Origin of the sequence: Acinetobacter sp. ANC 3832, from assembly GCF_002135415.1 — a bacterium.
Classification (GTDB): domain Bacteria; phylum Pseudomonadota; class Gammaproteobacteria; order Pseudomonadales; family Moraxellaceae; genus Acinetobacter.
In genome coordinates, this window is the sequence record NZ_NEGJ01000018.1 from 1 (window position 1) to 54,602 (window position 54,602).

Annotated in this window: 40 protein-coding genes; 18 read left to right on the forward strand and 22 right to left on the reverse strand. The window is 36.6% G+C overall.

What is annotated here, in order from left to right; genetic code table 11:
• Positions 1 to 1,366 (reverse strand): tandem-95 repeat protein (locus B9T35_RS16580; RefSeq protein WP_139842049.1); only part of this gene is annotated, 1,366 nt, incomplete at its 3' end.
• Positions 1,367 to 1,521: 155 nt separating this feature from the next.
• On the opposite strand from B9T35_RS16580, the gene B9T35_RS16585 reads away from it, so the two are divergent.
• The 3 genes from B9T35_RS16585 to lon all read left to right on the forward strand — a co-directional run bounded on the left by B9T35_RS16585 (position 1,522) and on the right by lon (position 5,295).
• Entirely contained in the window at positions 1,522 to 1,941 is a 420-nt protein-coding gene (locus B9T35_RS16585) for a hypothetical protein (RefSeq protein WP_086192228.1), read from the forward strand.
• 193 nt (positions 1,942 to 2,134) lie between these two features.
• A complete protein-coding gene (locus tag B9T35_RS16590) occupies positions 2,135 to 2,734 on the forward strand; it encodes a 5-formyltetrahydrofolate cyclo-ligase (protein ID WP_086192229.1) in 600 nt (199 codons plus the stop codon).
• Between the two features lie 134 nt (positions 2,735 to 2,868).
• Complete coding sequence (lon, locus tag B9T35_RS16595; protein WP_086192230.1) at positions 2,869 to 5,295, forward strand: endopeptidase La; 2,427 nt, start codon at positions 2,869 to 2,871, stop codon at positions 5,293 to 5,295.
• 245 nt (positions 5,296 to 5,540) lie between these two features.
• On the opposite strand, the gene B9T35_RS16600 is transcribed toward lon, so the two are convergent.
• From B9T35_RS16600 to B9T35_RS16635, 8 genes are all read right to left on the reverse strand, one after another.
• The gene (locus B9T35_RS16600) at positions 5,541 to 6,836 is read right to left on the reverse strand and encodes a prolyl oligopeptidase family serine peptidase (RefSeq protein ID WP_086192268.1); all 1,296 of its coding nucleotides are present in this window, start codon (positions 6,834 to 6,836) and stop codon (positions 5,541 to 5,543) included.
• A 255-nt stretch (positions 6,837 to 7,091) separates the two neighbouring features.
• Complete coding sequence (locus B9T35_RS16605; RefSeq protein ID WP_086192231.1) at positions 7,092 to 8,315, reverse strand: alpha/beta hydrolase family protein; 1,224 nt, start codon at positions 8,313 to 8,315, stop codon at positions 7,092 to 7,094.
• A 100-nt stretch (positions 8,316 to 8,415) separates the two neighbouring features.
• A complete protein-coding gene (gene ubiA / locus B9T35_RS16610; protein WP_086192232.1) occupies positions 8,416 to 9,294 on the reverse strand; it encodes a 4-hydroxybenzoate octaprenyltransferase in 879 nt (292 codons plus the stop codon).
• A 9-nt stretch (positions 9,295 to 9,303) separates the two neighbouring features.
• Positions 9,304 to 9,819: a chorismate--pyruvate lyase family protein gene (locus B9T35_RS16615; RefSeq protein WP_086192233.1), complete on the reverse strand. Its 516-nt coding sequence runs from the start codon at positions 9,817 to 9,819 to the stop codon at positions 9,304 to 9,306.
• Positions 9,820 to 9,935: 116 nt separating this feature from the next.
• Positions 9,936 to 10,211, reverse strand: coding sequence for a hypothetical protein (locus B9T35_RS16620; protein WP_086192234.1), 276 nt, complete (start codon positions 10,209 to 10,211; stop codon positions 9,936 to 9,938).
• A 91-nt stretch (positions 10,212 to 10,302) separates the two neighbouring features.
• Positions 10,303 to 11,718, reverse strand: a complete 1,416-nt coding sequence (gene glnA, locus B9T35_RS16625) for a type I glutamate--ammonia ligase (protein ID WP_171264311.1) — start codon at positions 11,716 to 11,718, stop codon at positions 10,303 to 10,305.
• Between the two features lie 355 nt (positions 11,719 to 12,073).
• Positions 12,074 to 12,607 (reverse strand): GTP-binding protein, encoded by a 534-nt coding sequence (locus B9T35_RS16630; protein ID WP_086192269.1) that lies wholly within the window; start codon positions 12,605 to 12,607, stop codon positions 12,074 to 12,076.
• Positions 12,608 to 12,804: 197 nt separating this feature from the next.
• Positions 12,805 to 13,755: a hypothetical protein gene (locus tag B9T35_RS16635; protein WP_086192236.1), complete on the reverse strand. Its 951-nt coding sequence runs from the start codon at positions 13,753 to 13,755 to the stop codon at positions 12,805 to 12,807.
• A gap of 706 nt (positions 13,756 to 14,461) precedes the next feature.
• On the opposite strand from B9T35_RS16635, the gene B9T35_RS16640 reads away from it, so the two are divergent.
• From B9T35_RS16640 to B9T35_RS16665, 6 genes are all read left to right on the forward strand, one after another.
• Positions 14,462 to 15,049, forward strand: a complete 588-nt coding sequence (locus tag B9T35_RS16640) for an anthranilate synthase component II (protein ID WP_086192237.1) — start codon at positions 14,462 to 14,464, stop codon at positions 15,047 to 15,049.
• Between the two features lie 14 nt (positions 15,050 to 15,063).
• On the forward strand, positions 15,064 to 16,110 hold the full coding sequence (gene trpD, locus B9T35_RS16645; protein ID WP_086192238.1) for an anthranilate phosphoribosyltransferase: 1,047 nt from the start codon (positions 15,064 to 15,066) through the stop codon (positions 16,108 to 16,110).
• Between the two features lie 21 nt (positions 16,111 to 16,131).
• Positions 16,132 to 16,932, forward strand: coding sequence for an indole-3-glycerol phosphate synthase TrpC (gene trpC, locus B9T35_RS16650; protein ID WP_086192239.1), 801 nt, complete (start codon positions 16,132 to 16,134; stop codon positions 16,930 to 16,932).
• Positions 16,933 to 17,057: 125 nt separating this feature from the next.
• Positions 17,058 to 17,750, forward strand: a complete 693-nt coding sequence (locus B9T35_RS16655; RefSeq protein ID WP_086192240.1) for a Smr/MutS family protein — start codon at positions 17,058 to 17,060, stop codon at positions 17,748 to 17,750.
• Between the two features lie 91 nt (positions 17,751 to 17,841).
• Positions 17,842 to 18,390, forward strand: a complete 549-nt coding sequence (gene folE / locus B9T35_RS16660) for a GTP cyclohydrolase I FolE (RefSeq protein ID WP_171264313.1) — start codon at positions 17,842 to 17,844, stop codon at positions 18,388 to 18,390.
• A gap of 218 nt (positions 18,391 to 18,608) precedes the next feature.
• Entirely contained in the window at positions 18,609 to 19,355 is a 747-nt protein-coding gene (locus tag B9T35_RS16665; RefSeq protein WP_086192242.1) for a hypothetical protein, read from the forward strand.
• A gap of 129 nt (positions 19,356 to 19,484) precedes the next feature.
• Here the strand turns inward: B9T35_RS16665 and B9T35_RS16670 are convergent, their stop codons facing one another.
• The 4 genes from B9T35_RS16670 to hemE form a co-directional block, all read right to left on the reverse strand.
• Entirely contained in the window at positions 19,485 to 21,383 is a 1,899-nt protein-coding gene (locus tag B9T35_RS16670; protein WP_086192243.1) for a DUF4105 domain-containing protein, read from the reverse strand.
• Positions 21,384 to 21,468: 85 nt separating this feature from the next.
• A complete protein-coding gene (locus B9T35_RS16675; RefSeq protein WP_086192244.1) occupies positions 21,469 to 21,939 on the reverse strand; it encodes a DUF3015 family protein in 471 nt (156 codons plus the stop codon).
• Between the two features lie 132 nt (positions 21,940 to 22,071).
• Positions 22,072 to 22,869: a DUF817 family protein gene (locus B9T35_RS16680; protein WP_086192245.1), complete on the reverse strand. Its 798-nt coding sequence runs from the start codon at positions 22,867 to 22,869 to the stop codon at positions 22,072 to 22,074.
• Positions 22,870 to 22,891: 22 nt separating this feature from the next.
• Complete coding sequence (gene hemE / locus B9T35_RS16685; protein WP_086192246.1) at positions 22,892 to 23,965, reverse strand: uroporphyrinogen decarboxylase; 1,074 nt, start codon at positions 23,963 to 23,965, stop codon at positions 22,892 to 22,894.
• 204 nt (positions 23,966 to 24,169) lie between these two features.
• On the opposite strand from hemE, the gene B9T35_RS16690 reads away from it, so the two are divergent.
• From B9T35_RS16690 to B9T35_RS16720, 7 genes are all read left to right on the forward strand, one after another.
• Positions 24,170 to 25,411 (forward strand): L,D-transpeptidase family protein, encoded by a 1,242-nt coding sequence (locus B9T35_RS16690; protein ID WP_086192248.1) that lies wholly within the window; start codon positions 24,170 to 24,172, stop codon positions 25,409 to 25,411.
• 274 nt (positions 25,412 to 25,685) lie between these two features.
• The gene (locus B9T35_RS16695) at positions 25,686 to 26,375 is read left to right on the forward strand and encodes a pirin family protein (RefSeq protein WP_086192249.1); all 690 of its coding nucleotides are present in this window, start codon (positions 25,686 to 25,688) and stop codon (positions 26,373 to 26,375) included.
• 410 nt (positions 26,376 to 26,785) lie between these two features.
• On the forward strand, positions 26,786 to 27,544 hold the full coding sequence (locus tag B9T35_RS16700) for a hypothetical protein (RefSeq protein ID WP_086192251.1): 759 nt from the start codon (positions 26,786 to 26,788) through the stop codon (positions 27,542 to 27,544).
• Complete coding sequence (locus tag B9T35_RS16705) at positions 27,528 to 28,442, forward strand: hypothetical protein (protein WP_086192252.1); 915 nt, start codon at positions 27,528 to 27,530, stop codon at positions 28,440 to 28,442. Before B9T35_RS16700 ends, B9T35_RS16705 begins: the two co-directional genes overlap by 17 nt.
• A complete protein-coding gene (locus tag B9T35_RS16710; protein ID WP_086192254.1) occupies positions 28,429 to 29,679 on the forward strand; it encodes a glycosyltransferase family 2 protein in 1,251 nt (416 codons plus the stop codon). Before B9T35_RS16705 ends, B9T35_RS16710 begins: the two co-directional genes overlap by 14 nt.
• Positions 29,676 to 31,487 carry a hypothetical protein gene (locus B9T35_RS16715; protein ID WP_416202458.1) on the forward strand — a complete coding sequence of 604 codons (1,812 nt, stop codon included), beginning with the start codon at positions 29,676 to 29,678 and terminating at the stop codon, positions 31,485 to 31,487. Before B9T35_RS16710 ends, B9T35_RS16715 begins: the two co-directional genes overlap by 4 nt.
• A gap of 10 nt (positions 31,488 to 31,497) precedes the next feature.
• Positions 31,498 to 32,364, forward strand: coding sequence for a hypothetical protein (locus tag B9T35_RS16720; protein ID WP_416202460.1), 867 nt, complete (start codon positions 31,498 to 31,500; stop codon positions 32,362 to 32,364).
• A 174-nt stretch (positions 32,365 to 32,538) separates the two neighbouring features.
• On the opposite strand, the gene wecB is transcribed toward B9T35_RS16720, so the two are convergent.
• From wecB to B9T35_RS16735, 4 genes are all read right to left on the reverse strand, one after another.
• Positions 32,539 to 33,432 carry a non-hydrolyzing UDP-N-acetylglucosamine 2-epimerase gene (gene wecB / locus B9T35_RS16725; protein WP_416202461.1) on the reverse strand — a complete coding sequence of 298 codons (894 nt, stop codon included), beginning with the start codon at positions 33,430 to 33,432 and terminating at the stop codon, positions 32,539 to 32,541.
• Positions 33,433 to 33,675 carry a hypothetical protein gene (locus B9T35_RS18880; protein WP_416202459.1) on the reverse strand — a complete coding sequence of 81 codons (243 nt, stop codon included), beginning with the start codon at positions 33,673 to 33,675 and terminating at the stop codon, positions 33,433 to 33,435.
• A 3-nt stretch (positions 33,676 to 33,678) separates the two neighbouring features.
• Positions 33,679 to 34,839 (reverse strand): tetratricopeptide repeat protein, encoded by a 1,161-nt coding sequence (locus tag B9T35_RS16730; protein ID WP_086192271.1) that lies wholly within the window; start codon positions 34,837 to 34,839, stop codon positions 33,679 to 33,681.
• 510 nt (positions 34,840 to 35,349) lie between these two features.
• Positions 35,350 to 35,961, reverse strand: a complete 612-nt coding sequence (locus tag B9T35_RS16735) for a LexA family protein (RefSeq protein ID WP_086192258.1) — start codon at positions 35,959 to 35,961, stop codon at positions 35,350 to 35,352.
• A 288-nt stretch (positions 35,962 to 36,249) separates the two neighbouring features.
• Here B9T35_RS16735 and B9T35_RS16740 point away from each other — a divergent pair, with 288 nt between their 5' ends.
• A complete protein-coding gene (locus tag B9T35_RS16740; protein WP_086192260.1) occupies positions 36,250 to 36,483 on the forward strand; it encodes a hypothetical protein in 234 nt (77 codons plus the stop codon).
• 159 nt (positions 36,484 to 36,642) lie between these two features.
• On the opposite strand, the gene B9T35_RS16745 is transcribed toward B9T35_RS16740, so the two are convergent.
• The 4 genes from B9T35_RS16745 to B9T35_RS16760 all read right to left on the reverse strand — a co-directional run bounded on the left by B9T35_RS16745 (position 36,643) and on the right by B9T35_RS16760 (position 50,287).
• Positions 36,643 to 38,250 (reverse strand): bifunctional aspartate transaminase/aspartate 4-decarboxylase, encoded by a 1,608-nt coding sequence (locus B9T35_RS16745; RefSeq protein WP_086192262.1) that lies wholly within the window; start codon positions 38,248 to 38,250, stop codon positions 36,643 to 36,645.
• A 63-nt stretch (positions 38,251 to 38,313) separates the two neighbouring features.
• Positions 38,314 to 39,999: an aspartate-alanine antiporter gene (gene aspT, locus B9T35_RS16750; RefSeq protein WP_086192272.1), complete on the reverse strand. Its 1,686-nt coding sequence runs from the start codon at positions 39,997 to 39,999 to the stop codon at positions 38,314 to 38,316.
• Between the two features lie 797 nt (positions 40,000 to 40,796).
• Entirely contained in the window at positions 40,797 to 42,470 is a 1,674-nt protein-coding gene (locus tag B9T35_RS16755) for a ShlB/FhaC/HecB family hemolysin secretion/activation protein (RefSeq protein WP_086192263.1), read from the reverse strand.
• 2 nt (positions 42,471 to 42,472) lie between these two features.
• Entirely contained in the window at positions 42,473 to 50,287 is a 7,815-nt protein-coding gene (locus tag B9T35_RS16760; protein WP_086192265.1) for a YDG domain-containing protein, read from the reverse strand.
• Positions 50,288 to 50,777: 490 nt separating this feature from the next.
• Between B9T35_RS16760 and B9T35_RS16765 the strand changes: the two genes are divergently transcribed.
• A complete protein-coding gene (locus B9T35_RS16765; RefSeq protein ID WP_086192266.1) occupies positions 50,778 to 53,498 on the forward strand; it encodes a M66 family metalloprotease in 2,721 nt (906 codons plus the stop codon).
• Positions 53,499 to 54,322: 824 nt separating this feature from the next.
• On the opposite strand, the gene B9T35_RS16770 is transcribed toward B9T35_RS16765, so the two are convergent.
• Positions 54,323 to 54,602: uroporphyrinogen-III C-methyltransferase (locus tag B9T35_RS16770; protein WP_228147186.1), on the reverse strand; the 280-nt coding region annotated here is incomplete at its 5' end.

Consider the following 54,602-nt stretch of genomic DNA (forward strand, 5'->3'; position numbering starts at 1 on the left):
CTAAATCAATATCGTCTGCTTCGATCGTACCTTTCACAGGTGTATCTTCTGCCGTTGTTGTGTCCTGTTCTGGATCTGCTGTTGGCGCATCATTTACAGGCGTAACTGTAACAGGAACTTCGACTGTAGTTTTTCCACCTTTACCGTCATCAACAGTTACTGTGAATTTGTCTTCACCATTAAAATCTGGATTTGGTGTATAGGTGTAATCACCTGTTTCTGGATCAATCGTAACTGTACCGTTCTTCGGTGGTTCTGTGACTACATAAGTTAAGTTGTCACCATCAACATCTGTACCAACAACTTTACCTGATACAGGTTGGTCTTCTGGTGTTGTTTTTGGTTCTGCTTCTGCTGTTGGCGCATCATTTACAGGCGTAACTGTAACAGGAATTTCTACTGTAGTTTTTCCACCTTTACCGTCATCAACAGTTACTGTGAATTTGTCTTCACCATTAAAATCTGGATTTGGTGTATAGGTGTAATCACCTGTTTCTGGATCAATCGTAACTGTACCGTTCTTCGGTGGTTCTGCAACAACGTAGGTTAAGTCATCACCATCAATATCTGTACCCGTTACTTTTCCTATAACTGGTTCATCTTCTGCTGTAATCACGGGGTCTGTTGTTGCTGTCGGTGCATCATTTACCGGTGTAACTGTCACGGGAACTTCGATGGTTGTGGTACCACCTTTGCCATCATCTACAGTCACAGTAAATTTGTCTTCACCATTGAAATCTGGGTTTGGCGTATAAGTATAATCGCCTGTTTCGGGATCAATCGTCACCGTACCATGTTTCGGTGGTTCTGCAACAACGTAGGTTAAGTCATCACCATCAATATCTATACCCGTTACTTTTCCTATAACTGGTTCATCTTCTGCTGTAATCACGGGGTCTGTTGTTGCTGTCGGTGCATCATTATCAGCTTTATTATCACCGTTTGATGATCCTCCACCTACAACAGCCCCAATTCCTCCCGCTACGACACCTCCAATAATCCAAGGTAAGCCACCAATACCACCTGAATTTCCCGTAACAATCGGAAGTAATTCTTCTAATCCTGTCAATTCGTTAAATACAGCAACACCATCTTCCCAAACCATTTGCTCAAAAGCACAAACAGTGCCCTCAAAAACCAGATCAGAAGTTTGACCATTGGCATCTTTTACAAAATAATTTTCTAAGGTGATTGTTTCACCATTTTTTAATTTTATTACTAAATCATTACCATTTTGGATTATTTCTGCAATATCATCTTTATACAATTTGGTTTGAATTATCGATACTTTATCCAACAATATATTACTAGAATCAGTATTAATTTTATTCAATGAAGCCTTATCGATAATCGTGATATTTTGCATATTAAACAACCAATCTATTAGTAACAATTAGTAAACTATATTAACAGTTCGTTATTTTTTGTACAATAATATTCAAAACAACATATGTGTAGATTTTTTACCAATCAGTAAAAAATCATCATGTGATATTTCTCGCAATTTCTAAGGAATTCGTTATGTTTAAAACTATTCTCATTGGCTTCACTCTTGCTGTTAGTCTTAGTGCTTGCACAACATTAAAAAGTCAAAATAAACATGATAAACCATTGAATTTATTATTTATAAATAAAGAACAAAACTCATTTCCACTGCAAGTTCAACGAGATGAAAGACTGTGCGATGATGATAAAGCACAAGATCAAAACTGCCCAATTAAGTTTTATATTGATGATTTCAAGGCTGGAGATTTTTATATAAATAACACAACAACATACTATTTAAAGCCTAATGAATATGAACTAACCGTTAAAAACTGCAAAGAAGAATGCAAGACATTTCACACAAAAATAAATATAAGTGAACAGTTACCGAGTGTAAATTTAGTATTATCAGTCGATCAAGAAGGTAAACCATTTATTATAAATAAAAAATCATAAATCGATAATCAAGCCAAAGTTTAAGCAACTTTGGCTAAGTTTTAATTTATTATTAAATCAAAATATTTTTATAATAAATAAAAAACTACACATTAACATCTAAACATTTATGTAGAGTAATTACTTTATTTTTTCAATTTATTGTATTTTTAATTTATAATTCAGTAAGTAATATCTCACTCGAATAATTATGATGTCGAATCAAACTTCGAACTTAAGAAAGCAGCTTAAACAGCAACGTAAGAATATTTCATCCTTTCAACAAGCTAGATCTGAGAATCAAATTTTAAGCTTTCTGATACGTTATCCTAAGTTTCAGCATTCAAATAAAATTGGCATTTATCTACACGCTTTTGGCGAAATTCACACAAAAAAAATCATTGAATATTGCTTTAAAATGAATAAATTGGTCTATCTACCCATGATTTGCAATATGAACCAACACTTAGTTTGGGTAAAAATTTCACAGCATCAATTTAGAAATAAAAAATTCAGCATGCATCATTTAAGCATGTTAGAACCCAAGTCGAGTCGTGGTTTTGATGTATCTACGCTCGATTTATTGATTATGCCTTTATTGGCTTGTGATCAAAATGGTACGCGTATGGGGATGGGTGGTGGTTATTATGATCGTACTTTAGCCTCTGCTCCCCATCACCCATATCGTCTAGGCATCGCACATGATTTTCAGATTTTAGAGCAACCCTTGCTTAAACAAAAATGGGATCAACCCTTAGATGCTTTAATTACTCCTTCAAATCATTATCATTTTAAGCGTCAATCTAGCCAATAGCAGTGAGCATGACCTTTGAATAATCAGATGCTTGCCAATTTTTATACATTTTATTTTGCAAAGGCCTTGTAATTTTTGAAATACACATCACTATAAAAACATGGCAACACCATTGTTACTCACTAGGAGTGCCCATGTCTGAAATTATTATGAATGAAGAAAGCTTAGAGCCTCAAGTTCCAAGCGTATTACCACTTTTAGCGCTCCGTGACGTTGTGGTTTATCCACACATGCAAATTGCGTTATTTGTTGGTCGTGAAAAATCGATCAATGCCGTTGACGTGGCGCGTAACAGTGACAATTTAGTATTTGTAGTTGCACAAAAAGATTCGCTTACAGAAGAAATTGATCACGACAACCTTTATCAATACGGTACTGTTGCGAAGATCGTGCAAGTTGTGAATCACGAAAATGATGAGAACTGTATAAAAGTACTGATTGAAGGCTTGTATCGTTCTAAGTTGGTTGAAATCATCGACAATGATGAGTATTTATCAGCTGAACATGCAATGAGCCCAATGACAGTATCTGTTGATAAAGATACTCAGAGTTCACGTGTCGAAGAATTGCGTGCTTTGTTTGCTCAATATGCAGAAGCCAAATTGCGTAATGCTCGTGAACTGATTACTGCTGCAAATAAAATTGAAGACCTTCTTCAATTGCTATTCTTTGTCGCAACACGTGTTCCATTGAATATAGATGTTAAACAGAAATTCTTAGAGCACGATGAGTTCGAAGCACATTTGCAAGAATTAATGACCTATTTGTTGCAGCAATCTGAAGAGCAACAAATTGAGCAATCTTTGCATGACAATGTAAAACGCCAAATGGAGAAAAACCAACGCGAATACTTCCTCAATGAAAAGATGAAGGTGATTCAGCGTGAACTTTCCGACATGAACGGCGGTGCTGAAGATGACGTTGTTGAGATTGAAAAGCGTTTAGCTGAAGCCGATTTACCTGAACATGTACGTAAAAAAGCTGAAAGTGAATTCCGTAAGCTGAAAGCAATGCAACCTGCCTCAAGTGAAGCTGCTGTCGTTCGTAACTATATCGAGGCGATTTTAGATACGCCTTGGAATAAAGCGAGCAAAGTGAGCATTAACTTGCCTAAAGCTCAGGAAATTTTGGATGCAGACCATTATGGTCTAGATGAAGTTAAAGAACGTATTGTTGAATATCTTGCCGTTCAATCACGCGTGAAAAAACTGAAAGGTCCTATTCTGTGCTTAGTTGGCCCTCCAGGTGTCGGTAAAACTTCACTCGGTGAATCGATTGCGAAAGCAACAGGTCGTGAATTTATTCGTATGGCTTTAGGTGGCGTACGTGATGAAGCTGAAATCCGTGGGCATCGTCGTACTTATATTGGTGCGATGCCAGGTAAAATTGTGCAGTCTTTAACAAAAGTCGGAGTGAAGAATCCTTTATTCTTACTCGATGAAATTGACAAGATGGCGCAAGACTACCGTGGTGATCCTGCTTCTGCTCTACTTGAAGTTCTTGATCCATCACAAAATAGTAAGTTTAACGATCACTATTTAGATCTTGATCTTGATCTTTCTGAAGTGATGTTCATCTGTACTGCAAACAGCATGAATATCCCTGAGGCTTTGCTTGACCGTATGGAAGTGATTCGTCTGCCGGGTTATACCGAAGATGAGAAAGTTCATATTGCAGATCGTTATCTTGTTCCTAAAGCAATTAAGAACAATGGTTTACGTGGTAAAGAATTGACGGTTCATGAAGAAGCGATTCGTGACATCGTGCGTCGTTATACACGTGAAGCGGGTGTCCGTAGTTTAGAACGTGAAGTGTCAAAAATTGCCCGTAAAGTTGTAAAAGAAGCGGTCAGCAAAAAAGCGAAAAGCTTACATATTGATGTAACTGCTGAAAACTTACCAGATTACTTAGGCGTGCATAAGTTCGACTATGGTATGGCGGAAGATGAAGCTCAAGTCGGTCGTGTAAATGGCTTAGCATGGACTTCTGTAGGCGGTGAGTTGCTTTCAATTGAAGTTGCAGCCGTGAAAGGTAAAGGTAAATTCATTACCACTGGTTCACTCGGTGATGTCATGAAAGAGTCGATTACTGCGGCAATGACAGTTGTACGTACTCGTGCAGATGAACTAGGCATTGAATCTTCGCGTTTTGAAGAAACAGATGTCCACGTGCATTTACCAGAAGGTGCAACACCAAAAGATGGCCCATCTGCTGGCTTAGCATTAACAACCGCTTTGGTTTCTGCTTTCACAGGCATTCCAATTCGTGCTGATATTGCGATGACAGGTGAAACCAATCTGGGTGGTCGTGCAATGCGCATTGGTGGCTTAAAAGAGAAACTTTTAGCTGCACATCGTGGTGGCATTAAACTGGTCTTCATTCCACAAGAAAACGTACGTGATCTTGTTGAAATTCCAGATAATGTTAAAGAAGGTTTAGAAATTAAAGCAGTGAAAAGTATTGATGAAATTCTTGCTTTAGCTTTAGTCGAAAAACCAACGCCATTGGTCAAAGCGCCGATTGTAAAACCTGTAGATGAAGGTAAAGCAGCTCGTCATTAATTGAGTATACTTTAAAGAAGAATACTTAAGTTTCGAATAGAACTAAAAAAAGGAATCTCATATGAGGTTCCTTTTTTTATTCATTTTACTTGTGTAAATAAAATGATACTTCTGAATAAGTTGATAGCAGTAATTTACAATGTAAGATACCCCAATCCTTCAAGCTTTATTCTAAAATAATCACCCAAAAAATAACGTCATAAAAAAGAAGACGAAGCTTCTTTTTTATGAATCTAAAAATAAATTTATTGTGCTGGCATATTCTGCTTAATAAATGCAACTAATTCAGGATTTTTCTCAACAATCGCTGCGGTATGACTTGCCCCAACGGCTGGCAAAAACTCTACATTAGTACCTTGAGCAAGCATCGCTTTATACATTGCCTCTGTTACTGGATAAGGTACACTCATATCCAACGTACCCTGAATAATTAAAATTGGCTTATCAATTTTGACTGTTCCGGGTTGGCTTTCTTTCAAGAATTTTGTAATTTGTGGGCTCGCATAAAACTTCTCCTTATTCAAACCAGGATAATCCAATAGTTTTTTAGTTGGATTTTCAGTTAAATATTTTACAATATCTTGAACAAATCTATATCGAATACTATCTTCAGGTTTATTTACAGGATCAGCACTATCTAAACATAAACCATTTTCACCAGTTGTCCCTTCAGCAAGCGCTGCAATATCCTGTGAGCGTGTATCTGCAAAAATTTCACGATAATCAAAACGTGGATCAGATGCTTTAATACCAACAGCTGCAAATGCTGCATAGCTCAATAATGTCGCATATGCACCAACTGAACCTTTTTCCGCTCTATACGCTAAACTTACACCTGCTTCAAGCTCTTTATTTTCAGCATCCAATAAAGCAACGGGTGCAACTTGGAATATAATTTTGTCTAAGCTAGAAGCTGGCGCTCCTGCAACAGCACCTAAATAATTTTTGTCATTATTTGCATATTGTGCAGTACCTAAAGATCCCTGACCGCCCTGAGATTGTCCAACTGACATCCAACTTTTATTTAAAGCATTACCATAATGATCTTGAGCAGCTTGCACAGCAGATATTGCCGATTTTGCTTCACTTTCTAAATGTAAATATGGGTGTATTCCTGCTGTTCCCATACCTTCATAATCTGGAGCAATAATGACATAGCCAGCAGCCAATAAACTCTTAGCTAGTGGATCTTTAAAACGTGTACCTAAATTATTGTTGGTTGGTGCACAAGAATCACCCACACCTAAAGTACCATGCTCCCAAACTACAACTCGATATCCATCTTTAGGTTGTGTAACTTTTGGAAATAAAACCATTGCAGTCGCTTTAGCTGTCTTACCTTGTACATTCACCATGTTATAAGTCATAACTTTAATAGATGAGGCTTCATCTAAAGTTTCTTTAGAGTAAGCTGCTTCAGAGATAAAAGTTTGACTTGGTGTTATACCTACATAATCATCATTACTGTCATTACATGCAGCTAAAAATAAAAATGATGAACAAGTCAGAGCGAGTAATGAGCGCTTAAATATATGTTGCATTTTAACTTCCATAGTATTGTTAATTAACACTCTCTCCATGAGAGCTCAGCAATCAAATCATAATTCAATATATATAGCCACATTCAAAGTATTTAATTGAATTAAAAAGTTTTAAAAAAATTATACAAATAATTTTATTCTGCTTATTAAAGCAATAATTTAAAAAGTTTATTGATTCACTCTTCATTTTATATAACTTTCTTGTAGACATAAAAAAGGAGCCTAAGCCCCTTTTTTATGAATCTAAGAATAAATTTATTGAGCTGGCATATTCTGCTTAATAAATGCCACCAGTTCAGGATTTTTATCTACAATCGCCTGCGTATGCGTAGCTCCAACGACTGGTAAGAATGTAACCTTGGTTCCAAGCTCAGTTAAATTCTTTTGCAAAGCATCCGTAACTGGATATGGTACAGCCATATCTGCTGTTCCTTGGATAATCATCACAGGTGTATTAATTTTCTTGGTTGCAGGCTGGTTATCGACTAAGAATTTTTGCACAGTTGCATTCGATTGGAAATCTACTGTCAGACCAGGATAATCAGGAACTGTTTTATCTGTATTTTCTTTCAAATAAGCTCGAATATCCTTGGCAAACTCATCATGAAGCTCGCTCAAACACATTCCATTATCACCTGTTGTTCCTTCAGCAAGCTCAGCGAAGGCTTTCGAACGCGTTTGGAAAAGGTCTTGATAATTAAATCGAGGCTCGTAGGCTTTTATACCAACAGTTGTATATGCCGCATAAGCAAGTAATTCCGCATATGCTTCAACAGCGACATCTACCTGCCCTGCATCACTTAAGTCCTTCAGTGCCTTCGGCGCAACCACACTAATAATATAACCAAGACTCGATGCAGGAGCACCTGCAACAGCACCCTTATAGTTTGCATCATTATTTGCATATTCTGCTGTAGCTAAAGATCCATGACCACCCTGCGATTGCCCGACTGACATCCATGCACCGTTAATTTTACTACCATAATGTTCTTTATAAGCTTTGACTGCATTGATTGCAGATTTAGCTGCACTGGATAAGTTCAAATAAGGATGTATTCCTGGAGTACCTAAACCTTCATAATCTGGTGCAACAACGACATAGCCTTGTGCCAACAAGCTTTCTGCCATACTTTTAAATCTAGGATTAAAAGTATTATTACTCGGTGCACAACTATCACCCACACCAACAGTACCATGTTCCCAAACAACAATACGCCACCCATCAGCAGGCTGAGGTGTCTTCGGAACAAAGACCATAGCCGTTGCTTTCTTAGTTTCACCCAGCACATTTGGCATGTTATAACTCATCACATTAACTGATGCTGCCCCATTAATTGTATCTAAATTATATGTACTCTCTGAAAGGTAACTTGTTGTGGAAACATATTCCGAATCATTGTCATCATCATTACATGCAGATAGAAACAACGCAGAAGAACATGCAAGTACCAATAACGATCGTTTAAAAATTTCTTTCATTTCATTATCCTAATTTTTATCTAAGCTCTCCTTGAGCAACTTTTAATAAAGCATAAAAAAAAGCATCTGACTAGGATGCTTTTTATGAATAGATAAATTTTTATAAAAGTCCGATAAAAATACCAACGAAAATAATCAATCCAATCCAACGGTTATGCCTAAAGGCCCAAAAACAGCGTTGTGGATCACGATCTCTCGTTTTAGTCCATTGATATATAAAATCAGCAATAACAACCAATAATGCAATAAATCCAAAAGGAAAAAGTAATTGCTCTATATACAAAGCATAGCCAATTAAAATAACACTCAATGCCTGTAAAATTGAAATGATTTCAATATCATATTGACCAAATAGAATCGCGGTTGATTTCACCCCTATTTTTAAATCATATTCACGGTCAGTAATTGCATATTGCGTGTCATAAGCCACCGTCCATGCTAAATTTCCAAAGTACAATAACCAGCAGGTTAGATTCGGCTCTACTCCAACCGCTGTATATCCCATTGGTATTGACCATGAAAATGCAGCACCTAAAAAAACCTGAGGCAAGTTGGTATAGCGTTTCATAAATGGATAAATGAAAGCTAAAAACAATGCACCAAATGACCAATAAAATGATTCAATAGGAAGGAAAAATAATAAACATGCACTTGCTGCAACCAGTATCAAAAATACAAAAATTGCTTCTTTGGCTGAAATAATCCCTGTCGCCAATGGGCGATCTTTAGTCCGTGCAACATGTGCATCTACTTTACGATCAGCAAAATCATTAATTGCACAACCTGCGGCACGCATAAAAATGACACCTAGAATCATCACCAACAATGTACTGAGTTCAGGTATTCCCTTTGCTGCAATCCACATTGCCCACATCGTTGGCCAAAAGACCAATTCAGTCCCAATCGGCTTATCAAAACGACATAAATAATAATAAGCTTCTAAGCGTTCACGCCATGTAATAGATTGCACGGTTGCCATGACTTTCCTTTACAGAGTTTCAGATTCAGAGAGCTTGCTCTGATTTAAATAATCTAGAAATGCAGGTAAAAATGTTTCCTGTACGATAAATTTACAACCATGCCAAGTATAACAACTTTGCCTCGTCCATCCCTCTTCTAGAAGGATGACACGACGATCACACTGTGGATTAGTACGTTGAAATAAAAATTTCCCAATTGGACGAACGCCAATATGTTTGAATAAGCGTGCTCGTCCGTGTAGGCTTAGAATCGGAAAAATACTTTTGGCTTTTACCCAAGGTTGTTCTTCACAGCCAAATAAATAACTTTCACGTACCCATGAAGTATGCTGATGTGGCATCTGCATCCATGTGGCATCACTAAAATTTAGACGTTGAAAATGCTCTTGAGTCGGCTTTACTTGAAAATGACCCTTTGCTAAATTGGTGAGCTGTTGTGTTAATGAACCTGATGCATGCAACCATGTTTTTAATTCAGGATTCAATTCTTTTTCCTGTCTTGTACATGCTCGTTGGTTCCACATATGCCCACTACTCTTTTTAGATCATTCAGTTTAACGCAGTTTATTGATGATTTTATTGACAACTCATCAATAATTAACCATTTACCCTTCTATCCATGATAAGCATATCAATATCATCAACAGTTATCTGTTTTTGCAATCACTTCAAATTTACCCTGAGCTGTTTTCACTAAAATTAAACCTTCGGCACTCAAATAAAATTCTTTGGGATATGCATAATCCAAAGCCAATTCTGGGTTTTTTAAAGCAACAAATTCAACATGCTTATAACCTTCCGATGTACGCCCCAGTTCAACATAGGTCACATTAGAAAAGTTCATTTTAAAACCTTTCTCATGGTCTTTGGCATCAATCCAAGGATAAAAACTGGTGTTCTTTTTACGCTGCGTCATATATTTCTAAGCATCATGTCTTGAGTGAAGTAAATGATACAAAAAAACCGCGACATGCGCGGTTTTTTTTAAGCTTAAATTCTATTAAGAATTACAGGCTGTAATACATATCAAATTCAACTGGGTGAGTTGTCGTATTTAAACGGCGAACTTCTTCAGTTTTAACTTCGATATACGCATCAAGCATATCTTTAGTAAACACGCCACCTTTTAATAGGTAGTCATGATCTGCTTGAAGTGCTTCAAGCGCCATATCCAAGCTATGTGCAACTGTAGGGATTTTCGCTTCTTCTTCAGGAGGAAGATCATACAAGTTTTTGTCAGCAGCTTCACCTGGATGGATCTTATTCTGGATACCATCAAGACCCGCCATTAACAATGCTGCGAAACCTAAGTACGGGTTCATCATTGGATCAGGGAATCGTGCTTCGATACGTTTGCCTTTAGGGCTAGAAACGTAAGGAATACGGATAGATGCTGAACGGTTACGAGCTGAATATGCAAGCATAATTGGTGCTTCGTAATGTGGCACTAAACGCTTATAAGAATTCGTTGATGGATTGGTAATAGCATTTAATGAACGAGCATGTTTAATCACACCACCAATGAAATACAACGCCATTTCTGACAAACCTGCATATTCATCACCAGCAAACAAGTTCTTACCATCTTTAGAAATAGAGATGTGAACATGCATACCAGAACCATTATCACCGACCATAGGCTTAGGCATAAATGTCGCAGTTTTTGCATATTGATGCGCAACGTTCCAAACAGCATATTTAAACTGTTGTACTTCGTCTGCTTTACGAACCATTGTATTGAAGCTCACGCCAATTTCTAATTGGCAAGATGCAACTTCATGGTGATGTACTTCTACACGACCAGGTCCCATGATGTCTTCAATTTTCGCACACATTTCAGCACGCATATCATGTGAAGAATCAACAGGAGGAACTGGGAAATAGCCGCCTTTAACACGTGGACGGTGACCTGAGTTACCTGCTTCGTAATCTTTGCCTGTAGACCAAGCTGCTTCTTCAGCAATAATGGTGTGACGAGCGCCAGACATATCGATGTCCCATTTCACTTCGTCAAATACAAAAAATTCTGGTTCTGGACCAAAGAATGCTGTATCACCAATACCTGTTGATTTTAAATATTCTTCCGCACGGCGAGCAATTGAACGTGGATCACGATCATAACCTTGACCAGTAGATGGCTCAATAACGTCACAAGTCACAACAACTGTTGCTTCAGCAAAAAACGGGTCAAGGAATGCTGTCGCTGCATCTGGACGTAAAATCATGTCCGATGCTTCAATGCCTTTCCAACCTGTAATTGAAGAACCATCAAACATTTTACCGTCTTCAAAGGTATCTTCGTCGATTGTATCTGCTGGGTAAGTTACGTGTTGCTCTTTACCCTTAGTATCAGTAAAGCGAAAATCGACCCATTTTGCGCCACTTTCTTGTATGAGTTGAAGGACTTTGTTCGCCATGCTCATTTTGCTCCAATGAATTTTTGTTGCACTTGATAAGTGCATGTTAGTAGTTGGTATCTATTAAGCAATTCTCGTACCAACTTTAAAAAGAAAAGCTAAAACACTGAATTCTCTATTGGTATTCAAGCGATACAGTCTTCTCTTCAGACTTATTATACTGTCTACTCTTATAAATGCACCATATTCACACACTGTTCTTACGTTTAATTTACAAAGCACAACATGAGCGCACCATTTTTGTGCAAATAAGCTTTTATGACTTTATTTGGTGCTATAAATATTGTTCTGCACTATAAAAATTTCATGAATATATTTTGAATGAAACATAAAGTTATAAAACTCAAAAGGCACTTTTACGTTAAGCGTACTCAACTTCAGCACGTGCAATTAATGCTTCTACCATCAGCAACACATCGTCTTTTTCACGTGCATCTACGGCAAATACAGGCATGCTATAATTTTGAATAGACATCCAATCACGATATTTTTTTAATAATTGTTGTGGATCTTCATCTACATGGGTAATACCTACAATGATATTCCCGACATGCTCTTTAAACGAATCATAATAAAATTGGAGGTCTTCCAAAGCATTTTTACGCGAATGATCAATTAAAATAACCGCACCAATTGCACCCTTACAAATCACTGACCAGATAAAATCAAAGCGATCCTGCCCAGGCGTACCATACAGACCAACAACAACACCATCTTCTAATTTAATTTCACCATAATCAATGCCGACCGTGGTTAATGCTTTACTATGTGATTGCTCATCTGTATTAACAGCTTCAGTAGAAAGCACAGCAACTTCGGATAATGACTTAATCGCTTCAGTTTTACCTGCACCCATCGTGCCACCAAAAACTATTTTATATTTCTGTAGAATCACTGACATTCCCCTTTTTTATATTGTGCTATAAATATTCAATTGGCTAAATCGCTTGTATAAAGCTTTTTTACTTTCAAATAAAAAAAGCCAATGAATCATTATTTGATCTGTTTAATTTTATTAAAAAATAACTTTATTGATATTTTTTATAACCGTTTTAAAATTATGATTTATAAGTTAACCAAAATCTTCAATCATTAAAGTCCAAGTTTTCTTCTTAACTTACCAAAGAAACCTCTTAAGCCACTACTATTATCAGATGGTTTAACTTCCTCTTGAACAAGCTTTGCTTCACTTTCTGGAATTTCTTTCAAAGCATTGGTCAATAACGCAGTTGAAACAAATTTTTGAATATTCTGAACAGATAGATCCAATCTTTTCTCAACTTGAGAAATATTGGCACCCTTTTCAAAACACGCCGCAATTTTAAAAATATGCTGTCGATCTTGAATTGAGTTTGGCTGTGGCCAATATTGCAATTTATAGAATGTGGAAACAGAATGATCTTTACCTAAGTTTTCTGAGAACCAAAAAATATTCCACAACCAAGAACGTAAATCTGTACCTTGCTTCATACTTGCAGTTTGTGCCATTTGCATAGTTGCGTAGGTATAATTCAAAGTTGAATCTGTACCTTGTATTTTACGTTCCGAATCTATCCAAACTTGTTCAGTGCGTGTATTCATCAAGCCCATATTGCCGTGACCATCAAAAATTTGTAAATTGCCATTCCGTTCATTAAAGAACTCTTGTGAAATTTTATTTAAATCCACTGTTTTGGCAATTTGTGATACAAACCTTTCAGTCTTTTGACTCATTGGAACATGATGATAACGATCTTTAAACCAACTCCGAATTTCATCAGTTGGTAAAAAAGGTAAATAAAGTTTATCGCCTTCTATTGAGCCAGATTTTTCATTTTTATTGATTAATCTTAAATAAGGGACTTGTTGAGATCCGACCAAGTTTTGAATCGTTGGAGAACCAAAAAACATATCATTTACAAGAAGAATATCTAAATGTGGGTCGGCAATATTCGCCCAATTGACTTCAAGCGTATCATCATATAATAAACGGACTTTCTGCTTAATACTTTCAAGTACATTGAGACTTAAGCCAAAAATTGCAATTTTAATTCTTTCTTTCATTTAGCCCCCTGCACGCCCCATTATCTGTGATCAATTTAACACTTAGCTTCAATAAAATAAAATGAATCATTGTTATAAAACTTGATTTTTACCTTATTATTCCAAAATTATTTTGTGAAGATGATATTAAAGATCAAATATGAATCTATTAGCGACCAACAATACTATAACCATTTGCATTTACAATCATTTTTTAAGCTTTAAATCTGAATTAAAAGGAATAAATGTAACCATGATAAAGGCTTTAAAGTTATTATTAACAAGTAGTGAATAATATTTAAATAAACTTAATAAACATCTAAAACTTGTTGAACAAAATAAATTTCTGACATCAAAATTAGCAATCAGTCATCATATTTTTTTAATCAAAATTTGATCGTTTTTCATTATTTTTTACTTTGAATCTCATATACGAATATCCTTTATTTTTTAAATGACAAATTCCAACTCAATATAAATTGATATCTCATGATTTACGTATTTTAAAATCGTAAAGTGACGCTTAAGCCAATCCCATCGCTATATAGAAATATATAAACAGGATGCGCTGTTTTTTGGTATGATTACAAACACTCTATTTTTACAACATTTAATGAAGAAAACTCATTTTTTAATGAAAAACCTTCAGTTGCAAATTGACGAGTATTTAAAGACCGTAAAGCACCATTGAGTGCATAAATTTCAATATGTTAATAAGGTTAGTCTCATGCTTTTGATGATCGACAATTATGACTCATTTACTTATAACATCGTGCAATACTTTGGCGAGTTAAATCAGGAAGTAAAAGTAGTCCGTAATGATGCCGTGACTTTAGAAGATATTGAGCGATGGCAACCAAAATATTTAGTGATTGGTCCTGGTCCTTGCTCTCCAAGCGAAGCTGGAATTTCTATTCCAGCTATTCAACACTTTGCAGGGAAAATCCCCTTACTCGGTGTTTGCTTAGGGCATCAAGCCATTGGACAAGCCTTTGGTGGTGATATTATTCGCGCCAAAACGGTCATGCATGGTCGTTTATCGGACATGCATCATAGTGACAAAGGTATTTTTAGCAATTTACCCTCTCCCTTTTCTGCAACTCGCTATCATTCTTTAGTGATTGATCAAGCAACTTTACCAGAATGTTTAGAGCTAACTTGCTGGACCAATCAAGTAGATGGTTCAATCGAAGAAATCATGGGTGTAAAACATAAGACACTACCTATTGAAGGTGTGCAGTTCCATCCTGAATCTATTTTGAGCGAACATGGTCACCAAATCTTCAAAAACTTTTTAGACATTTATGCAGAATGAGCGTAGCCAAAATCATGGATATTCAACAAGCTTTAAATAATATAACCAAAAATATTGAGTTGACTCAGCCACAAATGGAAGACGTCATGCGCACCATCATGCGTGGTGAAGCAAGTGATGCCCAAATTGGTGCATTAATGATGGGACTTCGTTTAAAAGGCGAAAGTATTGATGAAATCACCGCTGCTGCACGTGTGATGCGTGAGTTTGCCATTAAAATTGATGTCAGTGACATTCCAAATTTAATTGATATTGTCGGTACAGGCGGTGACGGCCAAAACTTATTTAATGTTTCAACAGCTTCTTCTTTTGTCATTGCGGCTTCAGGTGCCACCATTGCCAAACACGGTAACCGTGGTGTGTCATCTAAATCTGGATCATCTGATTTATTGGAACAAGCAGATATTAAACTTGACCTCAACATGGAACAAACTGAACGTTGTATCCGTGAAATGGGCGTGGGTTTCTTATTTGCACCGAATCATCATAAAGCAATGAAATATGCAGTTGGCCCACGTAAAGAATTGGGTTTCCGTAGTATTTTCAATTTACTCGGCCCGCTTACGAATCCGGCTGGGGTAAAACGCTTTGTGATTGGTGTGTTCTCCAATGAACTATGCTTACCAATGGCAGAAGTTATGAAACAATTGGGTGCTGAGCATGTAATGGTGGTTCATTCTAGAGATGGATTAGATGAAATCAGCCTTGCTTCACCCACCTATGTTGCTGAATTAAAAGATGGTGAAATCACTGAATGGATGATTAACCCTGAAGATGTTGATATAGAATCACAAACACTTATGGGACTCTCTGTAGAGAGTGCGGCTGAAAGTCTAATGCTTATTAAAGACGCTTTAGGTAAGAAAAAATCAGCGAAGGGTGAAAAAGCTGCCAATATGATTGCCCTGAATGCAGGTGCAGGCATCTATGTTTCAGGTCTAACCAAAGACTACAAACAAGGCGTGGCTTTGGCACATGATATTATTTATGGCGGACAAGCTTTAGAAAAAATGAGCGTATTGTCTGAATTTACCAAAACACTCAAAGAATACGAAGCTTAAGGCTATACAGGAATTATTATTATGGTTGATATTGCCAATACCATTTTAGGTAAAATTGTAGATCGTAAATACCAAGAATTTGCGACTCGCTTAAAACAACGTAGTTTAAAAGATGTTGAAGAGTTGGCTTTGGCTGCAACACCTGTACGTGGTTTTGCTCAAGCTGTGCAAAGCAAACGTCCTGGGGTAATTGCTGAAATTAAAAAAGCATCTCCATCTAAAGGGATTATTCGTGAAAATTTTAATCCTGCGGAAATTGCTGAGCAATATGAAGCAGCAGGTGCAGCATGTTTATCTGTACTGACGGATGTTGATTTTTTCCAAGGCGCGGATGAAAATATTCAAATTGCCCGTTCGCACTGTTCCCTTCCTGCACTTCGTAAAGATTTTTTAATTGATCCTTATGGTGTTGTTGAAGCACGTGCTTTACATGCAGATTGTATTCTGCTGATTGTGGCATCGCTATCTGATATGCAATTGGAAGAAATGTCTAAAACAGCATTTGAATACAATTTAGATGTTTTGGTTGAAGTCCATGATGAAGATGAACTTGAGCGTGCATTAAAACTGCCTGATCGTTGTCTTTTGGGTGTGAATAATCGTAATCTAAAAACTTTTGATGTCGATTTAAAGACATCAATCCGTTTGAAAAAGTTACTTGATCCAGCACGTTTATTGGTTACAGAAAGTGGTATTGCTACACCTGAGGATGTTGCCATGATGCAAGAGAATGATATTCATGCATTCTTGGTAGGTGAAAGCTTTATGAAACAACCACGTCCAGATCATGCATTTACAGCATTATTTGGTCAGCCAAAATAATTAAACCTCTTGTATAAAATATCTTCATTTATATTTTTCGGGAGAAAATTATAAAGATGATAAATACTTATGCAAGATATCAATTTCAAATAAACAGTAATCATCATTAAGTGATAATTTAAGTTATGAGTAGTCATGATTCTTCGTTTTCAAACGCTCAACAAGATCTTTTGAAAGCGTTTAAAAAACAAATTACTCATCCTCATTCTTCTAAGCTTGCAGCACAACCTGAGCCTCAGAAAGCTCAGGTTACTGTAGAAGAAGAACCTGATGATGCAGATTTGTTTAAAAAAGCTTTAGTCGGTGTTAAAGCCATCGATAATGGTAATATTGCCAAAATTGAACGTAACCCCCGTAAAAAGCCTGATGCTAAGATATTGGCAAAACGTGCCTCTGCCATCGGTCCTGCTGAACTTGATCATGCAGAATTGTCAGATACACAAGCTATGCTAAACCCAGTAGCCAGTCAAGCAGCATTAAGCTATCGCATTGCGACTTTACAGCATAAGGTTTTTGAAGACTTAAAAGCAGGTAATCTACGTTGGTATGAAGCGGTAGATTTACATGGCTGTACAGTGGAAGATGCTCGCTCTGCGGTCTTACAAATTATTCAGATGGCAAAAGATGAAAATCAAAATGTGCTTAAAATTGTGCATGGCAAAGGGCCTGATGCCGTTTTAAAAACCTATGTCAATGGATGGCTTCGTCAGCATCGTGATGTATTGGCTTTTGTCAGTGCACCTGAAAATCAGGGGGGTACAGGTGCCGTTTTAGTACTCCTAAAACGTGCTGAGAAAAACCCTAAATTTAATCAATAAGCGGTTTATCTTGTAGTAGTCTGACTTTTCATGTTTTTCTGCTACAATGCCGACCTTGTTCAATCAGTGTAAGTGAACACGTTTTATGTCTATGCAGCAATCCTACGCCAATATTTTAACTGCCGTTGGCGAGGACTTAAATCGTCCTGGTCTCAAAGATACGCCAATGCGTGCTGCTAAAGCTTTTTCGTATTTGACGTCTGGTTATAGCAAAACTTTGGAAGAAGTGACCAATAATGCGGTCTTTCCTTCCGATAACCATGAAATGGTTTTAGTGAAGAATATTGAATTCTATTCGCTTTGTGAGCATCATTTACTGCCTTTCCATGGTCGTGTACATATTGCTTACCTACCTGATGGTAATGTTTTAGGCTTATCTAAATTTGCCCGTATTACTGAAATGTTTGCGCGTCGTTTGCAAATTCAAGAACAGTTAACGCAACAAATTGCTGAAGCTGTGGCTGAAGTGACTCAAGCCCGTGGCGTTGCAGTGGTGATTGATTCTGCCCATATGTGCATGATGATGCGTGGTGTGAGCAAACAAGAGTCTACAACTCGTACTGTGTCCTTTGTGGGTGAATTTAAAACGGATAAAGATTCACGTCGCGAGTTTTTACAAGCAGTTCCTGAAGCGTATTAAGCAGTCTTGAATTTTTAAACCCCGAAACATCGGGGTTTTTTATTTTTAGACTTTTTATTAAATAAGCATCATGCAAAAGCTTAATAATGATGAGTCACGACACATCATAATTTCTCAACCAGAAACGCTAATAAAACAGATATTCACGGATTAGGTATACGCTTAAAATTTTCTTGAGTTAATATATTTTATACTTTGAAATTTTAAGATTTACTCCAATGAAAAAAATGATTATTACTTCCCTGCTTGTATTAAATAGCTCTGCCTTTGCAGGAAATTTAAATGCCACAGAGCAAAAAGAAGTACAAAGTATCATTCGTCTATTTCAAAAAAATGATGTGGATAACATCGCAAAAAATATTCGTTATCCATTGATCAGAGAAAATCCTATTCCGGACATTCAAAACACCACTGAAATGAAAACACGCTACACACAAGTGTTTGATCAGACACTCCGTCAAACCATAGCCAAGTCCAAACTATCACAATGGTCGAATGTCGGTTGGCGTGGTGTCATGCTAGATAATGGTACTGTATGGTTAGATGGTGAAAAAATTAGAGCAATTAATTATAGTAGCCCCGCGGAGCAACAGTTTAAAAAGCAATTGATTGCACAACAAAAAACCATGCTTTATCCTACACTGAAAAAATTTGCACAACCTGAACTTCAATTTAAAACTGCAAAATTTCAAGTCCGAATTGATGAGCTATCAAATGGTCAATATCGCTATGCGGCTTGGAATATCGGAAAGCCTCAATCGACCAAACCGAATTTAGTTTTAAATAATGGTTCTATGACTTTTGATGGCTCAGGGGGCAATCATTATTTTAATTTCAAAAGTGGCAGTTATAATTATGTGGTCTATCGAAATATCATCGGTGAATCAGCAACACCTGATGTCACGCTCAGTGTCAAAAAAAATAATAAAGAAATTTTAAATCAGTCTGGTCAAATTTTTAAATAAGTAAACGCTAAATATAGACTGTGCTTATATTAAATGTCTTAAACATAAGGCTCTTTCTCTTTGATAAACTTTCTTTTTTTTGAAGAAAGGAGCAAGAGCCTTAAGTAAAATCATTTATAGATCAAATATTTAGAAAAAATGAACAAAACCCAGTCCTGTCTTCATCCAATCTTTGCTGTCTTGTTGCTGATATTCCCAATTGATTTGTAGTGAATTCTGCTGATTAATGGAGTATTGCAACATGCTATTCAATCGCAAATTCCATTGATGTGAATCTTCCCAATAAGGTAACTCGACTTGAACAAGGCTATTCACTTTATCTGACCACAGATTTTGACAACCGACTGTTGGTCCTAACCCGACTCGCCAACCTTGATCTAAAGATTTTCCTGCTTGAAGTGTAGTTTGTAATTCTGCAAAGCATAAATGCTTACGATCATCATCAGCGAGCGTATAACCAGACTGCCCTTTGATACTAAAAACGCCATGTTGATCATCTTCACTAAAACGACCATTGGATAAAGCTTCTTGTTGCCAAGCAATATTAAACCCCCATGTTATTGGGGTTTTAAACGGCGTAATTGGATTATAAGAATTCACTGTGAGTAAATCGAGATGCTCAAGTTTCAACTCATCATCACGCCACTGAACCGCACCATCTAAAAATAACAGTTGTGTTCCTGTTCTAAAACCGCCTTGGGGATCTCTTAAATCATGATAGGCCTGACGATGTCCAATTTGAACAAAACCATCACCTTGCACATCGCCTGCATTTACAGACCAATTTCGTGCATGATGTCCATCTACAGGATCAATTTTAGGTCGCTGGGGTTCTTGTCTTTGTTTCTCTAATGATATTTGACTACGTAAACCCAGTAATTGTCTAAATCTTGGTTGAGCAAAATCTTCAGTTACTTTTCGTCCAATAAAATATAAATAAAGATCGTCATAGGCCATTTCTAAAATTTTGGCACGATCAGCTTCATTATAATTTTGGATGATCTCAGGCATTTGTTTAATATCTACGAAAGCAAGTTTATGCGCCTGTTTTGCCAATGAATGACCATGCTGCTTTGCCTGCGATAAAAGCTGCGTTTCTAATGCAGGGCGATATACTGTATCTTTAATTAAGTTTTCTTGATCAATTGATTTAATGGTTTCCACAGGAATAGAAGCATAATTAAATTGTTTCTGTAGATTTGAACTCGGTCTAACTAAATCAATTAAGCCCAATAAACGATAAGCGCAGTTATCACTGACAAAATAATAAGGAAAACTGACTTTTTGCATTTCCCAAATATGCTTCACTAAAAAAGTAGTTTCTTCTGACGTTAAATTGAGCTCATATTCCCACAAATCTCGGCTTTCAAAATCCCCATATTCTTTCACCTTCCGATAATAAGGCATTAAAGAATATTCACCTGGATACTGCCCTGTTAAGCCTTTCCATGCATATGACCAGTTATCACCACCATTAACTGTTGCTGCATAATTGACAGCATAAGAAACAAGGTTTAATTGTTTTTGGTCTTTCGGATCTAAGCGTAATAAGGTATGTCCAAACATAGAACTTGGATTACCCATAAAATCAGTGGCGTAAATTAAAGTCGCTTTATAAGGCTTAATCTGCCCAACCCACTGATCAAACTCGGGGCATTCTACTTTAGGTAATTGTTGTTCTTGAATCCCGAGTTGTTGCATGAGCCATTGGCTACGTGCAGGGAAACGACATCGAATCGATTGATTTGCATCTGCTTGTGCAAATAAAGCCTGAATATCTGTGTTTAATTCTGCATTTAAATCTTTTTGCCCATTTTTATTCAAAAAATATCCTGAATATTGAACATCACTTTGACCCTGTGCATTAGCATATAATAATCTTTGCCAAGTAATATCTTTGGCCAACTGTTTTTGTTGAGCACGTTGTATCCATTGATCAATCGATGAGTCAGCCACATTATTTTCTGTGGAAGCCGCAAATACAAAATTCGGTAAAGCTAAAGCAAGAATACAGATTATTTTTTTCATTCAAACAATTCAATTTTTAAAATATAAGAAACAGTCAAAAACAGAAAACCCTGCCCGAATGGCAGGGTTTTCTGTGATCAATCAATTAAACGTATGCTTTAAGCACAGCGTCTTTTGCCATCACTTGTTGAATAGATGTCAAAACTTGTAATGAATTTTGGTTATCCACTGAATAAATATCAGAGAAGTTTGCTTTGGTTACTGCAAAGAAATGTGCTTTATCAGTCGCTTTAATGTTCATCAACTCTGCAAGTACGTTTAAGCTCTCGCCTTGACCTACAGCCATATCACGCGCTAAAGCTTCTGAGTTTTCATTGGTAAAAGTAACCACTTGCGCTGTTACTGTACCGCCTTTACCACAACCGAGTGTACCAAAAGTAATACCCAGCAATTGGTTTGTAAAAATACCGTTTGTTGTACCCGCTAAAATTTTAGGAACAATACCTTTTTGACCAGCCCATACTTGAGATCCAACACCACAACCTACATCTGGATCAGCCATTGCAACACTAGAACCAGCAGCCAATAATGCAGCTAAAGCGATTTTTTTTAACATATAATTCTCCAGAATTTTTTAATCTATAAATTTTTATATTCCATATTGTGTAAAGTTTATTACACAGTACAAATTTTTATCACATTCAAAATAAATAGCAAATCAAAATCTGACATAATTGTTATTGGTAGCTTAAATTTTTAAGCTCCAATGACCTGAAGTATCTCTATTTCCTAGAATTTTTAAAACTAAAACCAAGCTTAAAAGTAACAATAAATACCAAGAACCCAACTTGCCTAGACCAACCATATGCCAAGCATCGACCTGACTGGGATACAACCAAATCTTATAAAATGTACTAATGTTTTCCGCAATCCAAATGATAAAGGCAAGCACCAATAAAATAGGTAAGAGCGGTAACTCGATTTGATGATGTTGCAATTCAAAACGTATCTTGGTTTTCCAAAAAATCCAGATACTCCATACAAAAAGTAAGTTTCTGAAATCGGGAATAAAAAATTTACTCATAAAATTAATATATGACAACACAGCCAAAACAAGCATATGAGAAAATTGCGGTAACTTGATAAAAGAGACTTGGTATAAACGTAAGGATCTTGCAAAGAAACTCCCTACTGCCGAATACATAAAACCTGCAAATAAAGGCACGGTCATGATTTTAAAAACAGCAGGTTGTGGATACTGCCAAGATGCAATTTGTGGATGTGTAAGAAAAATTTCCATACCCATTGCCATAATATGGAAGAGTGCAATCACCTTTGCTTCTGACCAAGACTCTAACTTTAAATAAATTAAACAAACTTGAATAATCAGTGCATAAAACAGTAAATAGTCATAACGAAAGAAACCATAAAATTCATGACTCCCCATTGATGCCGTTAAAACAAATGCAATAAGCAATAAAATACCAAATAAGGCAGCTGAAGCTGCCTTAAATGAAAACTCAAAAAAAGTTTTAATCAATAACATGAAAGCACTGTTCTAAATGGTATTAACCTAAATACTTGGCACTGTATTCATGCACAGTATCGATAAATGCTTTCGGTTGTTCAGGATCTACCCATTGGGTAATGCCATGACCAAGGTTTGCGATATAACCTGTTTTTTCGCCATTGGCATAGGCATCATCAAGCATTGCTTTGGTTGCTTTTTCAATGGTAGATGATGAACCGTATAAAGTTGCAGGGTCTAAATTACCTTGCAATGCGACGCGACCATTTGCAGTTTGACGTGCCACATTGAGTGGCGTTGTCCAATCTAGACCTAAAGCATCTGCACCTGTTGCAATCATGGGCTCTAACCACTGACCACCACCTTTCGTGAACAAAATAACAGGAACTTTTCTCCCTTCATTTTCACGTTTTAAGCCTGCAACTATTTTTTGCATATATTTGAGTGAAAATTCAAGATATTCACGATGTGCTAATGCACCACCCCAACTATCAAAAATTTGCACTGCTTGCGCACCTGCATCAATTTGTGCGTTGAGATAATCAATAACAGCATCTGCTAAACGATCTAATAATGCATGTAACACTTCTGGTTGTGCATACATCATTTGTTTGGTAAAGCGGAAATCTTTACTTGAGCCACCTTCAATCATGTAGGTCGCTAATGTCCAAGGACTTCCAGAGAAGCCAATTAACGGAACTTGACCACCCAATGCTGAACGAATAGCAGTTACAGCATTCATGACATAGGCTAAATCAGATTTCGCATTAAATTGCGGCAAATTAGCAACATCTTGCTCTGTACGAATCGTTTTATGAAACTTTGGACCTTCGCCCACTTCAAAATAAAGCCCTAAGCCCAAAGCATCAGGAATTGTTAAAATATCTGAAAATAAAATCGCTGCATCTAAATCATAACGACGCAAAGGTTGTAAAGTGACTTCACACGCAAAATCTGTATTTTTACACAGAGAAAGAAAGTCTCCTGCTTTTGCACGTGTTTCACGATACTCTGGAAGATAACGTCCTGCTTGACGCATCATCCATACAGGTGTTGTATCTACTGGTTCACGCAACAAGGCACGTAGAAAACGATCATTTTTTAAGGTCGTCATTTACTTTCCCAATCCACATTTAAAATTTAGACCATCATAGCAAAAAGGCTTCAAATATAATCATATCCTTAGCATAATTTTTCTTGAATGTTCAATAAGAAATAAAATAATGACACAAAACAAATACTGCACCTTTTTGGCTTTTCTGCAATACTTGCGAGGTTTTGTTTAAATCAATATGAATAATTCTTAAGGTTGAATTACATGTTCGTACGCTCAATACTTGCTTTGAGTTTAAGCTGCATTATCGCTGGCGCTGCATTTGCTGCACCGACCACCGCTGAGCAACCATTAAATCCTAAAAAAGTTGCTTCTACGGTTGCTGTTGAAGATCCGATTGATCCATTGGCAATTGATACCTCTGCAGATGACTCTCGTTCAGGTGAGACCCAAATTTCTCAACAAGAGCAAAAAGACTTAAATCAAGCAGCAGACACCCTGCAAAATTTAGAAAAAACGGAAGATACGAGTGCTGATGTTGGCGCAGCGCCATCTAAAGCAACGACGGCATCAACGACAACCAATACACCTGCTGTAAAAGCATCGTGGACATTAGACGGCATTAATAATGCTGTTTGGTATGAAAATATTGGTAAAGGTCAGTTCCCTGTTTATGCACGTGCGCATGTCATGCTTAACAATGCACATGCTTCGCCTGGTGCTATTGACGGTTCTAGTGGTATGAACACGTTAAAGGCCATTGCGTCTTTCCAACAAATGAATGGAATTAAAGCAACAGGTGTTCTCACCAAAGAAACTTGGGATGCACTTGTGGCTCAACAAGGCAATAAACCTGCTTATGTTGAATACACTATTACAGATGAAGACATTAAAGGTCCTTATGCTGCATCTATTCCACACGATTATGCATTACAAGCAAAAATGAAAGGCTTGTATTACACACGTGTGACTGAAATGCTGGGTGAAAAATTCCACATGGATGAAGAATTTTTAAAGAAACTGAATCCTAAAGCGAGCTTTAAAAAAGCGGGCGAAAAAATTATTGTGACCAATATTCGCAATGATTTACCTGAAAATATTCATTTGATTGTTGCGCATAAAGGTGCAAAACAGTTGTATTTATTTAATGCACAAAATCAAATGGTCGGTTCATTCCCCGCAACGATTGGTAGTTCAGATACACCATCGCCAACAGGAACGTACAAAGTAACAGGTGTCGCGAAGAATCCTTGGTATAGCTACTCTCCAAGTAACTTCCTTCAAGGCAATAACCGTAAACCACTTTCATTACCACCAGGTCCAAATGCACCTGTAGGTAATATCTGGATTGGTTTAAGTAAAAAATCATTTGGTATTCATGGTACTCCGAATCCATCTACGATTTCTAAAACAGCATCACATGGTTGTATTCGTTTAACCAACTGGGATGCAAATGATTTAGGTAAAAAAGTAAAAGCTGGTGTTACCGTTAAATTCTTAGAATAATTTCATCACTATTCTAAAAGGTGCTTAGTTTTAAAATTAAGCACCTTTTTTCATATCTTTTATTTTTGCAGATATCAATAGATAGAAGAATCAATTTAAAACATAAGTGGTTAATTTGAAATAATATGACTACTTTTATAAATAGAAAAATGAACGACTTATAATCAAAATTAGTATCGTTCCAATAATGCAACAAAACATTGCATTCATGCTATTTATTCACTTTTCAGAAATTTGTACTATAGCTTCATAGACAAAAATAAAGAGGTGTAACATGAATACATATCTACATCACAGTGAAGATCGTGGTCATGTCAAAGCAGGTTGGTTAGAGTCAAAACATAGTTTTTCATTCGGTAGTTGGTACAACCCTAAATTCATGGGTGTTGGTCCTTTACGTGTAATTAATGATGATATTATTGCTGCACATAATGGTTTTGGAACCCATCCACATGACAATATGGAAATTTTGACCTGTGTATTGCAAGGTACGATTTCTCATAAAGATAGTATGGGCAATGAACGTCATATTCATGCAGGTGAATGGCAACTCATGAGTGCGGGTACTGGTGTGCGCCATAGTGAAATGAATCAAGGTGATGAAGCTGTACATATGTTACAGATTTGGATTCACCCGAATATTCAAGATGCTGAGCCAACGTATCAACAAATTGAACAAGATCCTAAACACTCTCCGAATCAATGGTTATTGATTGTTGGACCAAATGAAAATGCACCCATGCATCTTCGCCAAAATGCCGAAGTTAAAACAGCATATTTGGAAAAAGGTCATGAACTTCCGATAGAGGCAACTCAGAAAATGAACTATGTTCATGTTATCACTGGACAAGTCATGATTGATGATAAAATCATTAAAGCAGGTGATGCACTTATTTTTGATCATAAATCTACGGTGAAAGCTTTAGAAGACAGTCAAATGATTTGGTTTGATCTTGCTGAATAAGTAAATGAACAATAAAATAATGCGTACTTCATGATTTTGAGGTGCGCATTATTTTTTAATTTAGAAAAACTAAATAATAAATTAAAGTTTTTTTGTTTCCTACTCGACAAAACACATATGACTTTTAAATTAAAAATAGAGTGATACCGCAACTCTCTTATTCAAAATGAAATGAACAGCTAGAAATATTGCTCTACCCTTTTATTCTGATTAAAAAAAGCAACATAAAGTAATTTTGAATACAAATATAGGATGTTTATGAAATAACTTGAAAATTAATTTAATCTTTGTAAAAAGATATAGTTGTAAATTATCAGAATGTAACTATTTAGTAAAATTACATTAATTTTCATAGTTTAAATTAGGTTTTGTGTAAAATATAAACAGTTATAGCTATATTTCTGTTCTCAATGAACGATCACCATATTCGTACACTTTTATACTGGGTGATTTTCACTCTACTATTCATAGGGGTTATTGCCTATGAATGGCTTCCTGCAAGCTATAGAGGAAGCTGGATTTTTATTTTAAGCCTTGTTATTGCGGGTGCATTTTTTCGCTTTGGTGTGGCACTCATTGTTGGATTCATTACATTTTTTATCACTGCTCTATATTTCTTATTTGATCTGAATAATTTTGCACACATTGAACGACAATTACTCGTATTGTTTGCTATACCTTTTGCACCCTTATTTTTAAGTGCAATTCGATATAACTTAATTTCAAAACATGAAGTAGAACAAGCCTCTGCGACATATGACTTTAAACGTTCAAATGACATATTACCTATTTCTGCTTGGGAAAACATGCATGTCGAATTGATCAAAATGTTCCCCTTCGTGGCATTAGATCATTATGAACTTATTCGAATAAAAGTGGTTAACCGAAAACTGATTGAAGATATGTTGGGTGCTGCTGTTTGGAAAAATACTCAAAATAAAATTCTTGAAGTCTTACAACAAAAAACAGATGGTGTGATCTATCACTTTTCAGATGATCATCTTTCAGAGATCACTAGTGTTATTTTTAGAACCCATCCAGATGCTAAAAATTTGCCGAAATTCGTTCATCAACTTGAACAAATAGAAAGTTTAAAAATTGAGATTGAATATATATTGAGAGACATTCCACATTCTGAACAGGAGTTGATCGATGTCAATATTCCTTAATTTATGTGGTCTTTTGGTCTCTGTAAATGGACTTCCTGATGAAACATTGAAGACCTTTTATGCGGATTATTATCATTGTCGTGTGATTGCAGAACAAGCCCCAGCTAAAGGCATCATCCCTCAACTCACGCCCACTCATAAAATTGCCATGTATTTTCCCAGTGAAAAGGTATGGTGGCCTGTATTCACTTTAGATCAAGTCGGTTCAAATAGTTTTAATCGCTTTATTCAGCACGGCATAAAGCCTGGAATTTTATTACCTGATGAAAATTTTGACTGGATTCAATATAAAAATGCCAAAGTTGCTGTTGCCCAAGGTGCAATTCCTATCATTGAGTATCATCCTGAACAACAAAATTATTTTTCAGCCAAAGCGGTACTTTCAACAGCTTTTGGGCTGCGCCCTTTAGCTGCCTTTGTACCTACAGGTTGGGATCCGAGCCTATTAGCTCAGCCTAAAGGCAGTTATATCGTACAACAATCTGATCCAAATCAAATTCCTTTACCAGCTAGAGAAATTATTTATAAACAACATTATTTTTATAATGCTGTACAAAATTCGGCTCAAGATGCAGGTAATCAAGTGCTGATTAATCCACCTGAAGATATTCCACTTGAAAATATTGAATATCCTAAATTCGGCATTTCTTGGAATTTTCATGGCGTCGATTACACCAGTACAGAAACACACATTGAAACCAATATAATCGGCTATTTTTTTATTTTTACCAGTTTTCTAATCATCCCTTTAGATTTGCTTTTGAACAGCCAATACCCCGGTATTTTAACGACGGTTGGTAGTTCTGTGTCTTGGGTGTCATTAATCATTGGCATCGCTCTACTCAGCCTCCTTATCATTTCAATTCTTAGAAAAGTGCGCGCACATGACCCCGATTGATCTATTATTTCTTGTCGGTTTCATCGGAATTTGGATTCCGCAAGCATTCTGGGCATGGCTCAGTTTTTCTGCATGGCAATATTCTAAGAAAGCAGCAAAAGAGCTTGCGAATTTACCTGTTCCTAAAACATGGCCAATGCTAAGTATCTTGATTCCCGCATATAACGAAGAAGTCGTGATTGAGGAAACTTTACATGCGATGGCTATGCAGGATTACCCTGCTGAATCATTTGAAGTCATCTTAATTAATGATGGCTCTAAGGATGATACTTTAGCCATTGCAGAACGATTAGCGGCGATATATTCCTGCATTAAAATTGTCAATGTCCCTAAAGGCATGGGTGGTAAAGGTAAATCACGTACATTAAATAATGGCTTACCTCATGCCAAAGGCGAACTCATCGTCGTCTATGATGCAGACAGTACACCTGAACCTAACTGCGTTCGATTACTGGCACAAACATTAGTAGCAGATTCAAAACTGGTTGCTGTAAATGGAAAGGTCAGAACACGAAACTGGCAAGACAGTATTTTGACGCGTTTCATCGCGATTGAATTTATCTTTTTCCAATGGATTTTTCAGGGCGGACGTTGGAACCGTTTTGAGCTCTCGACACTCATGGGCACCAATTACATCATTTGGCGTGATGCTTTGGAAACACTGGGTGGATTTGATGAACAATCCCTCGTAGATGATACAGAAATGAGTTTTCGTATTTTCCTTGGGAAAAAACGCATTAAATGGGTGCCCTATGCCGTGGGTTGGCAACAAGACCCTCCTTCATTAAGCGTATTCATTAAGCAGAGATCTCGTTGGACACAAGGTAATTTTTATGTCACCAATAAATATTTACCTGTAGCGCTCGCCCAACCTTTTCCGATTGGGATCGAAATTTTAAATAACATCATGTGCTATGTGATGTTTGTTCCTGCATTGTTCCTTAGTCATGTTGCTTTAATCCTCGGCTTACTGGGCATTGCAGGTGTATCCATTCCTGGACCCTTTACTGCGCTTTGGGTACTGTCTTTTTGTTTATATATTGCACAAGTGTGGTTTACCCTTTCACTTGAAAAAGCAAAACCACAATTGTATTTCTTTTCCGTCATTGCATATTTTAGTTATTCACAGATTTTTTTGATCATTGTCTTTAAAGCTGCCTATGACATGTTGAAAAATAAAATCACAGGTACGGGTATTCAATGGTACAAAACCGAACGTAGTAAAGAGAAAAAATGATGAACTTTACAGCCAAATCTCTCACTCGCGCGTTGTTACTCGGTAGCGCACTTTTAGCGGCCTTACCACTACAAGCGGGCAACAATTGGAACTTTGATGATGCTAAAATCAATAGCAGATTCACTGATCAGCCTTACTATTATTATGTGGCCAAAGGTGAACAATGGAACAATATTGTTTATAAGGCAAATTTTCAAACCGACAATAATGCAACGTTGATTGTGAATTATGATGATCGCCCAATCTATCGAACCAGTTTAACAGGTCAAGGGACTTTATCCATTCCGATTCCGAGCAGTACCAGTGGTTACCATCGTTTAAATTTTATTATTCAACAATATTCGACGCAAGACAAAAATAATTTATGCCAAGAAGAGCCTGATCAATTTACCACATTGAATCAAAGTTTATTGAGTTACGATGCTTCTCGTTCAAGCTACCATCTGAGTGATTTACCAGATGCTTTGTATAATCCACAAGTACATCAAGCGACACCTTTTACCGCAAGTCTCAACTTTGACAAAGCCAATATCGTAGAAGCTGCCATGTTGGCACGACTTTTTACCGCATGGAATAGTAATACAGAAATCCAGTGGGTTGATCATACTCTAATCCAAACTCAGCCTGTGAATTTCAATGTTGTTGTACAACATAGCGCAACAAAAATGAATGGTGCATCTGTTGCACTTACAAATGAAGGGAGCATTCCGACATTAACCATTACTTATTCAACAGCAGCAGAATTAGAGTCCGCTGTGAACGGGTTAATGAATCCTACATATTTAGATCAAATTAATAATGCCAATGCTGTATTACCTGCAACATTGGCTGCTCCACAATGGGCAACACTGAAAACCTTTCAAAACCTAGCAGATTTAGGTGTTCAAGATTTTAGACTAGACCAAGCTACCAAAAATATGAGCTTAAACTTTCCTGCAGTGTGGCTGCCGACTGATATTTTACAAGGTCAAATTGCTTTACGCTCGCAAAGTGGTTTATTAGAAGGCTCGGGAGTGACTGCTTGGGTAAATAATGCTTTGGCGGGCAGTTTAAAACTTTCAGAACTTGAATCTGATCCTGTTGAGCGTTCATTTAATTTCTTTGGTAAAAATATTTCACCGAGCAATGTTTTTGATTTAAGAGTTGAAAGTTCAATTATTGCCAATTCAAACTGTATACCGAGTGCTCGCGGTTCATTATGGATCGATGCGACAAAATCTAAAATAACCTTACCGTATAAGCTAAAAAATGGTGTGGTTGCCGTTTCTTCTGCTTTAGCTACAGCACCGAATATTGCTATAGACTCAAACTCTGGCTCATTAGGTATGGCAATTGTCACTGCACAAGTGGCAAAAAAAATGCTAATGACACCCAATCCACTGCCACTGAATATTCAAAAATTTGATTCTGCGAATCCACAGCTCATTAATATTCGTGTAAACAAAGAAATATACAATCAACAAGTAAATACGCATCAAGATACGATTTATGCACCATCTGCTGCCCACGGCTTTTTTATTATTTACCAAAAAGACCGTTTTAATATCATTGCAGATGATGAAGTTGGTGCTCAAAACTTTATGCACTTATGGCCGAAAATTCAAAATAACATCCCCAATAACACCACAAAAGTTTTCGTTTCCGCACAAGGAAATGTCTATGCCCTGCAACAACTGATCGTAGGAAATCAAAAAGCACCGATTGTTCAGCAATCGAATTTCTTCCTACTGATTGTTGTTATATCTGTTATCTTTATCCTTGCGATCCTTTATTGGTACTGGCGTAAGCGTAAAAATGCTAAATCATAAAAAAGGCTATATCAAATACTCCATTAGTTTGATCATTGGAGTATTCGTTATGGTAATAATAACGGGTATGGTTGTTGTTGAAAAAAGACAACTTCCTCCTGCTCAAGTCATTGGTGTTTTTTGGCAACCTGATCTACATAGTCAACCTGAAGGAAATTGGGATTTATTAGGTGTCACTACTTTTATTCCACAATTTGGTACGGTCGATGGAAAATCTTGGTTTCAAGGTGAGCGAATTTCTGCATGGCAAACACTTCCAAACTGGAAAAAAGTCAAACAACAAGCTTGGTCTAAGCATCTTATTTTAGGTTTATCTGGTCGCTACAATGAAACAGAAGCAAGAGCACAGGTTGAAGATCTCGGTGTAGAATCACTCAACTTCTTAAAAAATACAGACTTTCCTTTCAAAGCTGATGCGTATTACTTTCCAGTAGAAGCAGACCCGACATGGTTGCGAGTGCATGCTTTAGGTAAAACCTTAGAAACACTGCCTAAACCGCTTTGGGTCAGTATTTACAGTGCTGAAGCTGAACCGTTACACTATGATTTATGGTTAAAAAGTTGGTTGCCTGAGCAGACCAATGTATTCTTTCAAGATGGCGTAGGTACTGGTGTGCGAACAGCGGAACAAGCCGTTAAAATAGCAAATCAATTGAATAAAACCATTGGTAATCATCGTGTCGTGATTATTTTAGAAGCTTTTAGAATGACAGAAGATCATAAAACTCGAGCAGCGACACCATGGGAAATTATTGAACAATTGAAAGCTTATGAAGGTCAACAAGTCTATATTTTTGATGGGCCACATTATATGAACCGTTGGTCTGTTTATACTGTCGCTTTATGGCAAAAATTGGCTTATCGCAGATTCTTATAAATGCCGAACTACTCTCTAGAGTCTAGAATAAATTATAAAAAATTAGCCTTATTGGCTGATTTCTTATAAGGCTACACAAAGCTTTCTTGCAGCATACCTTTAAATTTCTTTGTTAAAAATATAGATATTATAAACGCTGATGCAAAATGCCTAATTAATCATTCATAAGCTAAATCATTTACAATCTGAATAAATACGATTCAAAATACGTTGCGAAGCCAAACCATCGCCAAATGGATTTTCCACTTGTGACATTTTTTGATAATGCTTTGGATCATTTAACAATAACTCAGCTTCATGAATAATTTTTTCAACATCGGTTCCAACCAATACACCTGCGCCTACATCAACAACTTCTGGGCGTTCTGTGGTTGTTCTTAAAATTAATACTGGCTTTTTATAAGAAGGACTTTCTTCTTGTAAACCACCTGAATCCGACATAATAAAAGTTGCACGATTCATAATATTTAACAAATTTGGATAATCCAATGGTGCTAGTAAATGCACTTGAGGATGATTTGCAAAATGTTGATGTACCACATCATGTACAGCAGGATTTAAATGTACTGGCCAGACAAAATATAAGTCACTATGCGTATCGACCAATTTAGAAACTGCAGTACAAATATTTAAAATGCCTTCACCAAAATTTTCACGGCGATGTGCTGTCATCAAGACAATTCGATCATCTTTAGAAAAACTCAACCCTAAATCAGCCATTAACTGTTGGCTGTTTTCATCTGACATCATGCTTTTTGCCAAATACACAGCATCAACAACCGTATTACCAGTCACTTCAACTAAAGCTGAATCCACTTGTTCATTTAACAAATTTTGCTTAGATTGTGCCGTTGGAGCAAAGTGCCAATGTGCAATTCTAGATACCAATTGACGATTTCCCTCTTCAGGAAATGGATGTTCCAAATCATAAGAACGTAAACCAGCCTCAACATGCGCAGCAGGAATTTTCATCGAAAATGCTACCATCGCGGCTGCTAATACAGTGGTGGTATCACCTTGAATAATAATTGCATCACGCTGTTGACCATCTTTAAAAACAGTTTCAATTTACTGTAACCCATGAATCAGTAATTGATTTAAACTTTGCCCTGCCGACATCATTTTTAAACGATGATCAATTTTAATCTTAAAAAACTCAATTGCGTCTCGCACTAATTCATCATGCTGACCTGTAAAAATCACATCAACGCTAAAGCGTGGGTCTTTCTGTGCCAACAAAATCATTGGAGCAAGCTTGATCAGTTCAGGGCGTGTTCCAAAGATAATTGAAATCATGATTTTTTTAGACATGGCTTAAAAACCCTTATAAAATGTGAGTTCTACACGTGCATTGCTATACGTATCTTTCACATCAATCGGCGTATCCGAAACATATTTACCATACATTTGCTCAACTCTGAGCGTCACTGGATATTGTTGGAAAGGCTGCCAAGCAATACCTGGACCAATTTCAACTAAATTATTGTAATACTGCTTATCTGTATCATTAATGGTATGTAGTTTTCCATATGCTTGAACACGACCTGCTTGACCTTGATACAGATTTAAACCTGAACGCAATCTTAAATCTGCGAGAACATCATAGTCCTCACGTGAGTAGGTCGCGATATTGCCATATAAATCACTATATAAAGAGGGGCAATTTTCTGAAGAACATAGTTTGATATCATGTTGCCATTCTTGATAACCCGTAACCCCACCGACGATACTCTCACGAAATTTATCGCGATTTCGATCAATTAAATCGTAACTTCCACCGACTTCTAAATAGACACGTGCAGGAATATTTTGAAAAGGTTGATAATTTACACCCACACCTAAAACAGCAGCGTTATCTTCAAAAATTTTATCTACTATTTCAGGATTGCTACCGACTTTAGATTGAGTATCTCGCGTAATACTTGTAAAACCATACACTTGAGCCTGTTGTTGATCACCAAAGTTACGCCCAAAACGAAGCTTTAAAGGGAAAATACCGTCATCAAAACGCCCTTCATAAGAAGGTGAAAAATAAATATCAGCAAAATAAGGTGCTAATTTACTTTGAGAAGTACTTTGTAAATTATTGACTGCTTGTTTGGCTTTCGTAGCGGTCTCGGCATTTTGTGACTGCTCTAAGGACTTAAATACCACAAGTGCTTCATCGTTACGGTGTAATTGATTGAGTAAATAAGCTTCTTGCAAAGCCAATTGTTCATCTAGCGGTTCAACTTCTCTGGCTTTTCTTACACTATTCAGTGCTTCCTCTGATTTCCCCATACGAATTTGTAAATAGGTTAGACTTTTCCATACTTTAATATCATGCGGTGTTTTTTCAGCAAGCTGCTTTAGAATACTTTCAGCTTGTTGCGGATTGGTTTTTTCTATTTTATAAAATTGATCCCACAAATCATAAATTGGATTACCAGGTACATAACTTACGGTGTTTGCTTGATCAGCATGTCCTACCCCCATAAAAAAAGGTAAGAAAGAGACACTCAGACATGCTAATTTCAAGCATTTCAAAGTCAGTCTATTAGTATGTTGCATAATCAGCTCACATGAAAACAGAGGAGGGAGATATAAATAAAGCACAATATTTCATATGCTTAAATTTCAAAAAACAAAAAAAGTAAGTCCGAACAACTCACGAAAATATAAAAACGTTACTTATGTAATATTATATTCCCACCATAACGCTCAAACAATGATCAACTACAAAAATCCTGTATTTTATTCTGAATGACATCCAACGCTTTAATCTGCATTCATTTCTATCTTTTTTTATTTTCAAGGTGTTGTTATCAATAAATATATAATTTATTTAGTATTTTTTGATTAAATATTGATCAAAATTTACCGAATACGTAACACATAAAACTTCTTTCACAAGTATTAGCAACCTCTTTCTTTTTTCTTATAGGAGAAATATAAAAAAGGAGTTATGCAAGAAGTTTTAAATCATCTACTTTTTTATAGATTAATTTAGTACATCTTTTTTAAGTTATAAGTTACGACACCCCAAATAATTAACTCCTGCCCTTCTTCAATATAAATATTTTGATAATCTTCATTTTCAGCTTTGAGCCAAATTTTGGGTGGATTAAATTGTTTATCAATCATCAACCGTTTCACCGTAAAATCTGTATCAATCAATGCAATCACAATATCCCCTGATTTTGCTGGAATACTCCGATCAACAACCAAGGGATCATCAATATCAATTCCAACATCTAGCATAGACAATGAGTTTGCTTTGACAATAAATGTTGATCCTTCATTTTTTATCAAGTATTCATTCATATCTAAAGACTGTTCTATCGAATCTTGCGCTGCTGATGGTGTACCTGCAGCAACACGCTCAGTCGCAAGAGGAATCTGATAAATTCTTGTTGTATTCGGCTGTACAGTCTGTATTTTTATAGAAGATGTTAAATCATTCAAAGGGCTGGTTTTGAAATTTTTCAGTAACCAATTTTTGATAAAATTAACTTGCGACTCGGGTACACGAATCACTTTTGTTGGCTCATTGAACTGTGCCTTTCGTCCCGAGTTATTTCTTGCACCGCCATGTTCAAATTCTATTTTTTTAGACATTGTGCCTCCTACATACGATAAATCTTTTAAAATCAATATATCTTGAAAAAGTTACAATTTCAAGTTGACGAATAATTTATTTTGAATAACAATAGCTCTATTGATCAGTTTTTGATTCATTTATTTTAAATATGGAAGTTAAAAATAAATATCATACTTGTTAAAAATCAATATATTAGATTAATTATATTTTTTTTAAAACCTCTAATTTATTGATCTTATTTAATAAGTAACCTGATCATACAGCAATTAACTTTATTGAAAGATTTTCTATGCGGAGACATAAAAATGACAACTCAACGTGATGCAATTCTTGGTTATGCTGACGAACAACATGCTTACTACATTCGCTTGATTGAGAATGATACGGTCTTAGGAAGCAATTATGGTCTGCCGTGTGCAAATCCAAATAGTGATATTGCTGAAAGCATTATGACCACCTTATTTTTAAAGAAATCATTTTGGTTAAATGGTTCTGAATTTACAGATATTGTAAAAGGCTTACAGCCTCTAAGCTTATAAAGTTAAATATTTATTTTGATAAAATATAAGTTAATAAATTATCCAATTATTAATCTCTTTCTAAATATTAGTAAAATTAAAAGCCCCATTGTTAAAATTAGGGCTTTTAATTAAATTACCTAAAAATTTTAAATTTAGATTATTAAACTTAAACAAACATTATTTAGATGTTTTTTTCTTGGTTAAACTCTCATATTCCTTAAACGTTTCTTCAGCAAATTTTCGTAAAGAATTACCAATAGCTGCATATTGATATTCATTTAAATTTGCTAGAGATGCACGTGCAGAAGGATGCATAACACCAAATCCTGAACCCGGTAATAACACTACACCCGTTTCATCAGCCACACGGAATAATAATTCAGTTGGATTTTTTGTTTTCATAACCCACTTCGCAAAATCTTCTCCATAAAGCGTACGTGAAATATTTTCTAGATTAATGAGTGTGTAATAATCTACATTATTCGTATCTTGAGGAACATCTACACCAAGCTGTCTATATAATGTTGTATTACGTTCACGTACAACAGATTTAACCGCTTTTTTATAAGATTGGCGTGAGTCCATCATATTAAATAATGCAAATAAAACCATCTGAACTTGCTGTGGTGTAGAAAGTCCAGCAGTATGGTTTAAAGCAACATTACGACTATCAGCAACCATACGATCAATAAACTTAATATTTGATGGATCTGTGGTTAATGATGAATAACGTTCTTCAAGTTCCTGTTTGGCTTTTTTCGGTAGAGCCGCAATTTTTTTATCTAAAATATTATTATCAGATAATGCAATCACCCCTAAGCGCCAACCCGTTGCACCAAAATATTTTGAGAATGAATACACTAAAATTGTGTTATCTGGGCAAATAGCAAAAAGTGACTTAAAGTTGTCTGCAAACGTTCCATATACATCATCCGTAAGAATAATTAAATCTGGGCGTTTTTTTACAATATCTGCCAAAATAGCAAGACCTTCATCACTCATTTTGACAGAAGGTGGATTACTTGGATTGACTAGAAAAAAAGCTTTAATAGATGGATCTTCAAGCTTGCGTAATTCTGACTCAGGGTATTGCCAATCTAGCTTAGGATCAGCCTCAATCAATACTTCTTCAAGTTGGTAATCATTTAATTTTGGAATTTCCAAATAAGGTGTAAATATTGGAGTTCCAATTGCAATACGATCTCCTTTATCAATTATCTTATTTTCTTTGAGTGAATTAAAAATGTAAGCCATGGCAGCCGTACCGCCTTCGACAGCAAATAAATCAATCGACTCTTTTGCTACCCCTTGCACCCCCATTTCTCTCAAAACATATTCTTTAATTATGCTTTCACTAACGCGAAGCATACGATCAGGTACTGGATAATTGCAACCTAAGATACCTTCAACCATTTCCAATAAAAATACATCAGGATCAAGACCCAATTGATCTCTCACATAGGAAATAGCTTTACCTAAAAAGACCACGCCAGGTTTATCACGGTTTTCTAAAATGAATTGATCAAAGCGTGATTGCAATCCAAGAGGTCGTGGAAAACCGCCTAATCCTTCTGGCATATATGAGAATGAAAACTCTGATTCTGTGGCAGCAAATAATCCCAATTGAAAAAATGCTCTGCGTGGCACAGTTGCTAAAAAGTTAGGATTTCCACGCCCAGCATTCAACATCATACGATCAGTACGACTTTGAGCCAAAGCAATGAGTTCATCTTTAAGTTCGAATGGACTAAGTTTTGCATATTTAGAATAATCAACATTTCCCATGGGAAATCTCCTGAGTAAATATAATTAATAAAATGTATAAATTTAATGTATTCAATAATGTTATTAAGCTAAACCAACGATCAATGGTCCAAGCAATGTTAAAAAGACATTTGCTAAAGCATAAGTAATTGCAAAAGGAACTGTTGGGATTGAGTTTCCGGCTTTATCCAGTACTCCGCCAAATGCAGGATTTGCACTTCGTGCCCCCGATATTGCACCCGCCATAACAGCAACATTGTCATAACGAAGTACATAACGAGCAAAAAGCATCGCCAGTAGCAATGGGACTAGAGTCACTACTACACCGATGAGAAAAAGTGATAATCCACTTTCTTTAATAGTTTGAATTGCTTGTAAACCAGACTGCAAACCAACTGCTGCAACAAAGCCAGCAAGCCCTAAGTCTTTAAGAAGTTGTGATGCTGCGGGTGGCATATTGCCATGTAGTTGATTACGGCTACGCAACCATCCAAATAATAGACCTGAAAGTAATGCCCCACCTCCTGCACCGAGAGTCAGCGGAACTCCACCAATTCGAATAACAAAGAGACCTATAATTAGACCAACAACAAGCCCCGCTCCATGAAAAATCCAATCTGTTTTTAGACTTTCTGGTAGTGCTTTACCTGCTTCTTTAATTAAACGTGAAAGATCATTTTGAGTACCATAAACAGTAACCACATCACCTTGACGCAAGATAGTTTCATCACTTAATGGCAATATTTCACCATTACGCTTAAGTGCTAAGACATAAATACCGTGCTTTAAAGATGCTGGCGTATTCGCTTTAATATCACCAAGTGTCCGATTAAGATATTCAGAGTTATTGAGGATCACATCAGTTGTGTCCATAACGATTTCCATACCAGATGAAGATTGCAACTCCGTTCCGATATGATTCGATATTGCAACAACCCCTGCTCGTCGCCCCACAACCAATACAATATCTTCAGCCAATAGGGTTGTTTCTGGACTGACATCTATGAATTTATCTTTTCGCTTTAAACGTTCAATCGTTATGCTGTTACCTTCAAGTTCAATATCAGCAATACGTTTACCATTTGCTTGGTTAACCTTATATATACGACCAACCAACTCTGGTATTGCTAATTCTTGCCCTGGAGCAAGTTCAAAAGCACCTTTTAAACGTTCAGATTGTGCCTTAAGTGCATCATCGCGAATTTCCCTTCCCATAAAGCGTGGAAGAATATTCACACAAACAATAATTGCACCAAGCGAACCAAAGATATAGGTAACAGCATAACCAATTGCAACATTAGCCTGCATTTTTTGAATTTCTGCGAGAGGTAAATCAAGACGAGAAATTGCGTCACCTGCTGTACCAATAATCGCTGATTGAGTCATGCCTCCCGCTGCTAGACCCGCAGCCAAGCCTTTGTCTAAATGGAAAATTTTTGCCATAACCAATACAGTGATTAAACCGCAAATTGCCATAAATACAGCCAATAAAATCTCTTTTATTGACTCAGGTCCTAAAGATTTAAAAAACTGAGGACCACTTTCAAAACCGACCGCATAAATAAATAAGGCGAAAAGTATTGCTTTAACACCATTGTCAATGGGAATACCAAGTAAGCTTAATACAACTGCAACAAGTAAGGAGCCAGCCACACCTCCAAACTGAAATTTTCCAAATTGGAATTGACCAATCCAAAACCCTATTGCCAGAGACAAAAATAAGAGTATCTCTGGGCTGTGCCTTAATTCACTTTGCAACCATTCCATTATTTGAATCCCCACATAGATTTTTGTCATATACTGGAATTACATTTACAACAGTTAAATAAAATAAAAACGTAAATACTTTTTAATGCAAAAATAAAAACCTATTAATTAATAAGATGTTAAAAATTATATTTTATTTAACTAAAGTATTTAAATTTCTCAAAATTGATTTATTTAATGTGTTGCATTTAATGAATATATCTCGTGATTTTTTTTTAATTATTAACTTTTGTATGCATATTATTAAGAAAAATATTTAAATGTAATTATTAAGAAATTTAATTTAATTAATGAGACAATAATCACCATTAACCAGAAAATACAATTAATTATCACAGAAAGATGATTTGCATTTTTTTTTATTCTTTATATATTAAGATTCTTTGATTTTTATTTAAACAATATCATTAATAAACTTCAACTACATTATTAATTTAAAAATAATAAAATATCTCTGAAAATTTATATAAAAAACCAAATTAAAGGTTTAAGAGTTCTCACATATTCCTATCCCATCGAAGTTCAATAAATAAAAAATATTAATATTTATGCTAAGGAGCTACACAATCAAAATTTATTAATTATATTTTACCTAACTAAAAAAAATCCATAAGATCAATGATTCTTTACCTAATAAAATCAATAAAAATTTCACTTTATACGTGAATAATTAACCTATAAAAGCCTTTTTTTACTTTCTTTAATTTAATGAAAAATAACTTTAAAAATACATCTAAAAATAAAAAATGGTGAAAATACAATAATATAGTATTTTCACCACTATATAAAATAATAATTTTTTAGAAATGCTTAGTAATGGTAAACCACGACTCAACATCATTCGGCTGTTCCGAACTCTTGGGTTTTGAACCAATTGGGAAACCAACGGTTAGCGCTGCGCCCCATTGTGATGAATTTGTCCAATTCAATCCCAAGCCTGCACTATTGATACGTTCTTGATTATCTCCAGTTAACCCTTTCCATTTATGCGCTTGGCGCTTTACCTCTCCTGTATCAATATAAACCTTACCGATGACTTGGTTATTTGAAGAAGCATATAAACTGTGTCGAAGTTCAGCCAATAGATAATAACCTGTTGAACCACTTAATACGCTATTTTCATATCCTGCAACATTGGCAGAACCACCAACACTAAACTGCTGTGCACTGTCTAAATTATCTGGGCTAAACTGAGCTTGCAACGCAGCATAAAGCTGCGTATCTGAGTCTACAAAATTTTGTAATCGAGACACATTCAATGATGCTACGACAAAGTTACCCTGTGTATTAGCAGTTGCTAGATCATCTTTCTCCGTTGCTGCATTTTTAAATTCAACATGACCAAAATCTGCGGCAACACCAAACTGAGTTAAACCGCCCCCAGCAAAATTATCGGTCTGTGATGCATCTAAACGGATACGCCCAACATGAATATCTCGATCCCGATAAAGGTCTGCAACTTCAATATCATCTTCTAAGCGTTTAAAGTCATATTGCACTCCAAGTACAACTTCACTTTGGTTATTCAATAATACAGGTTGACTCAGCCATACACTCGCTTGTTGGGCTCTCCCTACTGCATCTAGTGCTTTGTATTCTTTACCCAATTCATAATCAAGATCAGAATAACTCGCACCTAGACGTGTTCCAGCAGCATTGACCGTTGCTTCATACCCCAAACGACCAAAGTTTAAATTTCCGGAGGTCATTCCGTCAAAACTGAGTCTATCCCCCAAACCGAGCAGATTATTCGCCGCAATACCTGCGTTCAATCGCACTTCACGGGTATATTCATTACCATAATTATCAAGCCCAACATAACCATCCAAAGTTTTGTCAGGTTGAATATGAATGGTTAGGTCGCTTGTTCCAGGATAACGCCCAGCACTCACCACATTACGAATTTTAATGCCATTTAAACGACTCAGAAGTTTGAGTTGTTGTTGCAACGTTGCCGAATCAATAATATCACCTGATTGTAACGGCGCTAAAATATCCTCAATTAAGTGATTTGCAGTTCCAGTTTGATTATTGAACTGAATACGATCATATCTTGCTTCCAAGATTTGAATCTTGACGACCCCCTCAGCCAAACTTTGTACAGGTAAATAAGCTCGACTGTATGGGTAACCCTTTTGCTGATAATAGTCCGTCAATTTTTTAGTCAATTGTTGTAAATCAGATAGCGTTAATACCTGACCTTCTACATATTTGACCAATGCTTGCAGATCTTTTGTAGCAATACTTTGATTACCCTGTATCACCACTTGTTTAATGTGAATCTGTTGTTGTGAGTCAACAGACTTAGTGTCCATCTGCAGAGGTACTTCAATATTAACCTCTGCTTGTGGCTGATATTGTTGCCATGACTGCTGTTGTAACAATTGACCCGCATTTGGAATGGTATTTGCAATCACAGGAAAACTACTGACAGCAAGCGTACTCAGCAATAAAGTTTTCTTTGGATAAAACATAATTAAAATTTCCCTGTTAATGTTTGAATACCGTCCATATTGATACCATCACCCATGATTTCGATTTCAATTTGATTTGATTGTTTCGGCTGACGTTCTTGAGGTGCAAATTGAATTGCCCGTTGATAAGCCTGAAGATCAAAGCCTTGTAGAGCAGGAATATCTGGTACAGTCGGTTTTTCAGGTATAGGTGGTACAGGTATCACCAAGGTATCGGTAATTTTCAACATTCCTGCAGTAAAGCTTAGATCATAGTTTTGATCACTACCGCTCACATCATTGGCATATGTCCCGACCTTTGTTCCATTTGCCCCTGTAGCTGTAATACCTGTCAATACAGATGCAGTTTCACCGCCCACTAAACCATTGACAGTAAAACCAGACACATGTTGTTGCTGACCACTGTACGTCGCTGTTAAATTATTCCCAATCACATGTGCTTTCGCTTTGGCTATATCAGCTTGAGTTTGTAGATTCGTTGAAAGCTCGTAGTTACCTGCATCTGTACCATTTAAAGCACCTGATACATCCACATTCTTATTCGAGCCTGCATTTTTATCTGTAAATTGACCTTGTGCTGTAATATTGACATTGTCACCACTGATTACACCATTCAGACTGCCATTCACAATGGCATTGGTCGTGCCATCGTAGACTTTGTCTTGTGCGCTAATTGAGCCTGAAATTTGCTTTTTGCTAATATTGGCTTGGGTCTGTAGATTCGTTGAAAGATCGTAATTGCCTGCATCTGTACCATTTAAAACACCCGATACATTCACATTCTTATTCGAACCTGCATTTTTATCTGTAAATTGACCTTGTGCTGTGATATTAACGTTATCACCACTAATAACACCGTTCAGACTACCATTCACAATCGCATTGGTCGTGCCATCGTAGACTTTATCTTGAGCTGTAATTGAGCCTGTGATTTGTTTTTTACTGATATTGGCTTGGGTTTGTAGATTCGTTGAAAGCGCGTAGTTGCCTGCATCTGTACCATTTAAAGCACCTGATACATTCACATTCTTATTCAAGCCTGCATTTTTATCGCTAAATTGACCTTGTGCAGAAATGTTGACATTATCACCGTCAATCACACCATTCAGACTGCCACCTACGATTGCATTAGTTGTGCCATCATAAACTTTATCTTGTGCGCTAATTGAGCCTGTGATTTGTTTTTTGGCAATATTAGCTGTGACTTGGCCATTGGTGGTCAATTCATAGTTTCCTGCATCTGTACCGATTAAACTACTCGATGCATTAACCGCTTTATTTTGCCCCGCATTTTTATCAACAAAATGTCCCGTTCCACCAACAGCAACTTGATCACCTGCAATAATGCCTGCTTGATCTAAGTGACCATTCACGATTGCATTAGTCGTACCATCGTAAACTTTGTCTTGTGCTGTTAATACACCTGAAATTTGCTTTTTACTGATATTGGCTTGAGTCTGTAGATTCGTTGAAAGATCGTAGTTGCCTGCATCTGTGCCATTTAAAGCACCTGATACATTGACGTTTTTATTCGAGCCTGCATTTTTATCAATAAATTGACCTTGTGCAGTTAAATCAACTTGATCACCGTCAATCACACCATTCAGACTGCCACCTACGATTGCATTAGTTATGCCATCATAAACTTTATCTTGTGCGTTAATTGAGCCTGAAATTTGCTTTTTACTGATATTGGCTTGAGTTTGCAGATTCGTTGAAAGCTCGTAGTTGCCTGCATCTGTACCATTTAAATCACCCGATACATTCACATTCTTATTTGAACCTGCATTTTTATCTGTAAATTGACCTTGTGCCGTGATATTGACATTGTCACCACTAATTACACCGTTCAGACTACCATCTACAATTGCATTGGTTGTGCCATCATAAACTTTATCTTGAGCCGTCAATACACCTGAAATTTGTTTTTTACTAATATTGGCTGTGACTTGGTCATTGGTGGTCAATTCATAATTACCTGCATCTGTACCAATTAAACTACTAGATACATTGACCTCTTTATTTTGTCCTGCATTTTTATCGACAAAATGTCCCGTTCCACCAACAGCGACTTGATCACCCACAATAATGCCTGCTTGATCTAAGCTACCATTTACAATTGCATTGGTTGAGCCATCGTAAACTTTGTCTTGAGCCGTCAATACACCTGAAATTTGTTTTTTACTGATATTGGCTTGGGTTTGTAGATTCGTTGAAAGATCATAGTTTCCTGCATCTGTACCATTTAAAACACCCGATACATTCACATTCTTATTTGAACCTGCATTTTTATCAGTAAACTGACCTTGTGCAGTTAAATCGACTTGATCACCGCTAATTACACCATTCAAACTACCATTTACGATTGCATTGGCCGTACCATCATAGACTTTGTTTTGTGCCGTCAACACACCTGAAATTTGCTTTTTACTAATATTGGCTTGAGTTTGTAGATTCGTTGAAAGATCGTAGTTGCCTGCATCTGTACCATTTAAAGCACCCGATACATTCACATTTTTATTCGAGCCTGCATTTTTATCGCTAAATTGACCTTGTGCCGTGATATTGACATTATCACCACTAATCACACCGTTCAAACTACCATTTACGATTGCATTGCTCGTACCATCATAAACTTTGTCTTGGGCTGTAATGGAACCTGAAATTTGCTTTTTACTGATATTGGCTTGGGTCTGTACGTTTGTTAAAAGTGCATAATTACCTGCATCTGTACCGTTTAAAGCACCTGATACATTAACGTTTTTATTCGAGCCTGCATTTTTATCGACAAACTGTCCTTGTGCTGTGATATTAACGTTATCACCACTAATCACACCGTTCAGACTACCATTTACAATGGCATTGGTCGTGCCATCGTAGATTTTATCTTGAGCTGTAATTGAGCCTGTGATTTGTTTTTTACTGATATTGGCTTGAGTCTGTACGTTTGTTGAAAGTGCATAATTACCTGCATCTGTACCATTTAAAGCACCTGATACATTGACGTTTTTATTTGAACCTGCATTTTTATCGACAAACTGCCCTTGTGCAGAAATGTTGACATTATCACCACTAATCACACCGTTCAGACTACCATTCACAATCGCATTGGTCGTGCCATCGTAGACTTTATCTTGAGCTGTAATTGAGCCTGTGATTTGTTTTTTACTGATATTGGCTTGGGTTTGTAGATTCGTTGAAAGCGCGTAGTTGCCTGCATCTGTACCATTTAAAGCACCTGATACATTCACATTCTTATTTGAACCTGCATTTTTATCGCTAAATTGACCTTGTGCTGTGATATTAACATTGTCACCATTAATCACACCACTCAGACTACCATTCACAATGGCATTGGTCGTGCCATCGTAGACTTTGTCTTGTGCACTAATTGAACCTGTGATTTGTTTTTTGGCAATATCCAATACGCCATTTTCATACACAATATTATAGTTAGCACTCGACTCTGCACCTGATACTGCATTCTGATATTGGCCTGCATTTTTACCACTTGCAGCCGTATTACCAATATTACCTAAAACACCTTGTTTATCATTACCTTTTAAACCTGAAACAACATACCCACCTTGATTTTGTACTGTTCCATTATAAATCGTATTGAGGTTATCTCCTTTAACAATGACATTGGCCTTGGTGATAGTATATTTACCCCACTTAAACTCGATATCATAATTTTTATCACCATCGTTATTTCTATAGCCTACCGCATGATCATAGACACCCGCATCTTTACGTGTCGCAAGTGCGTTGACACTATTGGCTAAAACACTTTCATTCTCACCATCTACTAAACCTTCGGCCTTGAAACTAGTTACCTGTTGATTAAATCCATTATATTCACGCGTTTCATCTAGAGCAGTGACAGTAATTTTTTTCTTATTAATGATAAACTTACCATCGACATAGACAATGTCATAATTCTGAGTTGACTGATTTTCACCTGTCACTTTATTGTCATAAGTTCCTGCGTCTTTTTTTGTCTCACCTGAAACTAAAATATTGCCCAATAGTGTTTCACTTTCTCCCTTGACCATACCATCAACGGTATAAGTTGGAGTGTTCATAGACTGATTTTGACCATTATAAATTTTGTCCGTTTCACTCGAACCAGTCACAGTGACTTTTGCTTTATTAATGGTTAACGTGCCTTCATTTCCAATAAAGTCGTAGCCTTGTTGATCATCTGAATAGTAGTTCGCTTTATATTCGCCTGCATTTGTTCCACTCACTTGACCTTGGGCTTTATATTTCGACTCATCTAATCCCCAAACATCTGCGAAATGCTGTTTCTTACCATCGTAAGTTGTATTTTTATCTTTGAGTGACAAATCAACAGTAGTTAAGTAATGACGTAACAAGGGTCCTGTATTTCCCTCATAGATTCGCCAAATCGTATCTTTACCGCCTAGTTGACTATCTTCATTGAGGAATGAAAAGTTTTTAGCATATTTCATTTGTTCAGTATTCAGACCTATTGCATCACCTAAACCTTCGCCTACACCTTTCGATGTCGTTTGTTGATGATCGATATTCCAATAGGTTGCAATCAGCGTACCGTCATTTTGACCAACTACACCACCGACTTTGCTTGCTCCCGTCACAGTTCCTGTTGTAAAAGCATTTTTAATATTCGCATTTTGGCTATTAAATCCGACCAAACCACCAACCTGATCGACACCTGTGACATCTCCAGTACTATAAATATCCTGAAGTGTTCCTGTGTTTTGTCCAACTAAACCACCGACTTGCTGTTGTCCACTTACATTCGCAGTGCTATACACTTCATGTACAGTCTGATTGTTACTTCCGAGCAACCCACCTACATGCTTCTGCCCCGCAATCGTACCAGAACTATAGATTTCACTCACTTGCCCTTCGTTTTGACCAATTACACCACCAACAAAATCACGTCCCGTAATGTTGGCATCTTTTATACTGAGATGATTCACTGTGCCCTGATTGATTCCAATTAAACCCACCTGGTCGCTATTTTTTCGGTCTATATAAAGTTCTTTTATCTGATGACCTAAACCATCAATTACACCTGTAAATGCACTGTCTTGATCACCAATAGATTTGAAACCATTACCTTCCGAATCACCCCAACTTTGCGTAGCACTGGCATCAATATCATTACCAATTAGATAATGCCCATCGAGTTGATTATTCACCGCTTGTAATTGTTGAATGGTTTGAATCACACCATAAAAGGCGCCTGTAATATCATCTTTCTTAATGACCTGATTGCTACCATTGTGATTTTGTAAATATGGCGTGGTTTGATCATTGGCATTTCCCCAAACGGTGTCAAAATCAAAACCGATAAACTGATCTGCTTTGAACATATCCTGACTTGCTAGACCATTTTTATTTGCACTGCCCGCACTCGTCGTTTGACCTGTTCGGTCTTTGTCCCAATAACTGTTATTTACAGTGCCTTGGGTATTCTTCGCGACCAAACCACCTTCAGTCTGATCTGTTGCTGTAACTTTACCTAAGGCATAACTGGTATTAATACTCGCAGCAAGATTTTCACCGACTAATCCACCCACAATGTTATTGCCTGTCACTGAACCGACTGCATAACTGTCTTTAATTTCTGAACCGTAATATGAGTTTCCGGCTAAACCTCCGACATTGCTACCCCCTGTAACTTGACCTGTTGCATAACTGCGATCAATCACGGCATTGTTATTATTATCTCCGACGAGTCCACCGACAATTTCATCACCTTTCACTGTCCCAGTGGCATAGGAGTTTTCAATCTGAGCGTTGTCATTTGCACCTGCTAGACCACCTGCATACAGTGAAAAATCTCCACCTGTTACATTTCCTGTCGCATAAGAATCTTGAATTTGACTGCCATCGTAGTTGCCTCCGACCAAACCGCCAATCGTCGCAATTCCTTCCACATTGGCACGGCTAAAGCTATTTTCAATCAAACTATTGTGACTTTGACCAACCAAACCACCAACAAAACTATCACCACGAATGCTACCACTTTGAACACCCACATTTCGAACGATAGCATCTTGGATTGAGCCAAATAGCCCTACACCATAAGCATAGCTTCGATCGATATTGAGATTGGAAACTTTGTGTCCTAAGCCATCAAAACGTCCTGTAAAACTGCCATCCCACTCATTGCCAATTGGGTTAAAACCTTGTTCATCAAAACTCCCCCAATCTTTCGTTATAGTCGCATCAATATCTGCACCTAAAACATAATTTCCAGATAAATCGCCATTGATCCCCTGTAAGTCTGTACCTGATGTTGAGCCTTCATTCCCTAACTGTGTAATGACTGTATAATCAATACGATTGACCGTATCTGTTCCTTTTTGGATACTAAAATTTTGACCTGCATGCAAATTGATTTGAGCATTATTATTTAAATAATAGTTGGCATTTTTTTCACCATTTTGCCCATATAGTAGTTCAACTTTTCCATCTTGATGTTGAGCTGTAATATTGGCATTAATGTTGATATCGTTATGCGCTTTTAGCGTAAGTTTGGTGTCTTTATTCCATGTCACTGCTGCATTGACATGGATATCACCTTTTTCACTTCCTGTATTTTGTGTTTCAAGCTGAACTGAGGTGTTATTCAAATTATTTTGTAAGGTGATCGCCCCAATTCCACTACCCGTTGCTGCCCCTGTGCCTCCATGAATAGTGAAATCAGTTGGATCGATAAGCCATGTACCTGTCTTGGCACCCTCTGCCTTGGTCGACACCTGAGTATCTTGTCCAATATGAACCGTAGAAGCTGAGGTTTCAATAAACCCACCATCCTGCCCATTTTTGCCTTCAGCTTTCAGCACACCATTAATATTGGCTGTACCTTGCTCCATATCCGCGAGAAGGACAATTTCACCTTTGGCATTTTTCGTTAAACGGTTGGCTTCGATAATCCCGCTATGATTAACAACCGCTTTGCTTAAACTGTCTTTGGCTTTCGCAGTTAAATACACAGCGCCATTATTAGCAAGAATAGCGCCTTGGTTGTCGATCAAACCTTGTAAAGTCCCAATATCGACTTGATATTCAGTCAATTGACCATCTTGTAAATGCAAAGTTACCTGATCTGCGGCGGTAAAATGAATCACGCCATTTTTAGATTCAACATTGCCCGTATTGATCACATTCGGTGCAATAAATGCAATCACACCACCATCAGCAATAATGGAACCATGGTTTTCAACTTTACCTGCACCCCCCTGATTTTTTAGGGTGAAGTTACCACTCATAATATCGCCATCGGTTACATTTAATGTAGATGCAACAATCCCCCCGACATTCACCTGAGCCGTTTTTGAAAAAATGACACCGTTCGGATTCAGTAAAAACACCTGACCGTTGGCGTTTAATTTCCCCATAATTTGGCTAGCATTGCTATCCAACACACGGTTTACAGCAATAGAGGATGAATTTGGCTGATGAAAGTTAACCGTAGCATTTTGCCCAATATTGAAATCATTCCATTGAATTCCAACATTTTGACTATTTTGATGAACATTCAGCGTATTATTATTTTGACTAATTTGAGCCGAACCAACAGTTACATTCCCTCCTGTTGGTAGCTGAGTATCGTAAATACCTGCCCATATCGATAATGGTAATAAAGCTAAACTTAATAATGATAGTCGAGCAAAATCAAACCAATTTTTTTGTATTTCTACAGCTTTGACTTGAGATGAAGATTGACTGTTTTTTGACTGCCCTTTACTTTGTTCAGAAGTAACTTGAGAGCAATTTTGACGCTTATTCCATACCGTCTTATAAACCTTATTCATTTAGAGCCTACCTTCAAATTTAATTTTAACGCTGAATATCTATTTCTGTTTTATTTTTAATCAAAAATGCATTCATAAATAAAATTATGCGACCTTAATATCATTTTCAATAAAAAATAATAATAGATTGTTATTAATAAAGTAAAAAATTCAACAATAAAGAAAGATACAGTGTTTTAATTAATATACATATACATAATAATATAATTCGATTAATTATAATGATAATTTTCAAAACAATATTAAAAAACATATATTATAAAAAATAAATATTAAAATATTTCATATATTTAATAGGATACAGTTAAAACAAAAATATAAAATATTGATTATTTTATATTTTAAAAATAAAAACAACAACAATATCACACATTATAAAAAATCAATTATCTACATTTAAATAATAATTAATATATTATTCAAGCAACAAACAAATAATATAATGGATATATTATTTATCAAAAAAATCATCAATTGGGTCAATATTAGTATGAGAGCCTCAACAAAACACTCGATTAACACATTATCACTCTGTATATCGGCAATATTATTATCTGCTTGTGGAGAAAGCTCACAAGAGACAATAGAAAATACCAATGCAGAATTAGCATCTACTGGTACACCTATGCAGGCACGTATGTTGGCCACTAATTCTGCATATCCAGAACCAACGAAAGATATGTTCGTTTCTGGAACGCTTGGTTTTTATGATCAAGACCTACAAGGCAATGAACGAATCATTCGTAATGACTTAGCAGGTAGTTTTTCTGCGATGATTCAGTTTGCTCAAAACCATACAGTCGATCCAAATGGCAACGAAGCAAAACAAATGCCTCGCTTGACCAGTGAAAAAGATGCCTTGTTATTGGTGACACCCACCGCAGCGATGGGAGATATTCAGCAACTAAATGCAGAAATTTATCTCAATAGCCGTCTGATTCGTCGTATAACATTACAAGAGCCATCACAGATTCCACTTTCAGATCAAAGTAATAATGACAACCGAGCACGTGTTGAATACTCAAAAAAAGCATGGACTGCAGCTTTAAATTGGGATGAAGTAAAGCCAGGATTAAACATTCGGATTGTCGATCCAAATTCACGTATGAATGGTCGTCTAGCAGCAACGGCTATTGATTTTGCTGGACCTGGGGAGTTGGTCGTTCAATCCATACGTTTAGGCATGTTGACTGATCCACCGAATGGTCAGTACTATTTTCTCAATCAGCCTGCACAAGCAGGAACAGACTACCTACAAACCATTCCAGCCGCACAAATTACAGTCAGCAAATATGATGACATGGTGCTGAACAAAGTCATGGTAGCAAATGGTAAAATTTACGATACCTTCAGTGAAACGGATGGAGATGTCTATAGTGGGGATATGCGTGAAAACACCGCCAAATCCACCTTTAGTACGGGGATTAATCTCGCCAATTGGGGAGTCACTAGTGCAGGCATGGTCAGTCAACAGCAGCCTCAACTGACTCAAAGTGTAGTGATCCATCATGCTCGTGGTCGCTATCAAAATGGCCTTGCCAATCATGGGCTCAGTGGAGGCAATGGTATTCTGACGCTCATAGACTCTATTGGAAATGAGTTCAGTCATGAAATTGGCCACCATTATGGACTAGGGCATTATCCAGGACAAAATGGCGATAATTATTTTTGGGCGAGTCATCATGCTGACAGTGGTTGGGGCTATATTGCCTATCGTAATCGTATGCGAGGCAATCTCAACTGGAATGTCACTAATCTAGAAAACCGTTTAAATGGAACACCTTTGTTCCAAAATAAATATATTTATTCAACTGATGCAATGTCTGGTGGAAACTATTCAAGCTCATTATCGAGCTATACCCACTATACAGGCTACAGTACTTTCCGCAGTATCCAACCTGCGTTTAATCGAGCCGTTTGGGATGCCTCTTCCCCTACAGGTTATAAACAATGGAATAGTACTACACGACAAATGGACATTGTTCAGCCAAAAGTTCCTACTTCCAATCAGGTCTGGTATAACAGTGCGAATGGAAATTATTTAAAACCAGCCCAGTTTGGTGTGCCTGTATTTACAATTTTAGGCGGATATGATCCCGTTAATAATACAGGTTTGCTCTATCCAGCAGCCCGTGGTAACTGGGGCAACGTCTTTGCTTTACCTCAAGTCGATACAAATACGAATAATGCAAATTGTTGGGCACATGTTACATATACCAACAAAGCTCCACAGAATATTGCGTTAGCACCAATACGTATGGGAAGCAATGCTAACAAATTGCATATCAACCTTGCTCAGAGTGATCTGCCTAGACAAGTCGATTTATATTGTAAAAAAGAAAATGAGCAAGCGATTCAGCTTTCTCACATCGATATCCCTGATTATGCAACGCCACTACCATCTGCTGTAATTATAGGTAAGGCACAGGGCTTTTCAGCAATCCGTCAGCTTGAATTACCTGAACTTGATCAGGCTTTACAAAATAATCAAAACAAAAGCATTGCCACTTTAACGCCGAATCAAAAAGTTTTATATGATGCCTATAAAACTTATACAGGCGAGTTCTCTAGTAAAGCACTGACTGAACTAAAACGTTATGAAGAACAGCAAAATTTATTATATCGTTTAAATCGCTGGATCAATGTCTACCGTACTGATTTAACGAATAACGTAAGCGCCGCCAATATCGCTTTGAAAAACTTTGTCAGTGCACTTGGTTTAAGTAGCAGTAATCCTATGACCGGAGCAACTATGTTAATCATGCCTAATATGAATGCTGCATGCATGAAAACTGAAATATCAGCAACAACTGGGTTACCTGAAATCTTTGTCAGTGGTAAAAATGGCTGTGATGGTAGTGCCTCAACGTTATGGATCCATGATGCAATAGGTAAAATTCACAGTGTTCAATATCCTGAATATTGTTTATCAGGAGCATCTTTAGCTCAATGTAACAACAATACAAGTAGCCAAGTTTGGGAAACACCTGTTACAGGCTCTACTCAGCAATTTAGACAAAATAACAGCTGTCTTGATTTGAGTGGTGGTTGGACACCAACACCAGAAGGTCGTGGTAAATTAATTACTTATGGCTGTGGTAGTGGTAATAACCAAAAATGGACTATTACTCAGAAAAGTCAAAACTTTATTCTTGCTGCAGCCACGGGGCAAAATCTTCCTCTTTTAAACAATGCATTGAATTCTCAATAAAGTTATTTTATTTGTTTCGAATAAGAAGATTATTATCTTCTTATTCGAGTATTTTTATCTAAAAATAAGCAAAGACAATCCCTTTCAAAATATCAGCTATTAGGTGTGGAAAATGTATTAGAGCATTACAGTCAGATATTCTTGTTGGGAAACAAACAAATCTAGAGCGTAAGAATCCCTTCAGATTTATGTTTTTTTTCAAAAGAAATATTCTAACTTTGATAAATTTCCAGAAAAATCTCTGTATGGAATACTGAAACCTTCGTTAATTAAATATCAATACAACAACTATGAAACCTAGAATATACGGAATACAATTTGGAAACCCATCGATCCGTTTCACTGTAGATTCAAAGGCATACTAAAAAGTCCAATAATATGCATGCTAGCCAAAATTTGATGTGGGTTATTATGTGGAACAAAACACAGGAAAGAAAAAATCCATTGTAAATACAATTGCTTAATTTAATATTTAGCGGAAGAAGTGACAATCAAACTAAGTTAATAAGATATTGTCTTTATTTAATTATAGATTATTAACATTTAATCCTTACTGCTATTTTTACGACTTTAAATCAACCTTAAATTTTACAAATACAATCAATTTTTCTTGGCTTAAAGTCAGATCATCATTGATTAGACTCAGAATCAAACAGCGTAGAGCTTTTAAATATTCACCTTCTAGAATCACCCATGTGAAAGTCTGCTGTTAATTCATTACACATCAATGCGAAAACAGCGACACTGAATAAGCTTACAAAATTAGGCAGACCTCACGTCCAAGTTGTCACTTAAATTTGAGTAATTTGAATAAAATTGAATGTTTAAATGTTTTTGCAATAAGGCTCTAATGAACCAAAAAACTTTTCTCTTAATTCAACCACTTCACCAATAATGGTTAAAGTTGGTGCTTGTATTTGATGTTCTGCAACTTTAGATGCAATATCCGCCAAAGTTCCAACCACAACTTTCTGCTCAGGTGTTGTACCTTTGGAAATAAGTGCAACAGGCATGTTCGGACGTTGACCATGCTCAATCAATTTCTGACAGATTTTTTCTAATCCCACCAAACCCATATAAAGCACTAAAGTTTGATGCTCATAG

Excerpts from the sequence above, each read along its gene's own strand:
- hemE (WP_086192246.1), bottom strand. The coding sequence starts at position 23,965 with ATGACGACCTTAAAAAATGATCGTTTTCTACGTGCCTTGTTGCGTGAA.
- B9T35_RS16680 (WP_086192245.1), bottom strand. The coding sequence starts at position 22,869 with ATGTTATTGATTAAAACTTTTTTTGAGTTTTCATTTAAGGCAGCTTCA.
- B9T35_RS16690 (WP_086192248.1), top strand. The coding sequence starts at position 24,170 with ATGTTCGTACGCTCAATACTTGCTTTGAGTTTAAGCTGCATTATCGCT.
- B9T35_RS16715 (WP_416202458.1), top strand. The coding sequence starts at position 29,676 with ATGATGAACTTTACAGCCAAATCTCTCACTCGCGCGTTGTTACTCGGT.
- B9T35_RS16675 (WP_086192244.1), bottom strand. The coding sequence starts at position 21,939 with ATGTTAAAAAAAATCGCTTTAGCTGCATTATTGGCTGCTGGTTCTAGT.
- ubiA (WP_086192232.1), bottom strand. The coding sequence starts at position 9,294 with ATGGCAACCGTGCAATCTATTACATGGCGTGAACGCTTAGAAGCTTAT.
- B9T35_RS18880 (WP_416202459.1), bottom strand. The coding sequence starts at position 33,675 with ATGTCTAAAAAAATCATGATTTCAATTATCTTTGGAACACGCCCTGAA.
- B9T35_RS16755 (WP_086192263.1), bottom strand. The coding sequence starts at position 42,470 with ATGTTTTATCCAAAGAAAACTTTATTGCTGAGTACGCTTGCTGTCAGT.
- B9T35_RS16670 (WP_086192243.1), bottom strand. The coding sequence starts at position 21,383 with ATGAAAAAAATAATCTGTATTCTTGCTTTAGCTTTACCGAATTTTGTA.
- B9T35_RS16590 (WP_086192229.1), top strand. The coding sequence starts at position 2,135 with ATGTCGAATCAAACTTCGAACTTAAGAAAGCAGCTTAAACAGCAACGT.
- glnA (WP_171264311.1), bottom strand. The coding sequence starts at position 11,718 with ATGAGCATGGCGAACAAAGTCCTTCAACTCATACAAGAAAGTGGCGCA.
- trpD (WP_086192238.1), top strand. The coding sequence starts at position 15,064 with ATGGATATTCAACAAGCTTTAAATAATATAACCAAAAATATTGAGTTG.
- B9T35_RS16735 (WP_086192258.1), bottom strand. The coding sequence starts at position 35,961 with ATGTCTAAAAAAATAGAATTTGAACATGGCGGTGCAAGAAATAACTCG.
- B9T35_RS16760 (WP_086192265.1), bottom strand. The coding sequence starts at position 50,287 with ATGAATAAGGTTTATAAGACGGTATGGAATAAGCGTCAAAATTGCTCT.
- B9T35_RS16640 (WP_086192237.1), top strand. The coding sequence starts at position 14,462 with ATGCTTTTGATGATCGACAATTATGACTCATTTACTTATAACATCGTG.
- lon (WP_086192230.1), top strand. The coding sequence starts at position 2,869 with ATGTCTGAAATTATTATGAATGAAGAAAGCTTAGAGCCTCAAGTTCCA.
- B9T35_RS16605 (WP_086192231.1), bottom strand. The coding sequence starts at position 8,315 with ATGAAAGAAATTTTTAAACGATCGTTATTGGTACTTGCATGTTCTTCT.
- B9T35_RS16700 (WP_086192251.1), top strand. The coding sequence starts at position 26,786 with ATGAACGATCACCATATTCGTACACTTTTATACTGGGTGATTTTCACT.
- B9T35_RS16695 (WP_086192249.1), top strand. The coding sequence starts at position 25,686 with ATGAATACATATCTACATCACAGTGAAGATCGTGGTCATGTCAAAGCA.
- B9T35_RS16635 (WP_086192236.1), bottom strand. The coding sequence starts at position 13,755 with ATGAAAGAAAGAATTAAAATTGCAATTTTTGGCTTAAGTCTCAATGTA.
- B9T35_RS16740 (WP_086192260.1), top strand. The coding sequence starts at position 36,250 with ATGACAACTCAACGTGATGCAATTCTTGGTTATGCTGACGAACAACAT.
- B9T35_RS16585 (WP_086192228.1), top strand. The coding sequence starts at position 1,522 with ATGTTTAAAACTATTCTCATTGGCTTCACTCTTGCTGTTAGTCTTAGT.
- B9T35_RS16705 (WP_086192252.1), top strand. The coding sequence starts at position 27,528 with ATGTCAATATTCCTTAATTTATGTGGTCTTTTGGTCTCTGTAAATGGA.
- B9T35_RS16765 (WP_086192266.1), top strand. The coding sequence starts at position 50,778 with ATGAGAGCCTCAACAAAACACTCGATTAACACATTATCACTCTGTATA.
- B9T35_RS16620 (WP_086192234.1), bottom strand. The coding sequence starts at position 10,211 with ATGACGCAGCGTAAAAAGAACACCAGTTTTTATCCTTGGATTGATGCC.
- B9T35_RS16665 (WP_086192242.1), top strand. The coding sequence starts at position 18,609 with ATGAAAAAAATGATTATTACTTCCCTGCTTGTATTAAATAGCTCTGCC.
- trpC (WP_086192239.1), top strand. The coding sequence starts at position 16,132 with ATGGTTGATATTGCCAATACCATTTTAGGTAAAATTGTAGATCGTAAA.
- folE (WP_171264313.1), top strand. The coding sequence starts at position 17,842 with ATGCAGCAATCCTACGCCAATATTTTAACTGCCGTTGGCGAGGACTTA.
- B9T35_RS16600 (WP_086192268.1), bottom strand. The coding sequence starts at position 6,836 with ATGCAACATATATTTAAGCGCTCATTACTCGCTCTGACTTGTTCATCA.
- B9T35_RS16710 (WP_086192254.1), top strand. The coding sequence starts at position 28,429 with ATGACCCCGATTGATCTATTATTTCTTGTCGGTTTCATCGGAATTTGG.
- B9T35_RS16615 (WP_086192233.1), bottom strand. The coding sequence starts at position 9,819 with ATGTGGAACCAACGAGCATGTACAAGACAGGAAAAAGAATTGAATCCT.
- B9T35_RS16655 (WP_086192240.1), top strand. The coding sequence starts at position 17,058 with ATGAGTAGTCATGATTCTTCGTTTTCAAACGCTCAACAAGATCTTTTG.
- B9T35_RS16730 (WP_086192271.1), bottom strand. The coding sequence starts at position 34,839 with ATGGGGGTAGGACATGCTGATCAAGCAAACACCGTAAGTTATGTACCT.
- B9T35_RS16745 (WP_086192262.1), bottom strand. The coding sequence starts at position 38,250 with ATGGGAAATGTTGATTATTCTAAATATGCAAAACTTAGTCCATTCGAA.